The sequence below is a fragment of the Sagittula sp. NFXS13 genome (genome assembly GCF_040148795.1).
Taxonomy (GTDB): Bacteria; Pseudomonadota; Alphaproteobacteria; order Rhodobacterales; family Rhodobacteraceae; genus Sagittula; species Sagittula marina.
This window is the reverse complement of the sequence record NZ_JAGEMH010000007.1, coordinates 1-55460: the sequence shown is the minus strand read 5'-3', so window position 1 is coordinate 55460 and position 55460 is coordinate 1. Positions and strand designations below refer to the sequence as shown.

The 55460-nt window shown below is 60.5% G+C and carries 58 protein-coding genes (1 of these 58 running past the window's edge); 31 read left to right on the top strand and 27 right to left on the bottom strand.

The window, feature by feature from the left end; translation table 11 throughout:
- The 5 genes from J4E08_RS14735 to J4E08_RS14715 all read right to left on the bottom strand — a co-directional run.
- Positions 1–903 carry the 5' portion of an ABC transporter ATP-binding protein gene (locus J4E08_RS14735; RefSeq protein WP_349539148.1) on the bottom strand. Its footprint begins 687 nt before the window's first position, so the window shows 903 of its 1590 coding nt (coding positions 1–903); its start codon is at positions 901–903; its stop codon lies off the left edge, out of view.
- Positions 900–2114 (bottom strand): ABC transporter permease, encoded by a 1215-nt coding sequence (locus J4E08_RS14730; protein ID WP_349539147.1) that lies wholly within the window; start codon positions 2112–2114, stop codon positions 900–902. Before J4E08_RS14730 ends, J4E08_RS14735 begins: the two co-directional genes overlap by 4 nt.
- Before the next feature lie 3 nt (positions 2115–2117).
- Entirely contained in the window at positions 2118–3203 is a 1086-nt protein-coding gene (locus J4E08_RS14725; RefSeq protein WP_183966150.1) for a microcin C ABC transporter permease YejB, read from the bottom strand.
- 52 nt (positions 3204–3255) lie between these two features.
- On the bottom strand, positions 3256–5181 hold the full coding sequence (locus J4E08_RS14720; protein ID WP_349539146.1) for an extracellular solute-binding protein: 1926 nt from the start codon (positions 5179–5181) through the stop codon (positions 3256–3258).
- Between the two features lie 236 nt (positions 5182–5417).
- Positions 5418–5930 carry a c-type cytochrome gene (locus J4E08_RS14715; protein ID WP_183966154.1) on the bottom strand — a complete coding sequence of 171 codons (513 nt, stop codon included), beginning with the start codon at positions 5928–5930 and terminating at the stop codon, positions 5418–5420.
- A 135-nt stretch (positions 5931–6065) separates the two neighbouring features.
- Between J4E08_RS14715 and J4E08_RS14710 the strand changes: the two genes are divergently transcribed.
- Positions 6066–6899: a prephenate dehydratase gene (locus tag J4E08_RS14710; RefSeq protein ID WP_349539145.1), complete on the top strand. Its 834-nt coding sequence runs from the start codon at positions 6066–6068 to the stop codon at positions 6897–6899.
- 22 nt (positions 6900–6921) lie between these two features.
- Here J4E08_RS14710 and J4E08_RS14705 read toward each other — a convergent pair whose 3' ends face one another.
- A complete protein-coding gene (locus J4E08_RS14705) occupies positions 6922–7389 on the bottom strand; it encodes a methylated-DNA--[protein]-cysteine S-methyltransferase (protein WP_349539144.1) in 468 nt (155 codons plus the stop codon).
- Positions 7390–7503: 114 nt separating this feature from the next.
- Between J4E08_RS14705 and J4E08_RS14700 the strand changes: the two genes are divergently transcribed.
- Positions 7504–7977 carry a hypothetical protein gene (locus J4E08_RS14700; protein ID WP_349539143.1) on the top strand — a complete coding sequence of 158 codons (474 nt, stop codon included), beginning with the start codon at positions 7504–7506 and terminating at the stop codon, positions 7975–7977.
- Positions 7978–8010: 33 nt separating this feature from the next.
- Here J4E08_RS14700 and J4E08_RS14695 read toward each other — a convergent pair whose 3' ends face one another.
- The 3 genes from J4E08_RS14695 to J4E08_RS14685 form a co-directional block, all read right to left on the bottom strand.
- The gene (locus J4E08_RS14695) at positions 8011–8700 is read right to left on the bottom strand and encodes a TadE/TadG family type IV pilus assembly protein (protein WP_349539142.1); all 690 of its coding nucleotides are present in this window, start codon (positions 8698–8700) and stop codon (positions 8011–8013) included.
- Positions 8701–8712: 12 nt separating this feature from the next.
- Positions 8713–9246, bottom strand: a complete 534-nt coding sequence (locus J4E08_RS14690; RefSeq protein WP_183966442.1) for a TadE/TadG family type IV pilus assembly protein — start codon at positions 9244–9246, stop codon at positions 8713–8715.
- 104 nt (positions 9247–9350) lie between these two features.
- Positions 9351–11174: a pilus assembly protein TadG-related protein gene (locus tag J4E08_RS14685; RefSeq protein ID WP_349539141.1), complete on the bottom strand. Its 1824-nt coding sequence runs from the start codon at positions 11172–11174 to the stop codon at positions 9351–9353.
- Between the two features lie 641 nt (positions 11175–11815).
- Here J4E08_RS14685 and J4E08_RS14680 point away from each other — a divergent pair.
- From J4E08_RS14680 to J4E08_RS14650, 7 genes are all read left to right on the top strand, one after another.
- Complete coding sequence (locus J4E08_RS14680) at positions 11816–13696, top strand: pilus assembly protein TadG-related protein (protein ID WP_349539140.1); 1881 nt, start codon at positions 11816–11818, stop codon at positions 13694–13696.
- Positions 13693–14232, top strand: a complete 540-nt coding sequence (locus J4E08_RS14675; protein ID WP_349539139.1) for a TadE/TadG family type IV pilus assembly protein — start codon at positions 13693–13695, stop codon at positions 14230–14232. The genes J4E08_RS14680 and J4E08_RS14675 overlap by 4 nt, the downstream gene beginning before the upstream one ends.
- A 5-nt stretch (positions 14233–14237) precedes the next feature.
- A complete protein-coding gene (locus tag J4E08_RS14670) occupies positions 14238–14855 on the top strand; it encodes a TadE/TadG family type IV pilus assembly protein (RefSeq protein WP_349539138.1) in 618 nt (205 codons plus the stop codon).
- 241 nt (positions 14856–15096) lie between these two features.
- Complete coding sequence (locus tag J4E08_RS14665) at positions 15097–15381, top strand: hypothetical protein (protein ID WP_349539137.1); 285 nt, start codon at positions 15097–15099, stop codon at positions 15379–15381.
- Between the two features lie 100 nt (positions 15382–15481).
- On the top strand, positions 15482–17701 hold the full coding sequence (dnaG, locus tag J4E08_RS14660) for a DNA primase (protein WP_349539136.1): 2220 nt from the start codon (positions 15482–15484) through the stop codon (positions 17699–17701).
- Positions 17702–17822: 121 nt separating this feature from the next.
- Positions 17823–19823: an RNA polymerase sigma factor RpoD gene (gene rpoD, locus J4E08_RS14655; RefSeq protein WP_183966176.1), complete on the top strand. Its 2001-nt coding sequence runs from the start codon at positions 17823–17825 to the stop codon at positions 19821–19823.
- A complete protein-coding gene (locus J4E08_RS14650) occupies positions 19823–20104 on the top strand; it encodes an HlyU family transcriptional regulator (protein ID WP_349539135.1) in 282 nt (93 codons plus the stop codon). Before rpoD ends, J4E08_RS14650 begins: the two co-directional genes overlap by 1 nt.
- 75 nt (positions 20105–20179) lie before the next feature.
- On the opposite strand, the gene J4E08_RS14645 is transcribed toward J4E08_RS14650, so the two are convergent.
- From J4E08_RS14645 to J4E08_RS14630, 4 genes are all read right to left on the bottom strand, one after another.
- Positions 20180–20851, bottom strand: coding sequence for an SDR family oxidoreductase (locus J4E08_RS14645; protein ID WP_349539134.1), 672 nt, complete (start codon positions 20849–20851; stop codon positions 20180–20182).
- 22 nt (positions 20852–20873) lie between these two features.
- A complete protein-coding gene (gene budC, locus J4E08_RS14640; RefSeq protein WP_349539133.1) occupies positions 20874–21632 on the bottom strand; it encodes a meso-2,3-butanediol dehydrogenase in 759 nt (252 codons plus the stop codon).
- Positions 21633–21804: 172 nt separating this feature from the next.
- A complete protein-coding gene (locus J4E08_RS14635; RefSeq protein WP_349539132.1) occupies positions 21805–22806 on the bottom strand; it encodes a DUF6976 family protein in 1002 nt (333 codons plus the stop codon).
- Positions 22807–22846: 40 nt separating this feature from the next.
- Positions 22847–23050, bottom strand: coding sequence for a hypothetical protein (locus J4E08_RS14630; RefSeq protein WP_349539131.1), 204 nt, complete (start codon positions 23048–23050; stop codon positions 22847–22849).
- 195 nt (positions 23051–23245) lie between these two features.
- On the opposite strand from J4E08_RS14630, the gene J4E08_RS14625 reads away from it, so the two are divergent.
- The 4 genes from J4E08_RS14625 to ribD all read left to right on the top strand — a co-directional run bounded on the left by J4E08_RS14625 (position 23246) and on the right by ribD (position 25688).
- Positions 23246–23497 (top strand): hypothetical protein, encoded by a 252-nt coding sequence (locus tag J4E08_RS14625; protein WP_183966188.1) that lies wholly within the window; start codon positions 23246–23248, stop codon positions 23495–23497.
- Positions 23498–23565: 68 nt separating this feature from the next.
- Positions 23566–23979, top strand: coding sequence for a secondary thiamine-phosphate synthase enzyme YjbQ (locus J4E08_RS14620; RefSeq protein ID WP_349539130.1), 414 nt, complete (start codon positions 23566–23568; stop codon positions 23977–23979).
- A gap of 141 nt (positions 23980–24120) precedes the next feature.
- Entirely contained in the window at positions 24121–24591 is a 471-nt protein-coding gene (nrdR, locus tag J4E08_RS14615; protein WP_183966192.1) for a transcriptional regulator NrdR, read from the top strand.
- On the top strand, positions 24588–25688 hold the full coding sequence (gene ribD / locus J4E08_RS14610) for a bifunctional diaminohydroxyphosphoribosylaminopyrimidine deaminase/5-amino-6-(5-phosphoribosylamino)uracil reductase RibD (protein WP_349539128.1): 1101 nt from the start codon (positions 24588–24590) through the stop codon (positions 25686–25688). Before nrdR ends, ribD begins: the two co-directional genes overlap by 4 nt.
- 113 nt (positions 25689–25801) lie before the next feature.
- Here ribD and J4E08_RS14605 read toward each other — a convergent pair whose 3' ends face one another.
- The 3 genes from J4E08_RS14605 to J4E08_RS14595 form a co-directional block, all read right to left on the bottom strand.
- The gene (locus tag J4E08_RS14605) at positions 25802–27835 is read right to left on the bottom strand and encodes a capsule polysaccharide biogenesis protein (RefSeq protein ID WP_349539127.1); all 2034 of its coding nucleotides are present in this window, start codon (positions 27833–27835) and stop codon (positions 25802–25804) included.
- Positions 27836–27840: 5 nt separating this feature from the next.
- Positions 27841–28938: a polysaccharide biosynthesis/export family protein gene (locus tag J4E08_RS14600; RefSeq protein WP_183966445.1), complete on the bottom strand. Its 1098-nt coding sequence runs from the start codon at positions 28936–28938 to the stop codon at positions 27841–27843.
- 144 nt (positions 28939–29082) lie between these two features.
- Positions 29083–30375, bottom strand: a complete 1293-nt coding sequence (locus tag J4E08_RS14595) for a capsule polysaccharide biogenesis protein (RefSeq protein ID WP_183966194.1) — start codon at positions 30373–30375, stop codon at positions 29083–29085.
- Positions 30376–30544: 169 nt separating this feature from the next.
- Here J4E08_RS14595 and J4E08_RS14590 point away from each other — a divergent pair, with 169 nt between their 5' ends.
- Positions 30545–31132 carry a riboflavin synthase gene (locus tag J4E08_RS14590; protein ID WP_349539126.1) on the top strand — a complete coding sequence of 196 codons (588 nt, stop codon included), beginning with the start codon at positions 30545–30547 and terminating at the stop codon, positions 31130–31132.
- Here the strand turns inward: J4E08_RS14590 and J4E08_RS14585 are convergent.
- The 3 genes from J4E08_RS14585 to J4E08_RS14575 form a co-directional block, all read right to left on the bottom strand.
- Positions 31129–32193, bottom strand: a complete 1065-nt coding sequence (locus J4E08_RS14585; RefSeq protein WP_349539125.1) for a YeeE/YedE family protein — start codon at positions 32191–32193, stop codon at positions 31129–31131. The two genes, J4E08_RS14590 and J4E08_RS14585, sit on opposite strands and share 4 nt — an antisense overlap.
- Positions 32194–32304: 111 nt before the next feature.
- Positions 32305–32649, bottom strand: coding sequence for an ArsR/SmtB family transcription factor (locus J4E08_RS14580; protein WP_349539124.1), 345 nt, complete (start codon positions 32647–32649; stop codon positions 32305–32307).
- 15 nt (positions 32650–32664) lie between these two features.
- Positions 32665–33000, bottom strand: coding sequence for a thioredoxin fold domain-containing protein (locus J4E08_RS14575; RefSeq protein WP_349539260.1), 336 nt, complete (start codon positions 32998–33000; stop codon positions 32665–32667).
- Between the two features lie 126 nt (positions 33001–33126).
- Here J4E08_RS14575 and J4E08_RS14570 point away from each other — a divergent pair, with 126 nt between their 5' ends.
- The 10 genes from J4E08_RS14570 (at position 33127) to J4E08_RS14525 (ending at position 42782) form a co-directional block, all read left to right on the top strand.
- Positions 33127–33861 carry a cytochrome c biogenesis CcdA family protein gene (locus J4E08_RS14570; RefSeq protein WP_349539123.1) on the top strand — a complete coding sequence of 245 codons (735 nt, stop codon included), beginning with the start codon at positions 33127–33129 and terminating at the stop codon, positions 33859–33861.
- 21 nt (positions 33862–33882) lie between these two features.
- On the top strand, positions 33883–34467 hold the full coding sequence (locus tag J4E08_RS14565; protein ID WP_349539122.1) for a thioredoxin family protein: 585 nt from the start codon (positions 33883–33885) through the stop codon (positions 34465–34467).
- Positions 34468–34876: 409 nt separating this feature from the next.
- Positions 34877–35365 carry a sulfur oxidation c-type cytochrome SoxX gene (gene soxX / locus J4E08_RS14560; protein WP_349539121.1) on the top strand — a complete coding sequence of 163 codons (489 nt, stop codon included), beginning with the start codon at positions 34877–34879 and terminating at the stop codon, positions 35363–35365.
- 63 nt (positions 35366–35428) lie between these two features.
- On the top strand, positions 35429–35848 hold the full coding sequence (soxY, locus tag J4E08_RS14555; RefSeq protein ID WP_183966210.1) for a thiosulfate oxidation carrier protein SoxY: 420 nt from the start codon (positions 35429–35431) through the stop codon (positions 35846–35848).
- A gap of 23 nt (positions 35849–35871) precedes the next feature.
- Complete coding sequence (gene soxZ, locus J4E08_RS14550; RefSeq protein WP_183966212.1) at positions 35872–36201, top strand: thiosulfate oxidation carrier complex protein SoxZ; 330 nt, start codon at positions 35872–35874, stop codon at positions 36199–36201.
- Between the two features lie 62 nt (positions 36202–36263).
- Positions 36264–37115, top strand: a complete 852-nt coding sequence (gene soxA / locus J4E08_RS14545; protein ID WP_349539120.1) for a sulfur oxidation c-type cytochrome SoxA — start codon at positions 36264–36266, stop codon at positions 37113–37115.
- A 96-nt stretch (positions 37116–37211) separates the two neighbouring features.
- Positions 37212–38912 carry a thiosulfohydrolase SoxB gene (gene soxB / locus J4E08_RS14540; RefSeq protein WP_349539119.1) on the top strand — a complete coding sequence of 567 codons (1701 nt, stop codon included), beginning with the start codon at positions 37212–37214 and terminating at the stop codon, positions 38910–38912.
- 95 nt (positions 38913–39007) lie between these two features.
- Positions 39008–40300, top strand: a complete 1293-nt coding sequence (gene soxC, locus J4E08_RS14535; protein WP_349539118.1) for a sulfite dehydrogenase — start codon at positions 39008–39010, stop codon at positions 40298–40300.
- A complete protein-coding gene (locus tag J4E08_RS14530; RefSeq protein WP_349539117.1) occupies positions 40284–41537 on the top strand; it encodes a c-type cytochrome in 1254 nt (417 codons plus the stop codon). The genes soxC and J4E08_RS14530 overlap by 17 nt, the downstream gene beginning before the upstream one ends.
- Before the next feature lie 330 nt (positions 41538–41867).
- Positions 41868–42782 (top strand): cation diffusion facilitator family transporter, encoded by a 915-nt coding sequence (locus J4E08_RS14525; protein ID WP_349539116.1) that lies wholly within the window; start codon positions 41868–41870, stop codon positions 42780–42782.
- Here J4E08_RS14525 and J4E08_RS14520 read toward each other — a convergent pair.
- A complete protein-coding gene (locus tag J4E08_RS14520; RefSeq protein WP_349539115.1) occupies positions 42779–43984 on the bottom strand; it encodes an FAD-binding domain-containing protein in 1206 nt (401 codons plus the stop codon). The two genes, J4E08_RS14525 and J4E08_RS14520, sit on opposite strands and share 4 nt — an antisense overlap.
- A gap of 159 nt (positions 43985–44143) precedes the next feature.
- On the opposite strand from J4E08_RS14520, the gene J4E08_RS14515 reads away from it, so the two are divergent.
- From J4E08_RS14515 to J4E08_RS14505, 3 genes are all read left to right on the top strand, one after another.
- A complete protein-coding gene (locus J4E08_RS14515) occupies positions 44144–44773 on the top strand; it encodes an ATP-dependent Clp protease proteolytic subunit (protein ID WP_183966226.1) in 630 nt (209 codons plus the stop codon).
- A 175-nt stretch (positions 44774–44948) separates the two neighbouring features.
- A complete protein-coding gene (gene clpX / locus J4E08_RS14510) occupies positions 44949–46211 on the top strand; it encodes an ATP-dependent Clp protease ATP-binding subunit ClpX (protein WP_183966228.1) in 1263 nt (420 codons plus the stop codon).
- Positions 46212–46301: 90 nt separating this feature from the next.
- Positions 46302–46658 carry a RidA family protein gene (locus tag J4E08_RS14505; protein ID WP_349539114.1) on the top strand — a complete coding sequence of 119 codons (357 nt, stop codon included), beginning with the start codon at positions 46302–46304 and terminating at the stop codon, positions 46656–46658.
- 2 nt (positions 46659–46660) lie between these two features.
- On the opposite strand, the gene J4E08_RS14500 is transcribed toward J4E08_RS14505, so the two are convergent.
- Positions 46661–48457 carry an FkbM family methyltransferase gene (locus tag J4E08_RS14500; RefSeq protein WP_349539113.1) on the bottom strand — a complete coding sequence of 599 codons (1797 nt, stop codon included), beginning with the start codon at positions 48455–48457 and terminating at the stop codon, positions 46661–46663.
- Positions 48458–48793: 336 nt separating this feature from the next.
- Between J4E08_RS14500 and J4E08_RS14495 the strand changes: the two genes are divergently transcribed.
- From J4E08_RS14495 to J4E08_RS14485, 3 genes are read left to right on the top strand one after another with little or no spacing between them, the layout of a single operon-like run.
- A complete protein-coding gene (locus J4E08_RS14495; protein WP_349539112.1) occupies positions 48794–49174 on the top strand; it encodes an NADH:ubiquinone oxidoreductase subunit NDUFA12 in 381 nt (126 codons plus the stop codon).
- On the top strand, positions 49171–49617 hold the full coding sequence (mlaD, locus tag J4E08_RS14490; protein ID WP_349539111.1) for an outer membrane lipid asymmetry maintenance protein MlaD: 447 nt from the start codon (positions 49171–49173) through the stop codon (positions 49615–49617). The genes J4E08_RS14495 and mlaD overlap by 4 nt, the downstream gene beginning before the upstream one ends.
- Positions 49614–49970, top strand: coding sequence for a DUF2155 domain-containing protein (locus J4E08_RS14485; RefSeq protein ID WP_183966233.1), 357 nt, complete (start codon positions 49614–49616; stop codon positions 49968–49970). Before mlaD ends, J4E08_RS14485 begins: the two co-directional genes overlap by 4 nt.
- 7 nt (positions 49971–49977) lie before the next feature.
- Here J4E08_RS14485 and aat read toward each other — a convergent pair whose 3' ends face one another.
- The 4 genes from aat to accB form a co-directional block, all read right to left on the bottom strand.
- Entirely contained in the window at positions 49978–50619 is a 642-nt protein-coding gene (aat, locus tag J4E08_RS14480) for a leucyl/phenylalanyl-tRNA--protein transferase (RefSeq protein WP_349539110.1), read from the bottom strand.
- Positions 50620–50782: 163 nt separating this feature from the next.
- Positions 50783–50980, bottom strand: a complete 198-nt coding sequence (locus J4E08_RS14475) for a hypothetical protein (protein WP_183966235.1) — start codon at positions 50978–50980, stop codon at positions 50783–50785.
- A gap of 278 nt (positions 50981–51258) precedes the next feature.
- Positions 51259–52608: an acetyl-CoA carboxylase biotin carboxylase subunit gene (gene accC, locus J4E08_RS14470; RefSeq protein WP_349539109.1), complete on the bottom strand. Its 1350-nt coding sequence runs from the start codon at positions 52606–52608 to the stop codon at positions 51259–51261.
- Positions 52609–52618: 10 nt separating this feature from the next.
- A complete protein-coding gene (gene accB / locus J4E08_RS14465; protein WP_349539108.1) occupies positions 52619–53113 on the bottom strand; it encodes an acetyl-CoA carboxylase biotin carboxyl carrier protein in 495 nt (164 codons plus the stop codon).
- A gap of 527 nt (positions 53114–53640) precedes the next feature.
- Between accB and J4E08_RS14460 the strand changes: the two genes are divergently transcribed.
- On the top strand, positions 53641–53805 hold the full coding sequence (locus J4E08_RS14460) for a hypothetical protein (protein WP_349539107.1): 165 nt from the start codon (positions 53641–53643) through the stop codon (positions 53803–53805).
- Positions 53806–53905: 100 nt separating this feature from the next.
- On the opposite strand, the gene J4E08_RS14455 is transcribed toward J4E08_RS14460, so the two are convergent.
- Positions 53906–54655 (bottom strand): hypothetical protein, encoded by a 750-nt coding sequence (locus tag J4E08_RS14455; RefSeq protein WP_349539106.1) that lies wholly within the window; start codon positions 54653–54655, stop codon positions 53906–53908.
- Positions 54656–55266: 611 nt separating this feature from the next.
- A partial coding sequence (locus tag J4E08_RS14450) for a hypothetical protein (protein WP_349539105.1) occupies positions 55267–55460 on the bottom strand: 194 nt, incomplete at its 5' end.

Below are 55460 nucleotides of genomic sequence, written 5' to 3'. Positions count from 1 at the left end.
ATCGTTGACGGCCTTGACGTAGCCTACGGTGCGCTTCAGCAAACCCTTCTGGATCGGGAACCAGATTTTCAGATGCTCGGTGCGGGCGATTTCCTCCGCCCCGTCGGCCACGGGATCGGGAACACCGACACTTTCGGCAGAGAGCAGCTTTTGCGTGTAGGGGTGTTGTGGCGCGTCAAAGATTTCGCGCGTGTTGCCCTGTTCGACAATTTCACCGTCTTTCATCACGCAGACACGGTCGGCGATCTTGCGCACGATGTTCAGGTCATGGGTGATGAACAGCATCCCCATGCCTTCCTTTTGTTTGATGTCTTCCAGCAGGTCGAGGATCTGCGCCTGAATGGTCACGTCGAGCGCAGTGGTGGGCTCATCGGCAATCAGAAGTTCGGGCCCGTTGGCCAGTGCCATGGCGATCATAACGCGCTGCCGCTGCCCGCCGGACAGCTGGTGCGGATAAGCGTTCAGACGGCTTTCGGGGTCGCGGATGCCGACCCGGTGCAGCAGCTCTATGATGTGCGCGCGCGCGTCGGTGCCGGTCTTGCCCTGATGCAACGCGATGGACTCGGCCAGTTGCTTTTCCAGCGTGTGCAACGGGTTGAGAGAGGTCATCGGCTCCTGGAAGATGAACGAGATATCGTTGCCGCGCACCCGTTGCAGCCGCTTGGGGGAGGCGCCGATCATCTCGTCGCCCTCATAGGTGACAGAACCCGACACCTCGGCATTGTCACCCAGCAGCGAGACAGTGGACAGGGCGGTCACCGACTTGCCAGAGCCGCTTTCCCCCACCAAAGCGACGGTTTCGCCCCGGTCGATGTGAAAGGACACGCCCTTCACCGCGAGGCTGGTCTTGCCGTCCTGGCGAAAGGCGACCTTCAGGTCTTTGACATCGAGGATCTTGGTCATGAGAAGGTCTTTCTCGGGTCGAAGGCGTCACGCACACCTTCAAATATGAACACCAGCAGCGACAGCATGACCGCAAACACGGTGAAGCCGGTGAAGGCCAGCCACGGCGCTTGCAGGTTCTGTTTCGCTTGCAAGGTCAGCTCACCCAGCGAGGGGGCCGAGGACGGCAGGCCAAAGCCGAGGAAATCCAGTCCGGCAAGCGTGGCGATTGTGCCAGTGACGATGAAGGGCAGGAAGGTCAGCGTGGCAACCATGGCGTTGGGCAGCATGTGGCGGAACATGATTGTCCGGTTCGACACGCCGAGCGCCTTTGCCGCGCGCACATATTCGAGGTTCCGCGCCCGCAGGAATTCCGCGCGGACGACGCCCACCAGCATCGTCCAGCTGAACAGGATTGTCAGCACCAGTAATAGCCAGAAACTTCGCCCGAAAATCGCGAACATGATGATGATGACGTAAAGCGAAGGGATTGCGCCCCAGATTTCGATCACGCGCTGAAAGATCAGGTCGAGCCAGCCACCAAAGAAGCCCTGCACCGCGCCAGCCACCACGCCGATGATCGAGGCAAAGAAGGTGACAACGAGGGTAAAGACGATGGAGAGGCGGAAGCCGTAGATGATGCGGGCCAGCACGTCCCGCTTGGTATCGTCGGTGCCCAGCCAGTTGTCGCCGCGAATGTCCGCAGGTAGCAGGCCGAAATGACGCTCGCCGTCCTCGCCTTCATAAAAGCCGATGACATCCGGGGGCAGGGGGGCCGCGCCCATCCGGTCAACCGGCGTGTCATAGCTGTAGCGGATCGCGGGCCAGATCAACGATCCCTCGTCAAAGCCTTCTTCGGCAAATGTGCCCGCGTTGATCTGCTCGATGATGCCTTCCGGATCGTCAAAACAGCTTTCCAAGCCGCCGGAGCGGATCAGACAGGCCACTTCGGGCGCGCGGTAGTCGGCCTCCGTGCGGAAATCTCCGCCGAACGCCGTTTCCGGATAGAAGTTGAACACCGGAACAAAGGTCTCGCCGCGATACGTGACAAGGATCGGTTTGTCGTTTGCGATGAACTCGGCCACCAGCGACAGTCCAAACAGGATCAGGAAAAGCCACAAGGACCAGAACGCGCGGCGGTTCTTGGTAAAGTTGACCCAACGGCGTTTGTTCAGCGGCGACAGTGTGAAGACGCCGCGCTTGTCCTCGGGGATCCGGGTGATGTCGGTCATCGCTCAGCCCTCCCGCTTTTCAAAGTCGATACGTGGATCGACAAAGACATACATCAGGTCCGACACGATCTGCATCACCATGCCGATGATCGAACTGAGGAACAGCGTCCCGAAGATGACCGGGTAATCGCGCTGCACGGCCGCCTCGAACCCGAGCCGCCCAAGGCCGTCGAGGCTGAAGATCGTTTCAATGATGATCGAGCCGCCAAAGAACACGCCGATAAAGACCCCCGGCAGACCGGCAATGACGATCAGCATGGCATTGCGGAAGACGTGGCCATACAGAACTTTCTTCTCCGACAGCCCCTTGGCACGGGCGGTCATGACGTATTGTTTTTTGATCTCGTCGAGAAAGCTGTTCTTGGTCAGCAGCGTCAGCGTGGCAAAGGCCGAGATGGTCGAGGCCCCGACCGGCAACGCGATGTGCCAGAAGTAGTCGCCGATCTTGCCCAGCAGGCTGAGGTTCTCCCAGTTGTCGGACGTCAGCCCTCGGAGCGGGAAAATCTGCCAGTAACTGCCGCCCGCGAATAGCACCAGCAGCAGGATCGCAAAGAGGAACCCGGGGATCGCATAGGCCACGATGATGATCGCAGAGGTCCACGTGTCGAAGGAGGTGCCATCGTTGACCGCCTTGCGAATGCCCAACGGGATTGAAATGAGGTAGGCTATCACCGTGGACCAAAGGCCCAGCGTGATCGACACGGGCATCTTTTCCAACACCAGATCAATCACGGAAATCGAGCGAAAGTAGCTCTCCCCGAAATCGAGGCGCATGTAGTTCCACATCATGTTGAGAAAGCGTTCCAGCGGCGGCTTGTCGAAGCCGAATTCACGCTCCAGCTCCTCGATGAACTCCTTGGGGAGGCCACGGGCGCCGACATACTCACTGCTGGAGCCGAAAGTTTCCTCCCCCACGTCGTTTCCGCCGCCACTGAACCCGGCTGTGACGTCGCCCTGACCCTGCATCTGGGCCAGAACCTGTTCGACGGGACCGCCGGGTACAAATTGCACCAGTACGAAGTTGAAGATCATGATCCCCAGAAGCGTGGGGATGATGAGCAGAAGACGTCTGAAGATATAGGCGGCCATGTCGTGTCAGTTCACCTGATTCTTGTGGGGCGCAAAGGGCAAAAGTGGACGCTCATTTCAGAACGCCGCGCTCCTGCAGGGCCTGTTGCTTGTCTTCGTTCATCCACCAGAAGTCCAGAACCCCCAGCGCATAGGGCGGCAGGTCTTCGGGGTGTTCGAACATGTCGTATTGCGCGGTCCAGTATTCGGCGACAAAGCCATCGGGCACCTGCACCCGTTCCCAGCGCAGCGCACGGTCCAGCGCGGTAAGCGCCACGACCTCTTCCTCGCGGGTGGTGGTGGCCAGCGCCGCTTCGATGATGGCGTCGACCATCGGGCTTTGCAGTGCAGAGGGGTTATAAGACGACACCACCGCCGTTTCCGAGCCGAAAAGCTGCTGCAATCCGGTTCCTGCAGCGGCAAAGGTCAGGATGCGCGTCTGGATCAGGTCGTAATCCTTGTCCAGAAAGCGCTGCTGGCCTTGCGCGCTGTCGACGGTGGTCGCATCAACCGCGATGCCCCAGTCCGTGAGCGTGCGCACATAGGTCTCGATAGAGGCTTTCCTAACGTCATCCCACGTGGAAATCACAAGGAAGTTCAGCGACATCTGCACGCCTTCGGCATTCACAAGCTGGCCATTTTGGTTCAGCGTCCAGCCTTCCTGTTCCAGCAGCGCGAGGCCTTTGCGCTTGTTGCGGCGGTCGATTGGATTGCGCGGATCAGATGTGTGCGGCATCACCGCTTCTTCGGTCAGCACCTCTGGCGGAACCACCTCGCCCAGTGATTTCAACAGCTCCAGTTCGGCCCCTGCGGGTACGCCCTTGGCCTCCCATTCCTGCCCTTCCACGAAAGAGTTGCGCTGCGTTGTCAGGCTGAACTGAAGCGACTCACGCACCCATTCAAAGTTGAACGCCAGACTCAGGGCGTGGCGAATGTTCCGGTTGTCCAAGGGCGCGCGGGTCGTGTTGAAGATGATACCGGAGTTGTTTGGCGCGGTCTGGTCGGGGATGGTTTCCAGGATCACGTCGCCGCGCTGCACGGCCGGAAAATCATATCCCGTGGACCAGCGTTTGGTAGAGCCTTCGGTGCGGAAGGTTGTGACGCCGGCCTTGAACGCTTCGAATTCTGCGGTGTCGTCGGCGAAGTATTCGAACCGGACGCGGTCGAAGTTGAAGCGCCCCTTGTTCGCAGGATGATTCCAGCCCCAATATTCCGGATTGCGCTCGTACACGACGTAGCGATTGAACTCGTAATCCGCGACCTGGTAGGGGCCCGACGCCATCGGTGACAGTACAGAGGGTTCATCCAGCCGTTCGCCGGTTTCCTCGTACCAGTCCTTTGAGAAGATCGGCGCCCCTCCGACCTGAGAAATCAATGAGCGGCGGGAAATGTCCGGGGCAAATTCGAACCGGCAGGTGAGGTCGTCGATGACTTCGGCCCCGATCACGCGTTCGCCGACACTGCGTGCGAACGACCGGATGCCCTGTTCGAGAAAGAGATTGTGGGTAAAGATCACGTCTTTCGCAGTGACCTGCTGGCCGTTGCGAAATTTGACATCATCGCGCAGGTGAAACACGACCCAGGCTTGGTCCTCGGGATACTCGACCTCACGCGCCACAAGGCAGTAGCTGTCGGTGATCGTATCGGCGGGCAAACCGCCGCCCCATGGCATCTCACCGAACAGGCTTTCCGCGACAACGCTTGAGTTGCTCTCGGGGTTGCCGCGCCATGCCCAACGATTGAAGCCGTCGAATGTACCGCGTGCCCCGATGGTGATTTCGCCGCCGCGCGGAGCATCCGGGTTAACGTAGCCCCAGTGGGGGTAGTCGGCTGGGTACTTCAAATCGCCATAGAAGGAGTAGCCATGCGCCCGGATCATTTGCGCCGCTTCATGAGAGTCGGCCCATCCGGTGCGGGGCAGGACGCTAGACACGGCCGATGCCCCCAAAAGCCCAAGGGCCTGACGGCGGTCGATCTGGAACGGCTTGGATCTGGTCATCGGTGCTCTCCCTTTGGGGGCGGTCGCGCGCAGGCAACGCGTCCTGTCCATGTCTCGGCAATATTGGTTAAAATTAAGCTAAGTGCACAGCGGGGCCACATTCAAGGTGCGAATGTTTCATCTCACGCAAGCGTTTGCGTGAACGCGCGCAGCGGGCAGACCCTTGGCCTGCGAAAAAGGCCGCACTCCGAAGAATGCGGCCCCTGTGGCAACCGATTGCGATCCGCTTTTTGCGATCAGCTTTCGGATTCGATATAGGCAATGACGTTTGCGCGGTCTTCGGCGCTGGACAGACCGTTGAAGCCCATCGCGGTGCCGGGCGCTGCGGCCTGCGGGTTGGTCAAAAATGCGCTGAGGTGATCGTAATCCCAGACATCCCCGATCGGCGCCAGCGCGCCCGAGTAGTTGAACCCTGCAACCGATGCGATATCGCGGTTGACCACACCGTTCAGATGCGGACCGACACCGTCAGTGCCGTCAAGCTTGTGGCAGGCCTTGCACTTGTTGAAGACGCGCGCGCCAGCACCCGCATCGGCGGAGGCCATCAGCTCGGCGAAATCGACTTCGGGTTCCGGCTCGGCCGGCTCGCCGCTGTCGGTTTCAATGACGTAGGCGGCGGCGTGTTCTTCGCCATGGCCTTCGGCGCCGACGTGATACACGGTCTCTGCGGCCCATTTGCCCATCAGGTAGATCAGCAGAGCGCCGCAGACGCCGCCCACAACTTTGGTCATTGTCATCGTGTCAAACATGAGGTGCCCTGTTCATCTTGAGTATCCATCGCGCGGGTAACTACGACTTCCCTTTGCCCGTGGCAAGCGGTAGAAGCCGCGACCAAACGCCCGCCCCGGGTGAGAATGCAGAGAATTTGCCGGAGGTCCTCCAAAATGACGCAGCGCATCGCCTTTCAGGGCGAATTGGGGGCTTATTCGCATCAAGCCTGTGTGGACGCCCGCCCAGAGGCGGAGGTGCTGCCCTGTCAGACTTTTGAGGACGTGATCGAGGCGGTGCGGTTGGGCAACGCGGATCTGGCCATGCTGCCTGTGGAAAACACCACATACGGGCGCGTGGCGGACATCCATCGGCTGCTGCCGGAATCGGGGCTGAGGATCGTGGCCGAGGCCTTTGTCCGTGTACATATCTCGCTGATGGCCCTGCCGGGCGTGCCGATCGAAGAACTGACCGAAGTGCGCGCACATCCGGTTCTTCTGCCGCAAGCGGGAAGCTTTCTGCGTAAATACGGCATAAAGGGCGAGGCTTGGGCCGACAGCGCCGGGGCCGCCGCCGAAATCGCGGCCGGAGGCCTGCGCACCGTCGGGGCCTTGGCCTCTGACCTTGCTGCAGAGATCAACGGGATGCACATCCTTGCCCGTCATCTTGAAGACCATTCGCACAATACAACCCGGTTCCTGCTGATGTCGCCGGAGCCGGACAACACGCGGCGTGGTGCGCATGGCATGATGACCACCTTCGTCTTTCAGGTGCGCAACATTCCGGCCGCGCTTTATAAAGCGTTGGGTGGATTCGCGACCAATGGTGTGAACATGACCAAGCTGGAAAGCTACATGGTCGGTGGCTCCTTTGAGGCGTCGCAGTTTTACGCCGACATCGAAGGGCATCCGGAGGATCCTGCTGTGGCGCGTGCGCTGGAGGAGCTGGGCTACTTTACCTCGACGCTGGATATTCTGGGCGTCTATCCGCGCGACCCCCGGCGAGACTAGCTCCGCGCGCCTCCCGGTGCGACTAGATAAGCAGGCCGCCAGCGCCTTCGTGGCGCAGCAGCCAAACCTTTGCCTCAACGCCGCCGCTGCCAGAGAAGCCGCCAAGCCCATTGCGACCCAGGACGCGATGGCAGGGGATGAGCAGCGGAATAGGATTGCTGCCGCAGCCCTGGCCGACGGCCTGCGCGGGCACAGCCAGATCGCGGGCAATGTCGCCGTAGGTCCGCGTCTCTCCAAAGGGAATCGCGGTTATGGCGTCGCAGATCGCGCGCTGAAATTCGCTGCCCACGACGCGCAGCGGCAGATCAAAGCGCGTCCGCGTGCCGGCGAAATAAGCGGACAACTGCGTTTCGGCCTCTTGCAGGATTGCTGAACTGGCGGTGGTCACGCTGCCGTCGCTCGCCCAGCGCAAAGTGGTGATGGCGCCGTCGTCCTCGGTCACTGAAATGTGGCCAAGTGGACTGGCAAAGCTGTGGTGGCGCGTGGTCATCGGCTCGCTCCTGCGGTCGGCGCAGCATCAACATGCAAAGGACATAGCGCAACACGCTTTCCGTGCCGTACCCAAGTCGATAGGAGGGGCGGGACCAGACAAGGGAACGAAGCAATGGCGGAAGAATTGACACGGATTGGCACATCGGCCCCGCGTCGTGTGTTTGGCGTGGGCGCGATGACGGTTCTGGGCGGCATGCTGCTGTACGTGGCGTTTGCCGAACCGCCAGCCAATTGGTTGTGGCAGGTCTTTCTCGTTGCGCTCGGCCTCGCTGCGCTGTGGTTTTCGGCACGTATGTGGGAGGCGACCGGCCACGAGTTGATCCTGACCGACGAGGCGTTGACCGACAGCGACGGCACGGAACTTGCGCGCCTCGATCAGATCGCCAAGGTGGATCGGTCGGTTTTTGCGATGAAGCCGTCAAATGGGTTTATCATTCTTCTCAAAGAGCCGATGCCACGCGCGTGGCGGCCTGGCCTGTGGTGGCGGATGGGGCGTCGGATTGCCGTTGGCGGTGTGACCTCTGGCGCGGCGACAAAGCCGATGGCAGATATCATCGCCGTTAAGGTCGCCGACCCGGACGTCTGATACCTGCACGGGCTTTTCAGCCTATCGTCTCGTTCAGCTTCTCCCCCAGCCGTTGCCTCTGCCCGGCCAGTTTCCATACCAGGGATTTCCCCAGCCGTTGCCGTTGCCGGTGTCATCGTCATCCGAGGATGACGACCCTCCGCCCCCGGTATCATTTCCGGCAAAGGGGATCTGGGGCGCATAGCGCGGCGCGGTAAAGCTGTAGGTGCGGATCTGGAAGGCACCGATGCCAATGTCAAAGGCAGGCTCCCAGTCTTCCCAGGTTTCGACCAGAACGAGCTGCTGGTTGTCCATGGCGGGCGGCAGCCGATCACCAAAACTGACGAGGTCGGCGTCGGTCAGGGCGCTGGCCACGCCGGACATCGCATCGCCCCGTTGTTCGGACCAAACCACCGACCAGCGGTCTCTCCTCGAGGAATATTCGACAACGGCTGTCCGCATGTCTGTTATGGCACTGTCGGACTTTGTCAGCGTCGTCAGAAGGTTGAAGGCGTTGTCGATGTAAGTGGACGACACGCCATCGGTCTCACGCGAAATCATGTCGCCGATCACATAGTTCGCTTTCTGGTTCACGCTCTGCTGGTGAAACGCGTCGAAATAGACCCAACCCGCGCCAAACAGCCAAAGCATCACCGGCAGCACGATCACGGCCTCGGTCGAGATGTAACCGCGGTCATTGGCGGCAAAGCGCTTCAGACGGCGTTTCAAAAAGGAGGTTAGCATGTTGATGTCTCCTCAGCTCGGCTCGTTGACGAATGCACTGGTCGAGACCAGCCCGGTGTAGCCTTCGCCATCCTTGTTCAGGCTGGCATTCAGTGAGCCGATGGGCGTGACCGGTCTGAACTTGTAGCAGGCCCGCAGGAACATGATCTGTCCGCCCTGACCGTTCACGAAATGACGCTGGGGGGTGACCGGCTCTGACAGGTCGACACAATCCGCGGCCGCCGCTGGTTGCGCCCAATTGTTGATGTCGAGCGGGATCATTTCCAGGTGCAGCGTCTGAGCACATTCGGGCAGGATGCGGGCCCTGGCGCAGATGGCGGCTTTCATCTGGGCGTGGGTCGTGGGGCCGATGCCGAGCTTAACGTCACGCACTGTCTGATCCAGCGCACGTTCCAGAACGGTGTGTCGGATCGTGACGATGCCAAGCTCCATCGACGATATGATGAGCAGTAGGAAAATCGGCATCCACAGCGCCACTTCAGGGGCGACCGTGCCATCTTCACGGCGGCCAAACCGGCGAAGGAGGGGCAAAAGAGTACGGGTCATCATCTTGGTTTGGCCTCGGTCAGGGGTTACGGTCACGGAATGCAAACAGGGTGTGCCTGCGGGTCGTCTCGGGGCCCTCATCAAACAGATACGGGGCCCGAGGATCATTCGGTCAGGCGCAGCTCGACCAGCATGTCGGAGATGGAGCCGAAGGTTTCCAAAAGCTCATCGCCCTCAACATCGTAGAAATGCGCGGTGGAAGAGGCGCAGTCATTCATTGCCGACAGTCCGGCTCTCGGGGCTTCGACACCAATGGCATAGACGACAATGCCGGCGTCTTTGGCTGCGTCGCAAATGCGGTGCAGACGGTTATCGGCGGCCGAACCGTCGACACGGACCTCCCAGGTATAATAGGCGTTATGGTACTGCTGGTAGGAGGCCTGCCCGTCTTGATACGCCTGCCAATACCACGTGTTGGCATATTCAGTGGTCTTGATTGTGCCGAACAACTCTTGCCAGTTCAGGCGCACCGGCGCGTAATTGGAGCAATCACCGTCGGAGCCGGTCAACCCATCGACATCCAAATCGGCGTAGTCGGTCGACAATATTCCTTCGACCAGAGTGCTCTGGGCCGAATTTGCGCCTGCGCCCTTGTAGCTGGAACAATGCGCCGTATTGGCTGTGTCCTGGCCGATCGTTGCAACGTCGCCCACCATGGTCGCTGCGCCGCGAACGACCCAGCTATACGGTCCATTCTGATAGGCGTTCCACCGGCCCGCCCGGTGCGGCCAGTAGAAGACATCGTTTCTGTCACCCGGCCTGTCTATGACGCGGATTGACCAGCGGTCATCGCCTGTCCCCGGTGTGCCATGATCGTCTACCCATACATCGGACATGGCGGCGGGGTTTTTCATCCAGTTCGGAAGGTCGTATTGCTGCGTGTTCTGGCCGTCGGTCATGACAACGACGAATTTCTGCGCGGCGGCCTCATAAGGGGCAGGGCGGTAGCGTGCTGTTTCCGGGGCGAGGCCGCGGTTGGCAAGTTCCTCCACAACAGGCTGCGCCGAAGGGTCAAGCAGCGCCGTTCCCCATTTCATGCCAAGGTCGATGGCCGTGTTGCCCTGTGCCTCCAGGCTGTCGATGAAGTCCTTCAGCGCGTCGGGGTCTGCACTGTGGGCGATGATGTTGCCGGTGGTTCCGGTCGAACACCATGGCGTGTCGACGGTCATCCTGCCGTTTGAGATCGGATCAAAATGCGCGATTTGTTCAAGGGGCTGATCGGGATCCAGGGACACGCTGTTGAAATCATTGCTGTCAAAGGCCGCACAGGTGGACATCGTGTGGTCCAGGTCAAGCGTGTAGAGCTGAGACAGCTCCGGCCCCAGATTCACTGTTGCGTTGTAGGGCACGATGGACACGGTCACGCGGCTGTTGTCGCCACCAGAGCCAAGCACGGTATCAACGAACTCCTTTGCGGCGTCCTTCAGCTGGGCGATCTTGTCGCCGCGCATGGAGCCGGAGATGTCCAGAACAAGGCTGATCTCTGTGGGGGCAATGGCATTCTCGGCGGTTGCCCTGCCGTAGACATCCAATTCGGATACGCCAATGAGACTGAGGAAATCCGAGCTGATACTGGCATGACCGTCGGCCGTGACCCTTTTCGCGCCAAGGCCATTGTCCACCGCAACGCCGGAGAGTTCGTCTTCCATGTTCATCGCGCGGAAAAAGTCCTGCACCACAGATTCCGGATCAAGGGTGTTGTTCAGGTTGGCCGCCGACAGAACCGCGCGGTCCAGTGTCTGCTGCACTTTGTTGCGCTTGAGTTCCGCATGCATCATGTCGATGCCGACGCCGCCGAAGATCATCATGATCAAGGACCCCACGAGCGCCACATAGGACATGGCGCCATCCTGCGCTGTCCAGAAACGGCCCAGAAAGCCGCCGGTGGCGGAGCAGTCGTTTGTCGTTTTCCGGGTCAAAAGGGTCATCATAAAAGCACCTTGTCAAACGCGACGTCAGTCAGGCCTGCGACTCAACCTACGCCATTCGGGATGCCCGTTTTTTGCCCTGTTAACGTGGCTAAACTTGGGCAGTTTGACATGCCTTTTCATAGAATTTTAAGCAGTTTAGCGCACAAAACCGCTATAGACTGCGGCTTTGTTTCCAGGCTCTGGACAGATGCGCTGTGCCGCGCTGATCGAGTCCCGAAAGACAAAGCACCATGGATCCGATTTCGGTTCAACCCTGCCTCCCTCCCGCTGCTGACTTTATGATGTGGACACTCAGGCGTCCCGCGCATCTCCTACGAAAGCATCGAGAAAATTGAGCCGTCGGGCAGGGCAATGCCCCTGTGGTCGGGCTGGGCGCGGGGCAGGGGGGAGTGCGCGACGAGCCTCCCGCCGGAAAGCCGCAGTTCGGGGGCAGTGTTTCGCGTGTCGTCTCGCCCCAAACGGCGGCTCAAGCCCAGACGGATATTTTGGCTTCTCTTAAAATCCTATGGGAAGTCCGCTTCGCTGCCGCATTCGCATCCGGATCGTTGACCGAATCTTACCCGAAAAACGTCTGAGACTGCGGCAGAGAGCGTCTGCCGTCCCAAAACGACCGATGATGGCACGACGAGGAGACACCCATGCGACAGACCGGCACCCGCAGCCCGCTTTCCCGGACAGTCGCCCGCTTCGTGCACGAAGAGGACGGCAATTTGACCGTTTTCTCGATCTTCATTCTGATGTGCGTGATGCTGATGTGCGGCGCAGCCGTAGACCTCGCGCAACAAGAAAGCGAACGTGTGCGGCTGCAAACCACGCTGGACCGTGCGGTGATCGCGGCGGCGGACCTTGATCAGCGCCAGCAGCCGGTGGATGTGGTCGCTGACTATGTGGCCAAAGCGGGTTTGGGCAACTATCTGACCTCCGTCACGTCCACGCCCTTCTTCAACGAACGTACGGTCGGCGCCGACGCCGGCATGACGATGGACACGCTGTTCCTGAGGCTGGCCGGAATAGACACGCTCGATGTGCGCGCCGTTTCGATGGCAGAGGAGCGCATCGCCAATGTCGAGATCAGCCTCGTGCTGGACATCTCCGGCTCCATGCGCTGGAACAACCGGATCGAAAACTCCCGCGAAGGGGCGGCCAATTTCATCAGGAAAGTGCTGACCGAGGAAAGCGAGGGCATTACCACGCTGAACGTGGTGCCCTTTGCGGGCCACGTGAACCCCGGCACCGATATCTTTGCCTATCTGCGCGGCGAGCGCCCCAAGCTGAAGGGCAACAACGGGTGGGGCAACGGCGATCAGGACGCGCCGGGTGGGTCGCTGTGCAACAACAATGCCGAAAACGCCGAGGAGGGGGCGGAGGCAGATGAATGCTCCGACGGCACGGCCACGGCCCAGACCGGTCATTTCGCGGAATGGACGCAAGCGATTTCCAACGTGGTGCTGTACTTCGACACCGACGGCGATCAGGTCTTTGATCGCGCGCACAAGATCGAAGGTTTCCCTGAGAACGCTCCGCGCGACATGGACGACCTTTATAAAGGTGCGGTCGCATGGGTCGCTGCGCGCGACAACCGGATTGACGCGTGGGATTTCCTGGGTGTGTCGATCAAGGGCGGCCGGGAAAAATCGCGCTATTTTCAGGTGAAGGGCAACCTGAACGGTCCGGGCAGCGACCTTGGCCCCACCAAGAACAATGGCAAGCTTCCCGGCAAAACTTACAGATACAGTGACATCGACTTTGCCGGTTGGGAGAGCCTCTATCCCGAGGCATTGGAAGCGGCTGACGACGTCAACGTGAATATGCCCGGCTCCTGTGTAGAGATCTACGACAGCGAATTCTCCAATTCAGCGCTGCCGACATCCAGCGACTATGTTCCGCACTTCCAGTTCTGGCCGCGCGAGGCGGAAACGATGGATTGGGGCTGGTGCCCGGGGGAGGACACGGCGATCCAATATTACTCGTCGAATGCCACTCAGCTGGTCGATTTTATCAACAACATGCGCCTGCACGACGGCACTGGTCTGCAATACGGCCTGAAATATGCGCTGGCCTTGCTGGATCCGGCCACCCGGGCGGCCGTCTCGTACCTGATTGACGAAGGTATGGTGGACAGCCAGTACATCGGCCGGCCCATCGCATGGGGCGATCAGGAGACCGAGAAGTTCATCGTGGTGATGACCGATGGCATCGTGACGGAACAATTTCGCCCTGCTGATCCGGACAGTCCGCTGAATGGCGAGCTTGAGCTGCAATCGCAAGGGCGGCACAGCTATGTGGAGGCCTCTTCCCAAGGCAATAACCTCGACAACATGCACACCCAATGCGCGCTCGCGAAAAGCCAAGGTGTCACCGTTTTCATGGTTGCCTACGAGACGACGGATGCCGCCGCAGCGGAACTGAGCCAATGCGCCTCATCGGACAGCCACTTCTTCCACGTTCAAGGCAGTGATGTGATTGAAACATTCGACATCATCGCGCGTCAGATCAACAATTTGAGGCTGATCCAATGATGTCTCGTATACAGGGCTTTGCCACTCGTTTCTGCAACGACGAAGAGGGAGCGTCTGCCAGCATCGAGTTCATTTTCTACTTCCTTGCGTTCTTCGTGATCTTGATGACGGCCTTTGAAATTTCCGCAATCAATATTCGCCATGCGATGCTGGAACGCGCCGTGGATATGTCTGTACGCGATATCCGTCTGTCGACTGGTGATGTTCCCAGCTACAGCGACCTGCGCAGGCAAATCTGCGAAGACGCAGGTGTGATCGAAAGCTGCTCGGACAACCTTCGCCTGGAAATGGTGCAGGTTGATCCGCGCGACTTCTGGACGATTTCAGATATTCCCGATTGCAAGAACGCAGAACAGCCGCCGCGCCCGCTGCGCAACTTCGTCGAGGGTCAGGACAATGCACTGATGCTGGTGCGGGCCTGCCTGAAGTATAAGCCGATTTTTCCGACCACTGCAGTTGGCGCGGGGCTGGATCAGGATGCGCAGGGATATGCCAAGCTGATCGTCAATTCTGCATTCGTCCAGGAGCCGAGGTAATCAAAATGACTGCGACGTATTTCACGCGATTTCAACGGCTCAAGCGACGACTATTTGTCCGCGCGTTTCTGCGCGACACGGAAGGCTCGATGACGATCGAGATGATGCTATGGCTCCCGCTGATTTTGACGGTCATTGCGGGCACATTTTCGCTGCACGATGCCTTTCGCTACAAGACGTTGAACACGAAGGCCGCATTCACGATTTCTGACGCGATCTCGCGGGAAACGACTGCGATCGACGGCCCTTACCTGGATGGCATGGTTGATCTGATGGCCTTCTTGACCCGATCGGAAGGGCCGTACAGCCTGCGGGTCACGCTGGTGCGCTTTGACGCCGGCGAAGACACAACCGATGGCACGACACCCGCGGCCACCGGCGAGTATCTGGTGGAGTGGTCTCAAACCCGCGGAGAGTTCGGGGAGCTTCAGACCATGGATCTGGCGGACATGACCGACCAACTGCCGGTCCTGCTGGACAATGAACACGTCATCGTGGTCGAGACGGAAACCGATTATACGCCCCCCTTTGCGGTTCCCGCACTGAACGAGGCGCGCATGTTTTACACCTTCGGTTTCACGCGCCCCCGTTTTGCGCCCAAGATCACATGGGCCGAAGGGTAGTGGGCGAGGCAATCTCCGCCGTGAGCGCGGTCAGTCGTCTTCACGAATGCGTCAATCCGCACAGGCTGATCCCGGAGTGGACATGAGGTGACGCTGCGGCACCCCGTGGAATTTCGATATGACTTCAACCATTTGCTCAATGCTGGCCCGCGATCTGCAATAAGCCGCCGATCCCGTTCCAGCCGTTGCCGGGCAGGGGGCTGTGCACTAAAACCAGTCCAGACCCCAACGTCGGAGACGAATGATGCGCAATGCCGTGCTTGCCCTGATCCTTGCTGGCCTGCCTGCTGTGGCCGTAGCCCAAGATGACGCGCTTGAGACCTGTGCCCAGACCGAGGCGTGGTTCAACCTTGCCGTGGACAGCCGCAAGATGGGGGAACCCAAGCGCACTGTGCGGACCACGATGCGCGACGAGATGGACCGTGCCGCGGCCGATCAACTGGTGGAGTTCGTCTATGCGTTGCCCGAAGGCCAGCTGACACATGCTGTAGGTGCCATGGCGCGTCAGCAGTGCGAAGGGCTTTGACGCAACACCGCACGTTTCCAAATCTCAACGATAAAGAAGCGCGGTGCAATGTGCCGCGCCCCCTTGAGAATCGCCTCGGACACGGAGGATACTGCGCGCTATGAGTCTCGCCCCCGGTTTCCTGGACGAATTGCGCAATCGCCTCACCCTCTCCGATGTGGTGGGCAAGAAAGTCATGTGGGACAAGCGCAAGTCCCAGCCGGGCAAAGGCGATCTGTGGGCGCCGTGCCCCTTTCACCATGAGAAAACCGCCTCGTTCCACGTGGATGACCGCAAGGGATTCTACTACTGCTTTGGCTGCCATGAAAAAGGGGACGCGCTGAGCTTTGTGCAAAAGCTCGACAATGTGGGCTTCATGGAGGCGGTGGAGATCCTAGCCGGGGAGGCCGGGATGGAAATGCCCGCCAAGGACCCGAAGGCGCAGGAAAAGATCGACCGCCGCACGCAGCTGACCAAGGTGATGGATGAGGCCGTGCGCTTCTTTCGGTTGCAGCTGAAAACCAACGCGGGCCGCGAAGCGCGTGCCTACCTGGCGAAACGCGGGCTGGACGACGCCGCGCTGGACCGTTTCGAGATCGGCTTCGCGCCTCAGGGCTGGGACAACATTCGCAACGCGCTGACCGGTAAAGGCGTGCCGCTGGATCATTTGCTGGCCTGCGGTCTGTCCCGGACGTCGGACAAGGGGCGCGAACCCTACGACGTCTTCCGCAACCGCATCATGTTTCCGATCCGTGACGGACGGGGCCGCGCCATTGCTTTCGGTGGTCGGGCGATGGACCCCAATGACAACGCGAAATATCTGAACTCACCGGAAACGGAACTGTTCGACAAATCGCGCAATCTCTATAACTTGCGCCCCGCGCGTGAGGCGACCGGCAAGGGCAAACCGCTGATCGTGGCCGAAGGGTACATGGACGTGATCGCCCTGTCCGAGGCTGGGTTCCATGCTTCTGTCGCACCGCTCGGCACCGCCGTGACGGAGAGCCAGCTCAATCTGATGTGGCGCGTCTCCGAAGAGCCGATCATCGCGCTCGACGGGGACAAGGCCGGCTTGCGGGCCGCCTATCGCGTCATCGACCTGGCGTTGCCATTGCTGGAAGCCGGGAAATCGCTGCGCTTCGCCATCATGCCGGAGGGCAAGGACCCCGACGATCTTCTGCGGGCCGAGGGGCCGAAAGCTGTGCAAAAGGTCCTGGACGATGCCATGCCCATGGTCGATCTGCTCTGGCGGCAGGAGACAGAGGACAAGACCTTCGACAGCCCGGAACGCCGGGCCGCATTGGACAAATCCTTGCGCGAACGTGTGAAGCTGGTGCGGGATCGCAGTCTTCGCCACCATTACGCGCTCGCCGTGCGTGACAGGCTGGACACGCTTTACGGGCGCACGTCTGGCGGTACTTCCAGCTTTGACATGACATTTTCCAACACGGGCTACGGCGCGGGGCCGGATCCGCAATTTGATGATCCCGGCCCAAGCTATGCGCCAGCCTTTGATCCCGGATACGATGCGCCGCCCCCCTCTGCACCAGATTACGATCATGGATATGAGCCCGGCGGCTTCAACAGCTACGCACCGGTGCCGGAACCGGCACCGCAACAACGCCCTGTCGGCCAGTCGGGCAATCAAAATGGCGGGTCAGGCGGATTTACAGGCAGTTTCAAGGGCAAGGGCCGACGTTACAAAGGTCCACGACGTCCGTGGGATCCGCCCGAACCACCCAGCCCGACGGCGAAGGCATCGCTTTTGGCGTCCGGTGGAGAGGCGCCCGAAGTGCGCCTGCGCGCAGAGGTCATCCTCGCCACGCTCTTCTGTCATCCCGAATTGACCGAGGATTTCGACAGTCAGATCGAGGACATGACCTTCACAGACGCCAATTTGACCGCTCTGAGGGACATTTTGCTGGCCTGTCGTGACCGTCCCGCCGACGTCAAAGACGAGGCCGCGCGCAGAATCGGCTCGGCACGCCTTGAATCCCTGATGGCCTCGCGCCATATCGCAGTCGTCCCTTGTATCCGCTCGCCCGGCGCGCTCGACATTGCCCGCACCACGGTGTCCGAAGAACTGGCGAAGCTCGAAGCTATGCGGGGTTGGCATGCGGAGCTAAAGGAGGCCGAGGAGGATCTTCAGGAGGAGGCCGACGAAGCGATGACATGGCGACTGGGCCAGGCGGCCCGCGCGCGTTCCGATATCGGTCGACGCACAGACGAAAGCGAAATGGACTTTGCGGTCGGCAAGAACGGCGCGCTGATCGACAAGGACGAGCGAAGTGCTTTTGATTCGCTGCTTTCGACGATTCGATTCGACAAAGGGCGTAAATAATCCTCACCTCGGTGAGAAAAAGGTAAACATATAAGGCTAGACGGGTGTCCGAATCGCCGAATCACGATAAGTAGTCGGATTAACGAATCACCCAGTCCGTCGCCCCGATCAGGAGAGCCGCATGGCAGCCAAGGACAACGAAGACACTAAGTCCCAGGACCAAGACGAAGAGATCAGCCTCGACATGTCGCAGACTGCGGTCAAGAAAATGATCGCCGAAGCGCGCGAGCGTGGGTACATTACCTATGATCAACTCAACCAGGTTCTTCCGCCGGACCAAGTGTCCTCTGACCAGATCGAGGACGTCATGTCGATGCTCTCCGAGATGGGCATCCAGATAACCGAGGACGACGAAGAAGGCGAAGACGAAGACGCCAAGGGCTCCACTCAGCTGGTGGAACAAAAGCGGGGCGGTGACGTCACGCTTGGCTCCGGGACCTCCGAAAAGCTGGACCGCACCGACGATCCCGTCCGCATGTACTTGCGCGAGATGGGCTCTGTCGAACTGCTGTCGCGCGAAGGCGAAATCGCCATCGCCAAGCGGATTGAGGCGGGCCGCAATACGATGATCCTCGGGCTTTGTGAAAGCCCGCTGACCTTCCAGGCGATCACCATCTGGCGCGAGGAACTTCTGTCCGAAGACATCCTGTTGCGCGACGTGATCGACCTTGAAACCACGTTTGGCGACCAGGTGGGCGAGGACGGCGAACTCGGTGCGCCTGTCGTCGATCCCAATGCAGCTGTCGGGGCAGAGGCGCCTCAGTCGCAAAAATCCGACGAGCCGGAATACGATGCCGATGGCAACCCCATCTCGAAAGACGACGACGACGAGGACGATGACGAGCAGGCGAACATGTCGCTTGCCGCCATGGAAGCCGCTCTGAAGCCCAGCGTTCTGGAAACCCTCGACCGCATCGCGCAAGACTACGAAGCCTTGGCGGAGATGCAGGACAGCCGGATTTCGGCGACGCTGAACGAAGATGGCTCCTTCGATTCGACCGACGAGCAGATGTATCAAAAGCTACGGTCTGAAATCGTTGAGTTGGTTAATGGCCTGCACCTGCACAACAACCGCATCGAAGCGCTGATCGACCAGCTGTACGGCATCAACAAGCGCATCATGTCGATCGACTCCGCCATGGTGAAGCTGGCCGACCAGGCGCGCATCAACCGTCGTGAATTTGTCGAAGAATACCGCAATCACGAGCTGGATCCGAACTGGCTGGAACGCATGGGCGAAAAGTCCGGGCGCGGCTGGCAGATGTTCATCGAACGCTCCACCGACAAGGTCGAAGAGCTGCGCTCTGACATGGCGCAGGTCGGTCAGTACGTCGGTCTGGATATCTCTGAATTCCGCCGCATCGTGCAGCAGGTTCAAAAGGGTGAGAAAGAAGCTCGTCAGGCGAAGAAGGAAATGGTCGAGGCGAACCTGCGTCTCGTGATCTCCATCGCGAAGAAATACACCAACCGTGGCTTGCAGTTTCTTGACCTCATTCAGGAAGGCAACATTGGCCTGATGAAGGCCGTGGATAAATTCGAATACCGCCGCGGTTACAAATTCTCGACCTACGCGACATGGTGGATTCGTCAGGCCATCACGCGCTCGATTGCGGATCAGGCGCGCACGATCCGTATCCCTGTCCACATGATCGAGACGATCAACAAGCTGGTCCGCACCGGTCGCCAGATGTTGCACGAGATCGGGCGCGAGCCGACGCCGGAAGAGCTGGCCGAAAAGCTGCAGATGCCGCTGGAGAAAGTTCGCAAGGTGATGAAAATCGCCAAGGAGCCTATCTCGCTCGAAACGCCGATTGGCGACGAGGAAGATTCGCAGCTTGGCGACTTCATCGAGGACAAGAACGCGGTTCTGCCGTTGGATTCCGCCATTCAGGAAAACCTGAAGGAAACCACGACCCGCGTGTTGTCGTCCCTGACGCCGCGCGAGGAACGCGTTCTGCGCATGCGCTTTGGCATCGGCATGAACACTGACCATACGCTCGAAGAAGTGGGGCAGCAGTTCTCGGTCACACGGGAACGCATCCGTCAGATCGAGGCGAAGGCGCTGCGCAAGCTCAAGCATCCCAGCCGTTCGCGCAAACTGCGTTCGTTCCTGGATCAGTAATGTCGTTCTGGAAGAAACTCTTCGGGACCGGCGGTGCGGCTGAAAAGCCCGCCGCCGAACCCATCGAATACAAGGGCTTTCGCATCACGCCACAGCCCATGTCCGAGGATGGCGGATACCGCATCTGTGCCTTGATAGAAGGCGAGGTCGACGGCGAGACGAAGACCCACCAATTGATCAGGGCCGATGTCATTCGCGACGCCGAAGAATGCGCGGCCGCATCTGTCGCCAAGGCTAAGCAGATGATTGATCAAGTTGGGGCCGGGGTATTTCGCGCCTGAACCTGAGCGCCACCGCCACGGATCCAGACCGATTTCGAACCGGAGCAAGCGTTAGCCTTGCTCCGGTTTTTTTGATCAGCCCGTGGGCATGACGAACATTTCCTGAACGCAAGCATGCGCAGGTTGCTCCAGCGCGTAGACGGCCGCACGCGCGATATCCTGCGGCTTCAGCTTGTCCGGCTTCGCTTCGTCAAAGAACGGCGTATCCACCATGCCAGGTGCAATCACCGTGCAACGGCCGCCCCATTCGCGCATTTCCTGCGCAAGATTGCCGCCGTAGCCATGCACGAACCATTTTGAGGCACCGTAAACCGACCCTTTGATATGTGTGCGTCCAGCGGCAGACCCGGTGAGCAGCATGTGGCCGGTGTTGGCCTTAAGCTGCGGCATGGCGGCTTTCACCGTCCAGAGAAGGCCCAGCACGTTGAGCTGTACCAGCGTTTCCCATTCGTCGGGGTCGCCTTGTTCCGTACCCGCGGCGGAAAGCCCCATGCCTGCATTTGCAAAGGCCGCGTCCAGCTTGCCATAGCGCTCCACCAAGGTGCCAATCGCCGCGCGCTGCTCGTTGAGGGAGGTCGCATCACCGGGCAGGGCAAGCGCCTGATCCCCCAGTTCCTCGACCAGCGCGCCGAGTTTATCCTCGGATCGGGCGAAAAGTCCGGCGTTCCACCCGGATTTGACTGCCGCGCGCGCCGTGGCCGCGCCAATGCCCGAGGACGCCCCTGTAATGAAAAGTGTCTTGCTCATAAACTATTCCTTCCTGCTTAGGTTACGCTTGGTTCGGCTGCCCGTTGGAGGCAGACAATCCGCCATCCACCGGCAGGTTCACACCATTGACGAAGCGTGCGTCGTCGGAGGCGAGGAAGGCAATCACATCTGCGATATCCTCGGGCTCTGCAGCGCGGCCAAGCGGTATTCGGTCAGTGAATTTCTTCATCAGATCATCGTTGTCGAACATGCCGTCCGTCAGCTCCGACCGCGTCAGCGACGGGTTCACTGCATTCACCCGGACGCCAGAGGTCGCGGCATCCAAGGCCAGCGCTCGCGTCATGTTTGTCACGCCGCCTTTCGCTGCGTTGTAGGCGAACATGCCCCAGTCACCGCCGGTGCCTGACACCGACGAGGTGTTGACCACATTGCCCTTGCTCGCCTTCAGCGCAGGCCACGCGGCCTTTGTCATATGAAAGACGCCTGTCAGATCGGTGTTGATCACAGTGTCCCAACCGTCCTCGTCCACCTCATCAATGGTGCCCGTGGTTACGACGCCTGCATTGTTCACCAGCACGTCCACACTGCCAAAGGCGCTCTGGGCCTCGTCGATGACCTGCTTGGCATCTTCCTTGTTGCCGACGTCGGCGGCTACCACCTTTGCGTTGGAAATGTCTGAAGCCACGCGTTTCAGTTTGTCCTCGGAACGCGAAACCAGAACAACATTGGCACCTTCGCGGCCAAAACGTTTGGCGGTCGCGGCGCCAATGCCGGAGGATGCGCCGGTGACAATGACGGTCTTGTTTTCAAAGCGGGACATAAGGTTCTCCTTCGCCTTCAATTTGCTGAAGGAACAACGCGAAGCAGGGGCAGCCGTTCCGGAGCATGCTGCAACCTGGCTATGCGCCTGAAACAACCGGACCCGCCGCATCATCACGCCAAGGCGGGCGGAAGGCACGGGCCCGCTACGTCCCCTACGGCTTAGAGGCTCATCAAGCAGCGTTTGACTGTTTCACGGCCACGTCCCGCAAGCGCACCATGGTTTGGTTCAGCAGAATATAAGCGATTTCGCCAAACGTGGCCGGGCCAGTGAAGGTGCCGGTGGTTTTGCCTTCCAGCTCACCGTAAATGTAGTTCAGTATGCAGTTGCAGCTCATCTCATTTGCGCCATCCCCGTTTGCCCGTGAGGCAAAGATCTTCGCGTAATCTCCGGGGTTGCGTGCTATGCGGTATTCGACGCCTTCGACGACTGGCGCAAAGAAAGAGCATTTTCCGGCGCTGGCATCGACGTTCTGAAAAGACACGTTGATCATCGCGCCCGCATAGTTCGCCACAAGGGGGCGATGCGTATTGATGTTGTTGTCCAAAACCCATTTGGCGAGATTGACCTCTTCGCCATTGATGATCGCCGTTGTGGCAGAAAAGCCGTCAGCCCCGAACAGAATGGTTGGGCTCTCGCGGTCCTGCTCGAACAGGTTCAGTATGTCGATCTCCGCCACGCGGCCAGCAGGCATCTCCACATGCAGCAGAACCGCTCCGTCCTCGTGGACATGGCCGGTCGCGCCGTCAAACACCTTCGGAGCGACCTTGCCTATGTCCTCCAGCGCCACGCCGGAAATCCAGCCGATCAACGGCTGAGCAAAGATGTCGGGATATCCCGCCCCATCAAGTGCAAAGCGCTGGTGAGCGTCGGAGAAGGCGGGGATCAGGATCATCGTTGCGCCATTCCCGAACTGCTGATCGGCCAGGGACGACAGGTCTTCGGTGGGCACGAAACGCGTCCTGGAGGCACTGCCCTCGGCGACCTCGGTGACAAAAACCATCTCGTGATCCTGCCGACCGCCCGTCTCGGTGACAAAATAGACCGCTGTGCCACCGATCCACTGGCCTCTCGGCAGGCGGGCAAGGGTCTTTTCATCGCCGGCGATCACGAGGGTCGCGCCCTGTTCAATACGTGCTGCCGCGTCCGCCACCGTCATCATCGCATTTTTCATCTTTGGGCTCCTTGCTGAAATGTAGCTGAAAGCGGCAGGCTCAGAGCGCCCGCAGGTCCTGCTGTGCGAATGGATATTTGGCAATGAAGGTCTTCAATTCAGAGAGCGCAGTGGCGAGGTCGGCGGGCTGGCTGGCCACGTCCACACGCAGTCGGCTGACAAGGATTTTTGTCGCCAGCGAGGCCTGGCTCAGATCAGAACCGCTGGTAAGCACATTCTGAAGGGTCGTATCGTCAATCGACAAAGCATCAGCTCCTTACATGACGGAAATTCGGTGCGTGCGGGATCGCGGCCTCTGACAGGATGCTGGCTCTCATAGCGCGCAAATGTTTCCTGATCCTTTGGATCGTCGACGCAATTTTCCCAATAGGGAACAAGGTCCTTTGCGGTTCGGGAACCTTTTGTCCGTCAGATGGTTAAGCCCCTGAAGGAGATAGACATGACCAAGCTTTCCGCACTCGCAATTCTCATGGCCGCAACAGCCACAGCTGCATTTGCCGCGACGGACATGATGGCGCCTTCACAGCCCGAAGTCATCGAGATCGAGGTCGCGCCGCACGAGTTGGCACAGTGCCGTGAAACCTTGGCTCAAGTCGCCTCCATGCCGGTGGTCTCCGACGAAGGATATGCTCTTCCCGTTTCCGCGTCCGAGGGGCTCCCGACCGTGGCATGCGTCTCCCGCGACGCTTGATGCTTTAAGACACGCTGCTGCGCGCGATATGTTAAGTCGTTCTCACAAACGTCTCGAAAGGCAATCGCGTGCAGACTTCATTCACGATCATGACCAACGGTCCGGGATTGTACGATTTCACCCGCGAGGTGAACCTGTGGCTTTCGGAAACCACCCAAGACGGGCTGCTCACGCTTTTCATTCAGCACACTTCCGCATCTCTTCTGATCCAAGAGAACTGTGACCCGGAAGTTCAGACTGACATTTCTGAATTTCTGCATCGTCTCGTCCCGCCGACGACCGATCCTTCAATGCACTACCTCACACATGTTTACGAAGGCCCTGATGACATGCCGGGTCATATCAAGGCGGCTTTACTGCCTGTGTCTTTGTCTGTGCCGGTAAAAGCGGGCGCAATGATGCTTGGTCGTTGGCAGGGCATCTATGTCGTGGAACACCGCTCCGCCCCGCATAGCCGTCAGGTTGTGGCGCATTTGTCTTAGACGCCTCGCGCCGCGCTGTATGCTCCATCTAGAGGATGAAATATTTCCCTACCCAAAACCTAGGCGATGGCCTACAGTGGCTGTGGATAAGGGGGAGCAACCCCCAATCGAGGCGGGAATTATAAGACGAGGGGACAGGCAATGCGCTGCCCGTTTTGCGGAAATATTGACACACAGGTAAAAGACTCGCGCCCAGCGGAGGATCATGTTTCGATCCGGCGCCGTCGGTTTTGTCCGGCATGTGGCGGGAGGTTCACAACCTACGAACGCGTGCAACTGCGTGATCTTGTGGTGATAAAGACCAACGGCCGTCGCGAGGATTTTGATCGCGACAAGCTTGAGCGCTCCATCCGGACTGCTTTGCAAAAACGCCCCATAGATCCCGAACGCATCGATCAAATGATCTCCGGCATTGTCCGGCGGCTCGAAAGTATGGGCGAAACCGACATTCCGTCCAAACAGATCGGCGAAATCGTGATGGAGACGTTGGCCCGGATCGATACCGTTGCCTACGTGCGGTTTGCGAGCGTTTACAAGAACTTCCAGGCCGCCGATGACTTTGACAAGTTCGTTTCCGAACTGAGCCCCGATAACATGCAGCCGCCCAAGTGACAGACCACGCACGCTGGATGACCCAGGCCTTGGCCTTGGGCCGTCGTGGCATGGGGCAGACTTGGCCCAACCCGGCGGTTGGCTGCATCGTCGTCGACGACGGTCGGGTGGTCGGGCGGGGCTGGACCCAGCCCGGCGGTCGTCCCCATGCCGAAGCGCAAGCCTTGGCAATGGCTGGCGATGCCGCGCGCGGTGCCACGGCCTATGTGACATTGGAACCTTGCGCACACCATGGCAAGACGCCGCCGTGCAGCGATGCCTTGATCAACGCCCGTGTGGCGCGTGTGGTTGCGCCCTTGGCAGACAGCGATCCCAGAGTTTCCGGCAAAGGCTTTGATCGGCTTAGGGAAAATGGTGTCGAAGTCATCACCGGGATCCTGGCCTCCGAGGCGATGCAAGATCACGCAGGCTTCTTTCTTCGGGTGGAGCAGGGGCGGCCTTTTCTGACGTTGAAGCTCGCCATGACGCTGGATGGACGCATTGCGACCGCCACGGGCGAAAGCCAATGGATCACCGGCGCCTCTGCGCGCCATGCAGTCCACGCCCTTCGCGCCACCCATGACGCGGTCTTGGTCGGGGGCGGTACGGCCCGCTCAGATAATCCAAGATTGACTGTACGCGGCCTGTCTGTGGCCAAACAGCCCGTGCGCGTCGTTGCCAGTCGTCATCTGGATCTGCCATTGCTGAGCGACCTCGCACGCACAGCGACGGAGGTGCCGCTGTGGCTGTGCCATGGGACAGACGCCCGCTCTGATCTGGTGACCGCGTGGAAGCAGATCGGCGCGACTTTGTTGCCGACCCCGCTGTCCGGCGGCCGTCTGGACGCTGCCGCGATCCTCTCGGCTTTGGGACAACAGGGGCTGACACGTGTGTTCTGCGAAGGGGGTGGTCAACTGGCCGCCTCGTTGCTGGCGCAAGACCTCGTGGACGAGCTGCATGTCTTCACTGCTGGCATGGCGGTCGGGGCAGAGGGGCATCCCGGCATAGGGGCGCTTGGCGTGGATCGACTGGCAGAAGCGCCGCGTTTCGAGCTTGTGGATGTCTGTGCACGCGGCGGAGACATTCAGCATATCTGGCGCCGGCCGTCCTCAGCATAAACCAAGTGTTCTCAGGGCCGGGGCTGTTGGCAGCGCTGCTTGACTGTCTTCCTGTGCATAACTGAGGAAGTTAAGTATTATCAATAAGATGGCTTGATCTGTTTCTGCACGGTCTAGCGTCGCCACATATGCGCATAACTCGCCAACGCACCCTGCGCTTTCGAAAGGCTCCGATTGGCCAGCGACTGCCGGATATTTCGACCGTTGGACAAGCGCAGAACCACGGTTTCCACGGGGCAGGGGGCCTTGGTGACCGGGTCGAAGTACCTTGGATAATCCACCAGCGCCGCGTGCATCAAGGCCTCGATCGTCGGACGCGGACCAGCAAGACGGCGCTCCGGCACAGGCCCAAGATCCGTGGTCAGCCCCCATCCGGCATAGAATGGTACGCCCAGCGTTGTCACGCGACAGCCACGCATCAGCGCCTCAAACCCCGTGCCAGAGGTCAGCGTCCAGACCTCATCCACAGCGTTCAATACCGCCGCCATGTCGACGTCGCGCAGGGTTGTGTCGGCCCAACGTTCTGGGTCCGTCACCACCCCCTTGCGCAGGCCAGCCTCCACATCCGGATGCGGCTTCCAGATCAGGACCGCATCTGGATTTGCCTCGCGTGCCAGTCGCAGCAGCTCTGCATTCGACCGTAAATCAGGGGAGCCACGCAGGATCGAGGCATCATCTTCCACCTGTCCGGGCACGAGGATGCGGCGACCTTCAGGCAATTCCGGCAATGGTCCGGAAAGGTTGTATTTGGTCAAGCCAGCGTCCAGTAGCGACCTCTTTAGCCTGTGGATACGTTCGAATTGGTCAGGTCTGAGTCCCGCAGCACGTCGCTGAATCCACTGTTCCAGCGTCGATGGGGCTCCGGGATCGAAGTGAATCCCCACTTCATCCAGCGCCAGCGACAGGGGAGGCACCAATTCCGCCCCCAAGCCGCGTGACCGCAGAAAGCCGTCCTCCATCCGAACGCCGTCAGCGATGCCTTTGCTGGCCCAAGACAGCAGGCGCCGCCCGTCCCTGGCCGCGACCTCCCTGGCTTTTTCCACATCATCTTCGAACCGCAAGCGCCTGTGCTGCCCAAGAAAATCCTGCAAGGTGCGTCTTTTCCACAACCGCGCGCCTGTCACGACCCAGCCGTTTCGATCCTCCCGCCACGCGCGCGCTTGCGCATCCAATGTGCCAAGAACGGTTTCCACGTCACACAGGCAGTCGCTGTAGGGGTCATACCACGTCGGAAACAAGACGAGCGCCCCGGCCACCAATTGCGCACGTGTCAAAACACGGTTGCGGCGAGGAAAGGTTTCCTCATCCTCGGTCAGGCCCCAGCCTGCATAGAACGGCCTGCCAAAGACACGCGGTTTATGCCCGGCGAGGATCGCCTCGAACCCCATCTGAGAAGAGAGCGTATAGACCCGTGTCGCCCCTTCGAGCAGCGTCCAGGGGGATGCGCTGCCGTCATACAATCTCACCGGGCCAACAGCGTCGGCTTCGGTGAAATGCCCTTCGCGCAGACCAGCGGTGGTTTCAGGGTGCGTTTTTATCAGGATGTTTGCGCCGGGGTTTTCCTCCCGCGCGACAAACAGCATCTCCAGAAATCGCGACCGATCTCCGTCTGAGGCGCGAACCGATGCGTCGCCGCGCGTCTGGTCGACCACCAGGACATAGCCGGGGGGCGGCGCGTCTGCGTCAGGCAGGGTGGCGCTGTATTTGGACAGGTGACCCTCTCGCATCCGGGCGATGACCCCACGGGCGCGGTCAAGGATCGCGCTGTCGTCCAGCGGGTCGGTCGCCAGCAGATGCTCCAGATCTGACGGGTGACGTCCGTCGAAATGCACACCCGTATGGTCAATCATCAAGCCGAGCGGAGGATCACCGCTGCGACCGGGATGAAGCGACCGCAAAAAGGCATCCTCGATCCGAACCACGCGTGCCCCTCGTTGCGCCGCAATGCGTTCTCCGCGGTGGGCGTAGGGCGATTGCCCCCACACGCCGACCAGATCCTCCGGCGCAGGCACGCCAAGCGACAGCCGATAGCCGGCCAGCCCCAAAATGCGCCGCAGTCGCTTTTGCGCCAGGAAGCCGCCGCTGTAGACGTACAAACGCCGGGAGGTTTCCCCCCCGGCGCGCTCATGTCCCTCGTCGTGTTTCAACGAGATTATTCCGACGCTCTCAGCGTGTCCGCGATGGAGGTCACGGTGGCAATAGAGCCCAGCGAGCCGGTCAGCGAGGCGATGGTCTTGTCCCACTGCACGTAAGGCGCCTCGGTCACATAAAGCGTGTCCTGATCGCGGATGACGAAATCCCGCGCCATGAACATACCGTTGGGTTTCGTCAGGTCCAAAACGTAGACCATGCGCTGTGCGCCGATCAGGTCGTTGCGGCCCAGAACCGAGTTGGCGATTTCCGCCGGTTCATTGCGGAACACAAACACGCCCGTCGGGTCAGCTGTGGCTGACAGCAGGCCGCCCACGGTGGCGATGGCCTCCACGGCAGAAATGCTCTGCGCTTCGAACGGCACGCGCGCCTGCGCGCCTGTGGCGCCCAATGCGGTAAATGCGCGGGTATCTTCCTCGACCAGAATGCGGTCGCCTGCGCGCAGGGCGATGTCGAACTCCGGGTTTTTGTACAGATCCTGGAACCAGACGGTCTCTGTCTGATTGCCGCGAATGATCTTGATCTGCGCAATCTCCGGCTCGATCGTCACGCCACCGGCGCGTGCGATCATGGCCGACAGGGTGCGGGTGGGGCGTTCGATGGCGAACACGCCCTGACCGCCAACGGCGCCCACCAAGCTCACGGTCGACCCATCCCCTGCGAGACGGCGCACCTGCACCTGGGGGTCTGGCGTCTGGTCTTCGAGCTTTTCGGTGATGATCTGGCGCACGCGTTCCGGGGTGTTGCCCGCTGCGCGAATACGTCCGGCGTAGGGAACAAAGATAAAGCCGGCACCGTCCACCTGCACCTCTTCGAGGGTGGTGGAATTGCTGGCCTCCGGGGCCAGAAGCCCGTCGTCCACGTTTTCCCAGATGGTCAGGCCCAGCGTATCACCGGGCTGAATAGTGTCTGAACCGACAATGGCGGCATTCAGGAAGGCTTCGGAAAAGCCCAAAGCCGGGACGACAGCGGTGGACCGGGTGACGCGATCATTGACGGCAACGACAAAAGCGTCGCCTTCACGTTGCACGGATCCGGCATAGATTTCGCGTTTGTTCGGGCCAACGCGCGGCAGGCCGCAGGATGCCACAAGAGACATCGCGACCAAAACGGCGACGCTCCGCACGAGGCGGGTTGGTGTTTTTTTCACTGCTCGGTCTCCTCGACCTGTGTTCTGCCTCAGTCTTTTTCTTGCAGGCTATCCACAGATGTCAGAAAAATCCAGCACTCGTGCGAATCAGCGTCAGTGCACCACGCGCAACTGTTGCCGAGGAGCCGCGGTTCCGGAGGCGAAGCTGTCGTACGGGTCCTCCGGCGCCAGCATCAGATCCACAACCTGTCGTAGCAATTGCCGCCGACCACGGGCGGAGTAGAAGCCACCGGGTAGTTGCGAGGTTTCCAGCAGGTAACGACGGTAGTCCTTGTAGGCTTTGTTGTCGGGGCGGAAGGGCGTGCCGAAGAAATCCGCCAGCGGCTGGGTCGATACGAATTCCGGCTTGGCATAGACGGCGTCGCCGAAAACCTTGAGTGGAATTCCGCGCCACAGCACCTGTTGGGCGGCGGTGGAGTTCACCGTGACCGCCGTGCGCGCGTCGTTCAACAGCTGCGCCAGCTTGCCGCCACGCACGTAGTGCACCCGGTCGGATACACCGTGGCGGCGCGCGGCCTGTCGGATGGCGTGACGAATGCCGGCGCGGTCATCCTCCAGCGGATGGGCCTTGAACACGAGGTGATGATGGCCGGGTGCACCGTCGCGGAACCCGGCGATCACCTGCTCGACGAAATCTGGCATCGTGTCGAAGGGGCTGTGCTTTTGAAAACTGGAATCATGTTCAAGCTGCATCAGGCACAGATGATACGGGAAGCCCCCCATGCGGATGCGCGTGGTGGCGATCACCCGGTCGATCCAGCTGATCGGCATCAGGGTCAAGCGTTTGAGGTACAACATGAATTCCTGCACCACAGACAGCGAGCGATGCGGTTGGAAATTGCGATACTGCCCGTTCCGAAACATTACGAACCAATGGTACAGCGCGCCGTAAAAGATGTGATGACGCATGTCGCCCCAATGCGCCGGGGGCAACGGGGCCTCCATATCCGACAGGGCCAGCGCCTTTTGCATATCGGTGACCGACATTTCCATCAGCTTTGAATTGCCGTTTGATCCGTCGCGCTCGTAGGTCACCCAATAGGGACGCATGTAGCCTTCTTCGAAGACATGCACGGTCAGTCCGCGGCGGCGTGCTTCTTCGATGGCTTCTGCGTGGATGCGGCGCACATCGCCGTAGAGCACAAGATCCGTGACGCGTTTTTCATGTACGAGATCAATAAACCATCCGCGCCAGGCGTCCTGTGTGCCGCGATAGGGCAGGTAGCTCGACGGCTTGAACCAGAATGCCCGGTCGCCCGCATTGAACCCCACGCGCCAGACCTCCGCCCCCGTCCGGCGCAGCATGGTGCCAAGCCGGTGAAAAAACGGGCCGTGCGGTCCCTGAAGGAACAGAAACACCCGTTGATCGCCGGTAGATCGCGTCATGTCTGGTCTCGTCAGTGGGTTGCTCACAGTGAAATCAAGTCCGTGTCTATGGCAATGGTCGCCGGGGTCGTCTTGCCCATTTCGACGCAGTGTGTGAATGCTTTGTTGACAAACTAGCAATAGATGGCGGCGAAAATAAGGCCCGCCGCCAGACCGGTCAGGAGTGCGCATGTTCACGGGAATCATCACAGATATAGGTGAGGTCAAGTCCTTGGAAAACCGGGGGGATCTGCATGCACGGATCGGCACCTCCTATGATACATCAGGCATCGACATGGGGGCATCCATCGCCTGCAACGGCGTCTGCCTCACCGTGGTCGACCTTGGCCCCGATTGGTTCGATGTTGTCATCAGTGCGGAGACCCTGTCCAAAAGCAACCTGCAAAGCTGGGCGCAGGCGACGCGGGTGAACCTGGAACGCGCGTTGAAGGTCGGCGATGAGCTGGGCGGGCATATCGTCTCGGGCCATGTGGATGGCGTGGCGACGGTCGTTTCCATGGTGGACGAGGGCGAAAGCACGCGCGTCACCTTTGAGGTGCCCGAGGATCTGGCCAAATACATCGCGCCCAAGGGGTCGGTTGCGCTGAACGGCACCTCGCTGACGGTGAACGAGGTGAACGGATGCCGGTTCGGCGTCAACTTCATTCCGCACACCAAGGAGGTCACCGTCTGGGGTGACACAACCGAAGGCGACCGCATCAATCTCGAAATCGATACGCTGGCGCGCTACGTCGCCCGGCTGCGTGAATTCGACTAGACCCTGCTTCGCAGGCTGAACCCCACGATAAGCTGGCGCAGGCCCAAAGCCGCGCCGGCAAAGATCGCCGCAAAGGTCACGGGTCCGGACAGCGCCAGCAGGGAAAACGCCGACAACCCCTGACCAATGGAGCACCCCAGCGCGATCACCGCGCCGGTGCCCATCAGCGCCGCGCCAAAGATCTGGCGGCGCAGCTCGCGCGGGTCTTCGCAGGCTTCCCAGCGGAAATGCCCCTTTATCAGCGATCCGACAAAGGCTCCCGTCCAGACGCCCGTCACCGAGCCCACGGCAAAGGACAGGGGCCGCGCGGAGCCGGTCATCCACCAAAGGATCGTGTCGCCCAGCGGCGCGGCAAAGCTGTGTGACACAACCGGCAGCGCCTCGAATCCGGTTTGCGCCACCCAGGACGTTCCCGCCCAGGCAAGCACCACGGACATTCCCACCGCCGCTGCCCAGGCCACATGCGACGGCTTCTGCCAGACCGCGCGCGAGGCGGCGGATCCGAACAGAATCAACGCACCCACAGACATGCCGATCCACGTCACCGGTATGCCAGAGATCGCGGCTAACTGGTGCGCGATGCCAGGGGCGACATCTGTGGTGACAAGGCGCTGCGGGAACAGGTAATCGCGCAGCGGAGCAAGGGGGCCGGACAGCACCACGAACGTCGCCACGCCCATGACCAGAACGATGACAAAACTGCGCAAATCGCCGCCACCCAGCCGCGCGATCGCGCCGTAGCCGCAGTTTCCCGACAGCGCCATGCCATAGCCGAACATCAGCCCACCCACGATAGAGGCCATCGGAAGCCAGCGAATCGATAGATAATAGGTCTGCGTCGCCACAAGCGCGCCGCTGGCCATCAGGGCGAAGCTGCCAATCACCGCAAGGCCGATGGCAATCCCCCACATGCGCAGCCGCACCGCCGATCCGCCGTACAGCGCATCTTCAATCGCGCCGAGCGTGCAGAACCGTCCCAGCCGCGCCGCAAGCCCAAGAAGCAGACCGCTCCCAAGGCCGATCAGCGCCATCAGGTTGTGTTCTCCGAGTGTGTCCAGCAAGACAAAGCCCTCCTCCAGACCAGCCGTGGCTGAGCGAGTATGAGGAGGATGGTATTGAAATTCAAGTTTTTGATTATGATTATATGTTCGCGCGCACCCTGCCGGTGGCCTTCAGGCGTCGTCGGCGCAGAACAGTTCGTATACGGTTTCCAGCATCTTGCGCGGACGATCGTCGGCGAGGCGATAGTAGATCGCCTTGCCATCGCGACGCGGCACCACCAGCCCCTCAAGCCGCAGGCGTGACAATTGCTGACTGACCGCCGCCTGACGGGCAGAGAGCAAGTCCTCCAGCTCCGTCACGGATTTCTCACCGCTGACGAGGTGGCAGAGGATCATCAAGCGTCCCTCATGGCTGATTGCCTTCAGAAATGCGGAGGCCGCAGTCGCCTTGTCTGCGATCTTGTCCAGTTCTTCCTCGGACAGGTCGTCATGAAATACAGGTAGGGACACGTTCATGTCTTTTCTTCTTTGTCACTCTTGCGGCACAAAATCGGTGTTCGTTTCAAGAAGTTTGGAAAGCAGCGGCCAAAAGAAATCCTGGCCCACATAACCTTCCATGCGGGCGATTTCCTGTCCATCCTCCACAAGTATGAAGGTCGGTGTAAACATGACACGGCGGTCGTATGTGACGCCCTCGGGCGCGCCGGCACGCAGATCGGCACGCTGCAATGGGGCAAACTGGCCTTCTTGCGTCTTGTCGTAGGCGGGCGCGATCTCGTCATCCCACGCGGCGCAATAGGCGCAGCCGGGCTGTTCGACCATGATCAGCGACAGATCGGACGCAGCCACGGGCAGCGCCCACACCATAAGCCCCACCGCCGCACACCGGATCGTTGAAAAGAAACTTGCCACTCCGGTCCTGCCCCGATTGACCTCTGCTTTAACCGACAACATAATCTGAATATATGAATTATTCAAGGAAAGGCGCGCAGCGTGGTTGATGCCTCTTTCGGCTATGCCCTTTTTATGGGCTTTCTCAGTTTTTTCTCGCCCTGCATCCTGCCGATGGTGCCGTTTTACCTGTGTTACATGGCCGGGCTGTCCATGTCCGAGCTGCGCGCGGATGAGGGGATTGCCCCCGGCGCGCAGAAACGGTTGATCGTCTCGGCGATCTTCTTTTCGCTCGGCGTCACGACGATCTTTGTCTTGATCGGCATGGCCGCCGCAGGGGTGGGGGCGCTTTTTGCCGACAGCATGGACATCCTGCGCTACGTGGCTGCGGCAGTTCTGGCGATCTTCGGTCTGCATTTCCTTGGCGTTATCCGGGTGCCGTTCCTCTATCGAGAGGCACGGATGGAAAGTCAGGCGGACCCCAAGACCGTCCTTGGCGCCTACGCCATGGGGCTTGCCTTTGGCTTTGGCTGGACGCCCTGCGCGGGGCCTGCGATCTCTGCCATTCTGGCCATCGCCATGATGGGCAGCGTGACCAAGGGCGGCACGCTGTTGCTGGTCTATGGCATTGGCATGACAGCGCCGTTTGTGGTGGCGGCGCTGTTCTCCGGCGCGTTCCTGCGCTGGTCTGCGCGGCACCGGGACAAGCTCGCCTACGTTGAAAAGGTCATGGGCGTCATGCTGTTGCTCTTTGCGGTTCTCATCGCGACGAATACAGTGAACTATATCGCGGAACTGATGCTGCGTCTGGTGCCCAGCTGGGGACGGATCGGTTAACGAAAGCAGAGGGAGGATGACATGAAGGCATGGATCGGAACGGCCGCAGCGATCTTGATGGCGCTGCCCGTCTGGGCGCAGGACATCGGCGATGATGGCCTGCACAAAACGCCGTGGATGCGCGACACCTTCAAGGATCTGAGCGAAGACCTCGAAGAAGCCAATGCCGAGGGCAAGCGGCTGGTGATCTTCTTTGAGCAGCGCGGCTGTATCTACTGCACTCAGATGCACGAGGAGGTCTTCTCTGATCCGGAGGTCTCTGACTACATCGCGGATAACTACTTCGTCGTGCAGATGAACCTGCATGGTTCGACCGAGGTGACCGACCTTGACGGCGAGGCGCTGACAGAGAAGCAGGCCGCGCGCAAATGGCGGGTGCTGTTCACGCCCAGCATCATCTTCCTGCCGGAAGAAGCGCCCGAAAACACCAGCGCGGCAGAGGCCGCCGTGGCCGTCATGCCCGGCGCCTTTGGCAAGGGCACAACGCTGGATATGTTCACCTGGGTCGCCGAAAAGCGCTACGACACGGTCGACGAAACCGGCGAGGACTTCCAGCGCTATCACGCGCGGCGCATCCAGGAACGGTCCGACGGGGCCACCGACTGACATCCTCCCGAATCGTGACCGACGGGGCGGCGCCTAAAACGCGCCGCTCGTTTTCCACCATTGGTCGCGGGTATGACCAGCGGTTCAGCCTTTGGTTGCCCACCGGCCCGCCGAGCGGTGCATCAAAAGCCGAAACATCGGGTTTGTGCGTTCCCGGAACCTGACAATCCTGAACCAAAGCCTGTCCGCCCGTGCGAACATTATGATATTGTTAATGTCTGGCGCGCAGCCTTGCGCGTACGGCATGGTCCGATAAGGAACGATTGACGGTTACGACTTTTGTCTGAAAGCTCCAAAAATTCATATCCGTGAATTTGTTGTTGCGTGAAGCAGCGGTGGTGGCCTACGGTAGAGACAAGCCAGTGCAGAGGTCAGCCTTTGCATGGGCGCGCAAGCCTAGGGAGGGAACATGAGGCTTACAGCAATTGCAGCAGCGGTGACGCTGGTGGCGGGAGTGGCACACGCCGAAAGCCATAGCGGCGCGGTAGCCCCCACAGACGTTCAATACGGCGAAACCGGTGCGGTAGCCACGTCCCTCAGCGGGATGCCGGGCGATGCCGCCAATGGTCAGGTCGTGTTCTCGACAAAATCCATGGGCAACTGCGTGTCGTGTCACGCGGTCGCGCAACTAACCGATGTGCCCTTTCAGGGCGAAGTCGGGCCGGAACTGACCTGGACGGGCGAGTCCCGCTCCGAAGAGGAACTTCGCGGCATCGTCGCCAACGCCAAGATGTCCTTCGAAGGCACGGTCATGCCGGCGTTCTACAAGACGAACGGCTACATTCGTCCTGGCAATGGCTACACCGGAAAGGCCGCGGAAGGCGATTTGCCACCGATCCTGACGGCACAGCAGGTCGAGGACGTTGTCGCCTTCCTGCTGACCCTCAAAGAGCAATGATCGCCAGCGCGATCAAACGACCCTGATCGCGTCCAGCGATCTACTGATTAAGGAGAACTGAGCATGGATTTCACGCGTCGTGAAACGCTGGCACTGGGTGCTGGCGCCGCGCTGATGACAGTCCTGCCGCTGCGGGCCTATGCGGCCACAACGGACGAACTGATCGCAGAATTCACCGGTGGGGCAGATATTGCCGACACCGGCATCGACTTCACGGCCCCGGAAATCGCCGAGAACGGCAACACCGTTCCGATTTCCGTTTCGGCCGAGGGCGCCTCGGCCATCATGGTGCTGGCCTCCGGCAACCCGACCCCGCCGGTTGCAACCTTCAACTTCGGCCCGCTCGCAGGCTCGCACTCGGCATCGACCCGCATCCGGCTTGCCGGAACGCAGGACGTGATCGCCATTGCAAAGCTTGCGGACGGATCCTTCGCCCGCGCGTCCAAGACCGTAAAGGTCACCATCGGCGGCTGCGGCGGCTAAACAGTTTATCAGGAGAATAGAACATGGCAGACGGTGTTAAGCCCCGCGTCAAGGCCCCGAAAACGGCCGCAGCTGGCGAAGTTGTCACGCTGAAGACCCTGATTTCTCACCCGATGGAATCAGGCCAGCGCAAGGACAGCGACGGCAATACGATCCCCCGGTCGATCATCAATCGCTTCACCTGCGACTTCAACGGCGAGAACATCATCGACGTGAAGATGGAGCCGGCGATCTCGACCAACCCTTACTTCGAATTCGAAGCCAAGATCCCCGAAGCCGGTGATCTGAAGTTCACCTGGTACGACGACGATGGCTCTGTCTACGAAGAGACCAAGTCGGTCGCCATCGGCTAATCGGTTCTCTCTGCCCCGCTGCGCGAGCGGGGCAGGGCGCGCCTTCAGGGAGGGAAATGACAATGAAATTCAAGGCAATGACGGCCATAGCCGCACTGCTGCTCGCCCCCGCCGCTTTTGCCGGTGGGGCCGATGACGATGTCCTCGTCATCAATGGCGAGATCGAAATGACCACCAAGGCAGACGCCCCGGCGCACCTCGACGGCGCGTTGGATCAGGTGATCTCTGGCTGGCATTTTCGTGCGGACGAGACGCAGCAGCTCGAAACCGATGATTTTGAAAACCAGGGCATGATCTTTGTCGATCAGGCCATCGACCAGTGGAACACCGCCGCGGGCTCCGAGGGCAAGTCCTGTGCCGATTGTCATGGCGCGCCCGAGGACAACATGGCGATGGTCACCGCGACCTACCCCAAGTACGACAGCGACGCCGGTGAGCTGCAAACCGTTCAGATGCAGATGAACGAGTGCCGCACCGAGCGCATGGGCGCCGACCCATGGAAATACGACTCCAGCGCTGCCGTGAACATGGAAGCGCTCATCGCCTCCGTCGGTCGTGGCACGCCGGTTCAGGTGGCCATCGACGGTGACGCCGCGCCCTACTACGAGCAGGGCAAGGAGATGTATTACACCCGTTACGGCCAACTCGAACTGTCCTGCGCGAACTGCCACGAGGAAAACTTCGGCAACTACATCCGTGCCGACCACCTCAGCCAGGGCCAGATCAACGGCTTCCCGACCTACCGCCTGAAGAACGCCAAGCTCAACGGTGTGCAGTCGCGGTTCAAGGGTTGCATTCGTGACACCCGTGCGGAAACCTTCTCGCCCGGGTCCGACGAATTTGTCGCTCTGGAGCTGTATGTGAAATCGCGCGGCAACGGCCTCTCGGTCGAAGGCCCCTCTGTCCGCAACTAAGATCCCGTCGCCCCGCGTGTCCAAGGATGCGCGGGGTTTCGTGCTTACAATTCATTCACACATGCGCATGTGTGTCATGAGAGAAAGACCCTCCCCATGATCTCAAGACGCGATTTCCTGCAAGTGTCCATGGCGGCCTCCGCGCTGATCGGGGCCTCCGGCTTCGGCAACTGGTCCCGGCTGGCCGCGCAGCAACGCCTGACGCAGGATCAACTGCTGAACTTCGACACCTTCGGCAATGTCAGCCTGATCCACGTCACAGACATCCACGCGCAGCTGAAACCCATCTACTTCCGCGAGCCATCGGTGAACATCGGTGTCGGTCGCAACCGGGGGGAGGTGCCGCATGTGACCGGCGCCGACTTCCGCAGGCTCTACGGCATCGAGGACGGCTCGCCGTCGCATTACGCGCTGTCGTCGGGGGATTTCTCCTCTCTGGCGCAGGCCTACGGCAAGGTCGGCGGGCTGGACCGCGTCTCGACCGTGATCAACTCCATCCGCGCCGACAGGCCGGACGCGCTGCTTCTCGACGGCGGCGACACATGGCACGGCTCCTACACCTGCCACCACACCCAAGGGCAGGACATGGTGAACGTCATGAACGGGCTGAAGCCTGACGCCATGACTTTTCACTGGGAATTCACCCTTGGCGCCGACCGCGTGACCGAGCTGGTCGAGGGGCTGCCCTTCGCCGCGCTGGGTCAGAACATCTTTGACGCTGAATGGGATGAACCGCTGCCGGACCTCTTCCCGCCGTACAAGTTCTTTGAACGCGGCGGGGTAAAGATCGCCGTGATCGGTCAGGCCTTCCCCTATCTGCCCATCGCCAACCCGCGCTGGATGTTCCCGGAATTCTCCTTCGGCATCCGCGACGAGAACATGCAAGCCATGGTGGACGAGGTCCGCGCCCAGGGGGCCGAGCTCGTCGTTGCCCTGTCGCACAATGGCTTTGACGTGGACAAGAAGATGGCCTCCGTCGTCACCGGCATCGACGTCATCCTCTCCGGCCACACCCATGACGCGCTGCCCGAACCGGTTCTGGTGGGGGAAACCATCATCGTCGCCTCCGGCAGCAATGGTAAATTCGTCTCCCGCGTGGATCTGGACGTGCGCGATGGCCGCATGATGGGCTTCCGGCACAAGCTGATCCCGATCTTCTCCGATGTGATCGAACCCGACGCTGCCATGACAAAGCTGATCGACGACCAGCGCGCGCCCTTCGAGGCGCAGCTCAAGGAGGTCATCGGCACCACGGACGAGCTGCTCTATCGACGCGGCAATTTCAACGGCACGTGGGACGATCTGATCTGCAATGCGCTGATCTCCGAGCGGGACGCCGACATCGCCATGTCGCCCGGTGTGCGTTGGGGGCCGTCGCTGATACCCGGTGACGACATCACGCGCGAAGACATCTGGAACGTCACCTCCATGAGCTACGGCGAAGCCTATCGCTCTGAAATGACGGGTGAATTCATCAAGGTGATCCTCGAGGACGTGGCCGACAACATCTTCAACCCCGACCCCTACTACCAGCAGGGCGGCGACATGGTGCGCATCGGGGGCATGGGCTACCGCATCGACGTGACCAAGCCGCAGGGCGAACGGATTTCCGAGATGACGCTGCTCAAAACCGGCGAGGCCATCGACCCGGTCAAGACCTATGTCGTCGCGGGCTGGGCGTCCGTGAACGAGGGCACAGAAGGCCCGATGATCTGGGATGTGGTCGAAGATCACATTCGCAAGCAGGGCACCGTCAAGCTCGACCCGAACACCTCCGTTGAGGTCGTCAACGGCTGAACCAACATGGCCCGGCGTCATCGCGCGTCCGGGCCAATTTTCTCAACCATTTATTCACATAGATGAATGAAATGATCTGATGAGGAGATAGACTCATGTCAGACACTCCATCCGAAAAATCCCCGGGGCTGGCCTCGCGTCGGCAGTTCCTGTCCGGGGCAGCGGCCCTCGGGGCAGGGGCCGTGGCCGCGACCGGTGCGCGCGCCGCCGGTCCTGACCCGCTGATAACCGAGGTGCAGGATTGGGCCACCGGGCTTGGCGATGGCGTGGACGCCACGCCTTATGGCATGCCGATCCGGTTCGAGGATGATGTCATCCGCCGCAACGTCGACTGGCTGACCGCTGATACGATCTCCTCGATCAACTTCACGCCGATCCACGCGCTCGACGGCACCATCACCCCGGCGGGCTGTGCGTTCGAGCGTCACCACTCCGGCGCGATCGAACTGGCGAAGGACGATTATCGTCTGATGATCAACGGCTTGGTCGACCGGCCGCTGGTCTTTACCTACGCCGATCTGGAGCGGTTCCCACGCGAACAGCACGTCTACTTCTGTGAATGTGCCGCCAACACCGGCATGGAATGGGCGGGGGCACAGCTGAACGGCGTGCAGTTCACCCACGGCATGATCCACAACATGGAATACACCGGCGTGCCCCTGCGCACCCTGCTGGCCGAGGCGGGGTTGGACCTCGCCGGCGACCTCTCTGACAAATGGGTCTACGTCGAAGGCGCGGATGCATCGTCGAACGGCCGCTCGATCCCGATGGACAAGGCGCTCGACGATGTGCTGGTCGCGTTCAAAGCCAATGGCGAGGCGCTGCGCAAGGAACATGGTTACCCCGTGCGCCTCGTCGTGCCGGGCTGGGAAGGCAACATGTGGGTCAAATGGCTGCGCCGGATCGAAGTGACCGACCAGCCCGTCGAATCGCGCGAAGAGACCTCCAAATACACGGATACGCTGGCCGACGGCACCTCGCGCAAATGGACCTGGGTCATGGATGCGAAATCCGTTGTGACCTCGCCCAGCCCGCAGGCCCCCATCACCCACGGCCCCGGCCCGATGGTCATCACCGGCATGGCGTGGTCCGGTCACGGCAAGATCACCCGCGTGGACGTGTCCAAGGACGGCGGCAAGACCTGGCAAACCGCACGTCTGGCGCAGGACGGCGCGAACAAGGCGCTCGCCCGCTTCTACCTCGACACCACGTGGGAGGGCGAAGACTGGCTGCTGCAGTCGCGCGCCATCGACGAGACGGGATATGTGCAACCGACGAAGGCGCAGCTGCGCGCCGTGCGTGGCCTTAACTCGATCTACCACAATAACTGCATTCAGACCTGGCATGTGAAAGCCAATGGGGAGGCCGAAAATGTCGAAGTCTCTTAATCTATACGCAGGCTCGGCGCTCGGCGTTGGTCTGACCTTGATGGCGGCCTATACGTTCGCGGATCGCAACGTGGCGGACGCCCCGGCCAATCCGCCGGTGCTCGCAGCCGCGCCTGCGCAGCTCCCGGGCTCACACGCGCCAGCCCAGGCAGCTGCCACTGGCTCGACCGATCAGGGCGGGGGCTTGTTCATCGGGGCTGCCCATGCGGACACAGTAACCGATGGTGCGCGCTTTGGCCTGGGCCGCGAGGCGCTCCCCGAGGAGGTTGCCGCCTGGAACGTGGACGTCTCGCCCGATGGTACGGGTCTGCCCGATGGCTCCGGCACCGCAATGGAGGGTGAGCCGCTGTTCGAGGAGACCTGCGCGGCCTGCCACGGCTCCTTTGCCGAGGGGGTTGGCAATTGGCCGAAGCTCGCAGGCGGTGACGGCACGCTCGCCGATGCCGACCCTCTGAAGACGGTTGGCTCCTACTGGCCCTACCTGTCGACCGTCTGGGACTACGTGCACCGCTCCATGCCCTTCGGCAATGCGCAGAGCTTGTCCGACGATGAGGTTTACGCCATCGTGGCCTACATCCTGTATTCCAACGACATGATCGAAGACGACTTCGAGCTCTCGCGCGACACCTGGGATCAGGTCGAGATGGAAAACGCCGACGGCTTCATCGTCGATGACCGGGCCGAGGCCGAGTATGCCGCATGGCGGACGGAGCCTTGCATGGAAGGCTGCAAGGACACGGTGGAAATCACCATGCGCGCCACCGTGCTGGACGTCACCCCGGAGGAGGAAGGCGACACCACCGCCACAGAGGCCGCGACGGAGATGACCCACTCCAATGACGCAGCCACGGTAAAGCCCGAGGAGGAGAGCACGCAGGCGGACACCGAGGTTCAGGAGGTGGCGGCCGAAGCACCTGCCGCGCCGGACCCGGAACTCGTGGCCGCCGGTGAGAAAGTCTTTCGCAAATGCAAGGCCTGCCATCAGGTGGGCGAGGGCGCGGCGAACAGGACCGGACCCGTGCTCAACGGTGTCGTCGGTGCCGACATCGCAGGGGTCGAGGACTTCAACTACTCCGGCGCCATGTCGTCGATGGAGGGCAACTGGACAGTGGAGGCGCTCTCGGCATTCCTTGCCAAGCCACGCGACTATGTGAAGGGCACCAAGATGGCCTTTGCCGGACTGCGCAAGGACGACGACATCGCCGCTGTCATTGCCTATCTTCAGGCGCAGGATTGATAGGATCGAAGCAGGGGCTTGCGCATGCAGGCCCCCGCTTATCCCGCCTGCCGGTGTAACGTTGGTTGAGCTGCCAGAGAGGGGCCTGCGCAAGCCGCTACAGAAAATTGTCAGCTGACAATTTACGGGTACCAGCTTTGCCATGAGCCAACCTGCCCAGAGCGTAACTGGTACACGGTCATCAAAGAGACAGGATCCGGCTGATACGGGCGCGAGATCGGGTGGGGCTTGTTGAACTTATCGTGAAGACGGAGGTGTCAGCCGCGCTTTGTCTGGCGGCAAGTCCGTGGGTGGCTTGACCTTTTGTCAACGGGGGCGCTTTTTGTCGGCATGCCACATGGACACCATCATCATCACCACGTCAGCGCCGAAGACGGAGACACACGCGTCGCTTGGGCGGTCGCGGTCAACGTCGGCCTGACGGTCGTGCAGGTCGTTGGCGGCCTGCTGTCGGGCAGTCTCTCTATGATCGCCGACGCGCTACACAATCTTTCCGACGCTGTGAGCCTTTTGATCGCGGTCTGGGCGCGGAGAATCGCGCGCAGGCCTGCCGACGACAGCATGACCTTCGGGTATGGCCGGGCAGAGGTCGTGGCCGCGCTTGTCAATCTGACGACGCTGATCGTGATTGGTCTGTATCTCGCCTACGAAGCGGTGATGCGCTTTTTCGAGCCTCAACCCGTGGCAGGATGGATGGTTGTTATCATCGCGGGCTTCGCCCTTGCCGTGGACCTCGTGACAGCCGCGCTGACATGGGCGATGGCAAAGGACAGCGTGAACATGCGCGCGGCGTTCTTGCACAATGTGGCCGACGCGCTTGGATCCGTGGCCGTGATGCTGGCGGGGACGTTGATCCTCATCTTTGGGTGGACGTGGGTGGACCCTGCGGTGACGCTTGGGATCTCTGGGTATATCCTTTGGATGGCGTTTGGTGAAATCGGCGAGGTGGTCCGTATTCTGATGTTGGGCGCACCGCCGCGCCTGCCGTCGGAGCAGGTGTTGCGCACGGCGGAGGGCGTTGCAGGCGTGGACAACATCCATAACGCACATCTGTTTCAGATTGATGAACACCGTAGCGCCTTGCAGGCCCACGTGGTGATTTCAGCCGGGGAATGGACCCGGGCCGACGCCATCAAGACGGAGATCAAGGCCCGGCTCGATGCCGCGCACGGGCTGAGCCACGTCACACTGGAGGTGGAATGCGCGGCTCATAGCTGTGCGCATCCGGCGCGAATCGGCGCTTAGACGGATTCGAGACCGCGAATTGCGCCCAGCAGAGACGGGATGTGGTCCTTGAACTTGAAGAACCCCTTGGTGGCGTGCGGCCATGCGCGGGCGTCGTAGGCGCGTAACGCGCGGCGCACCGGCAACCCCTCCATCAGCGCGAGGTTTTCCGCCACGGGACCGACTGTGGCGTAGGGCGTTACGATCTGCTCCGCTCCCGCGGCCAGCGCGGCAGAGACCGCCTGTCCCGGCGCGCAGGGGATCACCTCGCCCAACTGGTCGCCCAACCGCGTGGTTGCGTCCAGCAGGGCGCCGCTGCGAAAGCTCTGAACCTTGTCGGACATGGCCAACGGGGTCATGCGTTCGGAAGGGGGCAGCATCACCGTCACCACAGGTCGCAACCCCGCCTGCAAAAGCCAGTCTGGCGACAGATCATCCTTGTGCAAAAGCAGAGCAGAAGGGCGCGCGAAATCAATGTCTTCCGGTATTGGCGCGTCCGTTGGAGACGGGTTTTCAAAGCCCTCGACAGCCGGGGCTTCTGTCGCAAGTTCGCCCTCTTTCGGGGTGAAGCGGCCTTCGGTGTATCTGGCGATATTGTCCGGCTCCGCAAGGTAGGTCTTGCCGCGCGTTTGCAACCCCGCGACCCAGCGCCATGACAAGGTGTTCGAGGCGGGATCGCCGTCGAGCAGATGCCGCAAGAAGAAGTCCGCGCCCAACTGCCACGGCAGGCCGAGGGTGAAGATCCAGATCGAGGCGAACCACATGCGGGCGTGATTGTGCAGGTAGCCAGTTTGGGCCAGTTCCTGCGCCCAATGATCGAAGCAGGCGATGCCGGTATCGCCCTTGCAGGCATCCTCCCAACGCTGGCGCAGCCCGTCCTGGGTTTGCAGGTCGTCCCAGGCGCGCAACAGGTCTGCCTGATAGGAGGTCCAGACGGCCGGACGCCTTTCCAGCCAGCCTTTCCAGTAGGTGCGCCAGAACACTTCGGAGATGAAGCGGCTGGCGGCATCGGGAGAATGCGCGGCCATGACGGCGCGCAGCACCTCTTCTTCGGTTATCAACCTTTGGCTGATATAGGGCGACAGGCCCGACACAGCGCCGTGGTGCCCCGCGCCCCGATCAAATCCCCTCTGCTCTGCATAAGTTTTCCCGGCGAGGGGTACAAAACGCCGCAAAGCTTCAAGGCCGGCGGAGCGAGTCGGTTCAATGGGATGATCGTTCATAAACAGTATGCTAGACCCGGCAGGCACAAGTTCAAGCGGATCTTTGCCGGAATCGTGATGCGTCGCCGCCCCTTGCAGCCCCTCCGGCCGGATACTAAGACTCAATTAACACTGAAGATATAGTAACGCTTCTTGAAGCAGCAGCAGGCGAGATACCGAATGCAAGATCCCATCGAAACCTACATGAACCTCGTTCCAATGGTGGTCGAACAGACCTCCCGCGGGGAACGCGCCTATGACATTTTCTCCCGCCTGCTGAAGGAACGCATCATCTTCCTTAACGGGCCTGTGCATGATGGCATGTCGTCCCTCATCGTGGCGCAGCTGCTGCACCTTGAGGCGGAGAACCCGTCCAAGGAAATATCCATGTACATCAACTCGCCGGGTGGTGTGGTGACCTCCGGCCTGTCGATCTACGACACGATGCAGTACATCAAGCCGAAGGTGTCCACGCTGGTCATCGGTCAGGCGGCGTCCATGGGGTCGCTGCTGCTGACCGCCGGCGCGCCGGGCATGCGCTACTCGCTGCCGAACTCGCGCATCATGGTGCACCAGCCCTCCGGCGGGTATCAGGGTCAGGCGACGGACATCATGATCCACGCCGAAGAGACGCTGAAGCTGAAGAAGCGTTTGAACGAGATTTACGTGAAGCACACCGGCCAGACCTACGAGGCAGTGGAATCCGCGCTGGAGCGTGACAACTTCATGGATGCCCAGAAGGCCAAGGATTGGGGTCTTATTGACGAGATCGTGACCAACCGTGTGCCGGATGAAGAAAAACAAAGTTGATCTGTCTGGCCCCCTCCGCGTTAGGGATGGGGCCAATTTTCGGATTGTGGCGCTCCGGTGGGTGCCCTAAGCTGTCCGAATACTGGCGCACAGCGTGTGTTGCGACCGCCCGACGCGGTCGCGCAGCGGCACACGCAGACGACGAAAACCGGGCGACCCGGGAAAGGTGCTGAGCATGGCGACGAATTCAGGTGGTGACAGCAAGAACACGCTCTACTGCAGTTTCTGCGGCAAGAGTCAGCACGAGGTGCGCAAGCTGATCGCGGGGCCGACCGTGTTCATCTGCGACGAGTGTGTTGAGCTGTGCATGGACATTATCCGCGAGGAAACGAAGGGCGCCGGGCTGAAATCAGCTGACGGTGTGCCGACGCCGCGCGAGATCTGTGAAGTCCTTGACGATTATGTGATCGGGCAGGCGAAGGCCAAGCGCGTTCTGTCTGTCGCGGTCCACAATCACTACAAACGTTTGAACCACGCGGCGAAGTCTTCGGACATTGAGCTGGCGAAATCGAACATCCTTTTGATCGGTCCGACCGGCTGCGGTAAGACGCTGCTGGCGCAGACCCTGGCGCGTATCCTTGACGTGCCCTTCACGATGGCCGACGCGACCACACTGACCGAAGCCGGTTACGTGGGCGAGGACGTGGAGAACATCATCCTGAAGCTGCTTCAGTCGTCCGAATACAACGTTGAACGTGCGCAGCGCGGCATCGTGTACATCGACGAAGTGGACAAGATCACCCGTAAGTCGGAGAACCCGTCCATTACCCGCGACGTGTCAGGCGAGGGTGTTCAGCAGGCTCTGCTCAAGCTGATGGAGGGGACCGTGGCCTCGGTTCCGCCGCAGGGCGGGCGCAAACATCCGCAGCAGGAATTCCTGCAAGTGGACACCACCAACATTCTGTTCATCTGTGGTGGCGCATTTGCGGGTCTGGATCGGATCATCAAGCAACGCGGCAAGGGATCGGCCATGGGCTTTGGTGCCGATGTGCGCGATGACAGCGAGCAGGGCATTGGCGAGACATTCCAGGAGCTCGAGCCTGAAGACCTGCTGAAATTTGGTCTGATCCCGGAATTCGTCGGCCGTCTGCCTGTCGTGGCGACGCTGGAAGATCTGGATGAGGACGCTCTGATCACCATTCTGACCCAGCCGAAGAACGCTCTGGTCAAGCAGTACCAGCGCCTGTTCGAGATGGAAGATACCGACCTGACCTTCACCGATGACGCTTTGTCGTCCATCGCCAAGAAAGCGATCGAACGGAAGACCGGTGCACGTGGTCTGCGCTCCATCCTTGAAGGCATCCTGTTGGATACGATGTTCGAACTGCCCGGCATGGATGAAGTGACGGAGATTGTCGTCAACGAAGAGGCCGTCGGCACCGACGCCAAACCGCTGATGATCTATGGCGACCAAAAGAAGGAAGAAGCGTCCGCCTGACGGAGCTTTTCTGACCGGACAACAGGGCGGGGTTTTCCCCGCCCTTTTTCGTGGGTAAGGCTCAAGCATATCAGGTCAAGGAGACAACAAATGACCATCAAGCGCATTCACACTGGTAGCCCATTTGAGGCCAAGATCGGCTATTGCCGCGCTGTCGTGGCCGGGGGATTTGTCCACGTGGCAGGGACTGTCGGGCAGGGGGATACGGTGCAGGACCAATGTCGGGCCGCGCTGGACGTGATCCGCACGGCCCTCGAAGAGGCCGGGAGCAGCTTTGATAAAGCGGTGCGCGTCAATTATTACCTGCCGGACGCGGCGGAGTTCGAGGCGTGCTGGCCGATCCTCACCGAGGCGTTCGGTGACAACCCGCCCGCCGCCACCATGGTGGAATGCAACTTGATCGACCCTAAATACCGGATCGAAATCGAACTGACCTGCCTCGCGTAAGGTCAGTCCCTCGGCGTATCGGTGACCAATTTGTATTGCGCGCCGAGCGCCGATTGCAGGTCCGCCTGCGCTGGTTGCTCCCATGCGGGGCCATCTGAAATGAAACCGCCAGCAATCAGGTCGCGCTGCGTGGCGGCAAAGTCCGGCTCTCCGATCCAGAGGCGTTTGCGGGGGGTGTCCAGACGTTGCCACATCCGCAGCAGCCGATTGACCAACAGCGGCTTTGCTCCGGTGAAGCTTTCGATATGGGTCGCGATATGACCGGTGGCTGCAGATTCGCGGCGCAACAGGACGGCCACGTCGGTTTCCGCTTTGCCGACGAAGGCGTAAAGGTGCAGCGCGGATCCTTCGGCCGCGATCACCTTTTTTGCGGCGCGATAGCGGGCGATCTGAACCTCCAGAGAATGCTGTTGGGGATGGAAAACCTCGTAGCCCTCCGCCTGCAAAGCGATTTCCAGACGGTCCTCCCCGAGCAGCGCGCCCCGTGCAGGGCCAAGTTGCGAGCGGCTGATGTATAGCTTTTCGGGCCCATGCGGTTTGACGGTCGAGGCGAATTTTTCGGCCATGACAGCACGGTATTCCGGTGTGCCTTGGCTTATCTCGCCCAATCCAAACCCCTGGCCCGGCACGACAAGGTTTTCGACAATCAGGGGACTGCGGGCCTCGTGGATGTCCAGGGTGCAGCCGAGCAGATCAAGGAAGGCGCGTTGAAAGGACGGAGGCGGCCCCTCGACATTGGGGTTCTTGGGAACGAAAATGATCCCGCTGAAGTCGCTTTGATCGAGTTGTGCGAGGGCCCAAAGCCGCGTGATGCTTTCTGTCACGAAGTGAGGGAAGTAGCGCCATAAGGTGCCGCCCCACAGCCATTTGCCCGGCAGGATTGTGGTCTCTTTTTCCGCAGGCCGGAAAGGGGCAACGGTGAGAAGCCGTATGCTACGCCACAAATTGCCATGCGCCACAGACGTTCCATCCGCGGTCAAAACGCCGGTGGTCTGGACATGCTTCCTCTCGGTCGGGGGGACGACGAAGGCATCCTTGAGAGCGACAATTTCGCGGGACCAGCCACTGTCGGGATCTGGCGGCACCGCGCCGAAGTCGCGCCGCTCACAGGTCCAGACGAAGCGTGTCGAGACGTCGCTGTTCTTTTGAAAGCCTGCCGCCCGCAGGATGTCCTTGCACTGCACAGCCCCCTCGCGCCCGTAGTGGTCGGGATGAAACTCGATCACCATGGCGCGTATGGTGCTGAGATCTGCATGCCTCAGAAAATCGAGCTCGCCGCCTTCGATGTCGATCACCAGCACATCCGGCCTGAAGTCGCGGACCAGCTTGGCAAAATTCACTGTCGGAATATCGACGGGGGTGGTTTTGCGGTTGTCACTCTTGATCAGCGAGGATGCGAGGTATGTGCTGCGCAAATGGAAGGTCACGGTGCTGGGCTGGTCCGGCCCGGTCAGAACGATTTGGTTGCGCACTTCCATGCGGTCGGTGAGATGATTGAGCGCGTAGAGCTCTTTGATATGCGGGATGAGACTCGGATTGGCCTCAAAGGACAAAACAGCGTCTGGTTTCGCGTTGCGTGCGATCACTGCCCCCACCACGCCCAGCCCTGTGCCCATTTCGAGCACGCGGTCCCCTTCTCGGACGATGGACAGGGCGCCGGCGATCTCCGTGCCTTCGTAGCGGGCTTCTTTCATGCGTTTGACGCGCATGTCGTTCAAAAACGGGGAAAAGGGAACCCGCACGCCCTTGCACAGAGCTGCGACAGCCTGATCTTTCATCTTTGCTGGCCTATCGGTCATGGGGCATGGCTTCTTTTGTCTAGTGCATACACGGCTTGGGTCTTTTGCGGGAGATATTTCCCTATCCCGCTATGTTTTCAAAGTGTCCGTATCCGGTTTGACGGGGCGGGTGTCGGTTTTACCGCGTTTTGCTCGGGAAACAGGTTGAGGCGATGATGACCGGGAGCCAACTTGTCCGGGAAGCTTGGCAAGGGGCGGCTGCAATCCAGACAGGGTTGACGAACTGCAGCGACTTTGGCGAAAAATCGCGTGATGAGGGTGATTTGCGGCGTTCCGACCACTGGACGGGCCGGGCGAGATTCGCCATACAGGCAGGGAAACCTGAAGGAGTCGTCCATGGGCATTGTCAAAACCCTTCTGCGCGCCGTCACTTGGTGGAATGGCGCCACGCTCAACACGCTTCTCTGGACGAAGCGTCACGGCACCAAAGTTGGTGAAGATGAGCAGGGCAATGCCTTTTACCAAAGCAGCGAAGGCCGGCGTTGGGTCATCTTCAACGGTGAATCCGAAGCTTCGCGCGTGTCCCCTGACTGGCACGGCTGGCTGCACCACACCTTTGACGAAAAGCCGGGGGACCGGCCTTTGACCCATAGGGCGTGGGAAAAACCGCATCAGGAAAATCTGACCGGCACCGCGTTGGCCTATGCGCCGCCGGGATCGATCCGAAGCCCGCTGCCCGTCGAACGGTCCGATTACGAGGCATGGTCGCCCGAATGACTCAATCCGCTGGCGAGGTGGCGCTGGGTGGCGTTGTCCTGGCGGGTGCGCTGGCCTTCGGCATCTATACTGTGCAGAGCACCGGGTTCTCGCTGGCACGCGATGGCTACGACCTGACCGCGTCCTTTCGGTCGATTGAGGGCGTGAGCGTCGGTACCGATGTGCGTCTTGGCGGGGTCAAGGTTGGAACCGTCACGGATATTCAACTCAACCCGCAGACATATCGGGCGGATACCGTGGTGACGGTGTCGGACGCTGTGCAGATCCCTGACGACAGCGCCATCGTGATCGCGTCAGAGGGGCTGTTGGGCGGCAACTATGTCGAGATTTCACCCGGTGGCTCACCGTTCTTCTTTGCCGAAGGGGATGAGATTCTGGACACGCAAGGGTCGGTCAGCCTTCTTTCCCTTCTTTTGAAATATGTCGGAGGCAGCAACGAATGAAGCGGTTTCTCAGTATTCTGGCGCTTTGCCTGCCTGTCGCAGTGTCCGCCCAGGAAGCGGTCAATCCGGGCACCGGTGCTGTGCTGCGTGGTCTGGATAAGCTCAACGCCAAAGTTGCGGACTTCACCCTTCCTAATGGCGGGATGGAAGTGATTGGTCTGATGGAGGTCAATCTTCGCGAATGCCGTTATCCGGCAGGTGATCCCACGGGGAACGCCTATGCCTACCTGACAATTCGCGAAGCTGGCGTCGCTCAGCCGGTCTTTGACGGGTGGATGATCGCGGGGTCGCCGGCCCTGAACCCGCTGGACCACGCGCGTTACGACGTTTGGGTTCTGCGCTGCACAACATGAGCGTGGCTTAAACGCGCCTCGTACCTCGGAGCAGATGCACCACATCATTGGCGTCGGCGGGCAGGGGGCGTGTGATCGGCTGCGGGTCCGTGTCTATGGCTTCGGACAGTTGAGCGCGGTAGTCGGCTCTCGTGATCTCTCGACCGCCCAGAGAGGCCAGATGCGGCGTCAGGAACTGCGTGTCGAACAGCGTGAAGCCGCAGGAACGCAGGTGCGCGACAAGCCACGACAGGGCGATTTTCGAGCCATCTGTGATGCGTGAGAACATGCTTTCTCCGCAGAATGCGCTGCCGACGGAAACACCATAGATTCCGCCGACGAGGCGATCCTCCTGCCAGACTTCGAGCGAATGCGCATAGCCCAGGGCGTGAAGTTCAGCGTACAGAGACAGGATTTCGGCGTTGATCCATGTCTCCGGCCGATCTGCGCAGCCTTCGATAACCTCGGTGAAGGCGCAGTTCAGGGTGACGCTGTAATCTGCGCGGCGCAGGCGTTTGGCCAAGCTGCGGGAGAGATGGAAACCGTCCAGCGGAATGATCCCCCGGCGGCGCGGATCGACCCAAAAGATTTCCGGATCATCGCGGCGTTCCGCCATCGGAAAGATACCAGACCGATAAGCATGGAGAAGAAGTTCAGGCGTGACGGTCATGATCCGCAGTCTTGGGCCAGCTTAGCTGTTCGCGCAAGGCCTACTAGCTCAACGGTGGATCCGCAAACGCTTGTGTTCATGTCAGATCAGACAAAACAAAAACGACGAGGCTTTCGCCTCGTCGCCTTTAATATCAATTGGCGTGAGCCAATCATGCACGTAATCAGTCGTTTGTGCCAGTCGAGGAGTCCGACTTGGACTCAGCCGCTGCAACTGCGACGACGACGGCAACGCCACCGATGATAGCCAGCGCCGGGATGGCGGACAGCTGTGTGGAGACGAACGGATCTGCTTCCTGAGCAGATGCGGCGAAGGGGGCTGCTGCCAGCAGAGCAACGGCTGCGATCTTTGCGAATTTCATTTCAATGCACCTTTGTTTAAGTGGTCCTAAGGGTCGTATAACAGTCTAGGCGCGGTGTCTGTCAATACGAATGACAGCAATTCGCGCCTGTGACTTATAATAGCGCCTTGTTGCTGTTGATCCAGCACAGTTGTTAGGCGCATTACCGCGCAATGGGCCGGATTCATCAGTCAAATACGAGGAACTTTTCAATTTCGAATTTTAGAAATATTGGAAACTGATTGAATTGCCGTGGCGTCATTTGATCGGAGCGCACCTCGCTCCGATCAAATTGATTCTTAAGACAAAGGACCTGATTCGAGCCATTTCTCCAGCCAGTGAATATTGTATTCGCCGGTGTGGATGTCTTTCTCCTGCAAGAGCGCATGGAAAAGCGGCACAGTGGTGTCGACGCCATCCACGATCAGCTCTCCCAGGGCGCGATTCAGGCGCGCCAGTGCCTCTGGTCGGTCGCGGCCGTGGACGATCAGCTTGGCGATCAAGCTGTCGTAGTAGGGCGGGATCCGGTAGCCGTCGTAAAGCGCGGAGTCCATGCGGACGCCAAGGCCGCCGGGCGCGTGGAAGTGCGAAATCGTGCCCGGAGAGGGGCGAAATTCCGGGAGCTTTTCGGCGTTGATCCGGACCTCGATGGCGTGGCCGTTGATCTTTAGGTCATCTTGGGTGAAGGACAGCTTTTCGCCCGCAGCGACGCGAATTTGCTCGCGGACAAGGTCCACGCCGAAAATCGCCTCGGTGACCGGGTGTTCGACCTGAAGGCGGGTGTTCATCTCGATGAAGTAGAATTCGCCGTCCTCGTACAGGAATTCGACGGTGCCCGCGCCACGGTAGCCCATTTGGGCAATGGCATCGGCGCAGATCTTGCCGATGCGCGCACGCTCTGACGCGGTGATTGAGGGGCCGGGGGCTTCCTCGAACACCTTCTGGTGGCGCCGCTGGAGGGAGCAATCGCGTTCACCCAGGTGCACGCCGCCGCCCTGACCGTCACCGAACACCTGAATTTCGATGTGGCGCGGTTTTTGCAGGTACTTCTCGATGTAGACTTCGTCGTTGCCAAAGGCCGCTTTGGCCTCGGACCGCGCCGTCAGGAAGGCGCGCTCCATCTCGGCCTCGGAGGTGGCGACCTTCATGCCGCGCCCGCCGCCACCGGCGGTGGCCTTGATGATCACGGGATAGCCGAAGTCCGCGCCGATCTGTTTGGCCTCTTCAAGCGTGGCGACACCGCCAGCAGAGCCGGGCACGCACGGAATACCAAGCTCCTTGGCGGTCTCCTTGGCGGTGATCTTATCCCCCATCATGGCGATATGTTGCGCCGAGGGGCCGATGAAGGTGATGTCGTGGTCTTCGACGATCTGCACAAAGCGCTGGTTTTCAGAAAGGAAACCGTAACCGGGGTGAATCGCCGTGGCCCCCGTGACTTCACAGGCAGAGATGATCGCCGGAATGGACAGATAGCTTTCCGCGCCGGACGCCGGTCCGATGCAGATGGTTTCGTCCGCCATGCGCACATGCATGGCATCGCTGTCAGCGGTGGAGTGCACCGCGACCGAGGGGATGCCCATCTCGCGGCAGGCACGGATCACCCGCAGGGCAATCTCGCCCCGGTTGGCGATAAGGATTTTGTCAAACATGCCGGGGCCTTTATTCAAGGATGACCAGAGGCGCGCCGTATTCGACGGGGGCGCCGTCCTCGACGAGGATGCGCTTGATCGTGCCGGAGCGGGGCGCCGGAATGTGGTTCATCGTCTTCATGGCCTCGACGATCAGCAGTGTGTCGCCTTCGGTGATCTGTGCGCCCACGGAAATGAACGACGGTGCGCCGGGTTCCGCCTGCATGTAGACCGTGCCGACCATGGGAGAGGTGACCGCGCCGGGGTGCGATGCGGGATCCTCGGGCATTTCAGCTGCGGCGGGGGCCGCGACTGGTGCCTGCGCTGCGGGGGCTGCCGACGGGGCGGCGGGCGCCTGCGCGGCGTAGGTCACTTGGGCCGGTGCCGTGCGTGCCACCCGGACGGTCAGACTGTCGTCTTCGCCGTATTCGCGGTTGACCTCCAACTCGGTCAGTTCGTTCTCTTGCAGAAGCTCTGCCAGAGCCTTGATAAAGGCCACGTCCGCTTCGTGGGTGTTTTTGCTCATAACGTCCTCGTGCCAAATAGCCTTGCCGCTAGCGCCAACGCGCGGCTTGTGGTGCTTATAGGTCAGGTTTCGGGCGGTGAAAAGCGACCGCATGCCGTGATATCGGGGGCAAATGGCAGTCTGATCCGGCTAAATTCGGCAAAATCCGGCTGGTGGTGGGAAAAAGCGAGGATGGCATGAACCTTTTGAACTGCTTGTTGCCGGCCGCAGAAGCTTCGCCGTAGGGCGGCGCTCTCCAGGATGGAACGGCGCTTTTCCCGGATTATGCCGGTTTTCGGGGGCGCGCCATGCGATGGGCGGTCGTGCTGATTGCATGTGCATCAAGATGGGCGATCGCGTCGTTGAATTCCTTTTGAGGGAACCTGATTGTCTGGTCGCTTTGTTCGGGATCTGGGCGGTCGGCGCGGTAGCGGTGCATTGTGGCGAAGTGGGCGGCTTGTGCGCGGTGATCTGGGTATGCCGGGGATGGGCAAAATCCGGTGGCGGCAGCCAAGACCCTGCGGGACGGCTGGCTTTGGACTGGGGACATGGGAACGCTGGACGCGGACGGTTGCCTGACGCTGAAGGTTCGGTCGAAAGACCTTATCATTTCCGGCGGCAGTACCATTTATCCACGCCAGGTTGAGGATGTGCTGCAATTTCTTCCTGGCGTGCTGGAGGTCTTGGTGATCGGACGCCCCGAACTTGAATGAGGCGAAGATGTGGTCGCCTTTGTGGTGCAGCGGGCCGCGTGCGGAGAGCTGGAACGCTTATTGGCCTTGAGCGGATCGCACGGTTCAAGCGTCCAGAGGCCTACCTGATGGTTGAATCACTGCCGAAAAACAGCAACGGCAAGGTGCTCAAGATATCGTTGCGCGAGATGCTGGCGGCTTCCTGATAAGCGGCGGGCGCCTGAGACATGGTCGGGGAGGGCTGCGTTTGCGGCGCGGGGGCCGCGCGCACGGGCATGTTCATGGGCGCGCGTTCCGGTGTGGGCGCGGCGCGGGTGGCAGCCAGCGGGTTCGTCTGGTTCTGGTTGGTTTTGGGCGGGCGGTTGAAGGGCGTTGCGGTCGGCCCAGCCACCGGACTGGGGCCAGCTGCGGTCACGCCATCCGCCGCGTTGGTGGAGGCCATGGCGTCCTCCGCGCTTTTGGTCTGATCGCTGTTGTTGGCAAAGGCGTTTGTGCCCCGGTTTTCTGCCAAGGCCACGCCCGTGGCAGGGATCGCATCTGCAAGCACCTTGCTGTCAACCAATGACTGGGTGCTGTCTTCTTTCTCGGGGGGGTTGGCCTCACCGACGATTTGGTCCTGCAACATCTGCGAGATCTTGATTTGCATGATTGATGGCGGTGGGTTGTGCGTCGTCGGGTCGGGCTTGTTCTGCGCCGCACGCCAAAAGCCAGAGGGGGATGTGGCGTTTCCCAACTGAGTCTCGGGCCTGCGGGCGTCGAGAATGGGTTGAACCTTTGTCACCGAGCGGGTGGTGTCCGGTGCGCCCGGCAGGCTGAGGGGATGCCCCGTGGCCAGTGGCGCACTCTGATAAGAGAGGCCTTCAAGTTGCATTTCAGTGCTCCGTCCAGCTTGCCCCACCGCTGCGTTCAGTTAGCCCCACCGGACTACTCTAACATATAGAGAACATCTTCGCAGCGGGACCGGTCAAAATGGAAGGACTTTCACATCCCTTGATTAGCAACACCTAAAACCGTGATGCTCTTGGAAACAATGCGCGAGGATACCCTGCGGTCGTTAACGGGCTTTGTGAAATGGCAGTCACAAGGGGTCGCGCTAAATGTTTCGGGTCGTCGGGTGCCCGGTGTGATCTCTGTGACGACAGCGGGATAGGGGACCTTGTCCGGTCAGCGTTTAAGTGCCTGCGAAACAGACCGAAGGGCGCGGGAGGGCTTTATCGAAAGGCATGTCTGGATTGCCGCGCCGACGTATTGCCGAGGCCGCCCGGATGATCTCAGGGTCAAATCGGATTGCCAGCGAGACAGGGGACCGGCGGGCCAGAGGGCGTGGTCACAGGCTAGCCATTTTATACGATTACAGGATCGGCGAGCTGACCATTCAGCCTTACCAGCTAAAAAGCTGACACCCGCATGGGGGGGTGTGCAATGGCGCCCAACTCAGTGGAAGAGAGGCACCATTGCTTGTTTACCAACGATTATATCGACTCATTCGCCCCGGTTCATGCGGTTTTCGATGAGGTCATCGACCACCTGTGGTTCTGCGAGGGTGGATGTGTCGCCGAGCGCGCCGTAGTCGTTTTCGGCGATCTTGCGCAGGATGCGGCGCATGATCTTGCCGGAGCGGGTTTTCGGCAGGCCCGGCGCCCACTGGATCAGATCCGGCGAGGCGATGGGGCCGA

Coding starts and splice junctions, on each gene's coding strand:
- J4E08_RS14515 (WP_183966226.1), top strand. CDS start 44,144: ATGCAAGATCCCATCGAAACCTACATGAACCTCGTTCCAATGGTGGTC.
- J4E08_RS14720 (WP_349539146.1), bottom strand. CDS start 5,181: ATGACCAGATCCAAGCCGTTCCAGATCGACCGCCGTCAGGCCCTTGGG.
- soxX (WP_349539121.1), top strand. CDS start 34,877: ATGAGGCTTACAGCAATTGCAGCAGCGGTGACGCTGGTGGCGGGAGTG.
- soxZ (WP_183966212.1), top strand. CDS start 35,872: ATGGCAGACGGTGTTAAGCCCCGCGTCAAGGCCCCGAAAACGGCCGCA.
- J4E08_RS14505 (WP_349539114.1), top strand. CDS start 46,302: ATGACCATCAAGCGCATTCACACTGGTAGCCCATTTGAGGCCAAGATC.
- soxC (WP_349539118.1), top strand. CDS start 39,008: ATGTCAGACACTCCATCCGAAAAATCCCCGGGGCTGGCCTCGCGTCGG.
- J4E08_RS14520 (WP_349539115.1), bottom strand. CDS start 43,984: ATGAACGATCATCCCATTGAACCGACTCGCTCCGCCGGCCTTGAAGCT.
- J4E08_RS14635 (WP_349539132.1), bottom strand. CDS start 22,806: ATGAAAAATGCGATGATGACGGTGGCGGACGCGGCAGCACGTATTGAA.
- J4E08_RS14665 (WP_349539137.1), top strand. CDS start 15,097: ATGATGCGCAATGCCGTGCTTGCCCTGATCCTTGCTGGCCTGCCTGCT.
- J4E08_RS14625 (WP_183966188.1), top strand. CDS start 23,246: ATGACCAAGCTTTCCGCACTCGCAATTCTCATGGCCGCAACAGCCACA.
- J4E08_RS14485 (WP_183966233.1), top strand. CDS start 49,614: ATGAAGCGGTTTCTCAGTATTCTGGCGCTTTGCCTGCCTGTCGCAGTG.
- J4E08_RS14650 (WP_349539135.1), top strand. CDS start 19,823: ATGTCGTTCTGGAAGAAACTCTTCGGGACCGGCGGTGCGGCTGAAAAG.
- J4E08_RS14680 (WP_349539140.1), top strand. CDS start 11,816: ATGCGACAGACCGGCACCCGCAGCCCGCTTTCCCGGACAGTCGCCCGC.
- J4E08_RS14575 (WP_349539260.1), bottom strand. CDS start 33,000: ATGGTGTGGGCGCTGCCCGTGGCTGCGTCCGATCTGTCGCTGATCATG.
- soxY (WP_183966210.1), top strand. CDS start 35,429: ATGGATTTCACGCGTCGTGAAACGCTGGCACTGGGTGCTGGCGCCGCG.
- soxB (WP_349539119.1), top strand. CDS start 37,212: ATGATCTCAAGACGCGATTTCCTGCAAGTGTCCATGGCGGCCTCCGCG.
- J4E08_RS14705 (WP_349539144.1), bottom strand. CDS start 7,389: ATGACCACGCGCCACCACAGCTTTGCCAGTCCACTTGGCCACATTTCA.
- J4E08_RS14455 (WP_349539106.1), bottom strand. CDS start 54,655: ATGCAACTTGAAGGCCTCTCTTATCAGAGTGCGCCACTGGCCACGGGG.
- J4E08_RS14590 (WP_349539126.1), top strand. CDS start 30,545: ATGTTCACGGGAATCATCACAGATATAGGTGAGGTCAAGTCCTTGGAA.
- J4E08_RS14460 (WP_349539107.1), top strand. CDS start 53,641: ATGGGAACGCTGGACGCGGACGGTTGCCTGACGCTGAAGGTTCGGTCG.
- J4E08_RS14475 (WP_183966235.1), bottom strand. CDS start 50,980: ATGAAATTCGCAAAGATCGCAGCCGTTGCTCTGCTGGCAGCAGCCCCC.
- nrdR (WP_183966192.1), top strand. CDS start 24,121: ATGCGCTGCCCGTTTTGCGGAAATATTGACACACAGGTAAAAGACTCG.
- J4E08_RS14595 (WP_183966194.1), bottom strand. CDS start 30,375: ATGACGCGATCTACCGGCGATCAACGGGTGTTTCTGTTCCTTCAGGGA.
- J4E08_RS14600 (WP_183966445.1), bottom strand. CDS start 28,938: ATGTCTCTTGTGGCATCCTGCGGCCTGCCGCGCGTTGGCCCGAACAAA.
- dnaG (WP_349539136.1), top strand. CDS start 15,482: ATGAGTCTCGCCCCCGGTTTCCTGGACGAATTGCGCAATCGCCTCACC.
- J4E08_RS14725 (WP_183966150.1), bottom strand. CDS start 3,203: ATGGCCGCCTATATCTTCAGACGTCTTCTGCTCATCATCCCCACGCTT.
- mlaD (WP_349539111.1), top strand. CDS start 49,171: ATGACTCAATCCGCTGGCGAGGTGGCGCTGGGTGGCGTTGTCCTGGCG.
- J4E08_RS14500 (WP_349539113.1), bottom strand. CDS start 48,457: ATGACCGATAGGCCAGCAAAGATGAAAGATCAGGCTGTCGCAGCTCTG.
- rpoD (WP_183966176.1), top strand. CDS start 17,823: ATGGCAGCCAAGGACAACGAAGACACTAAGTCCCAGGACCAAGACGAA.
- J4E08_RS14580 (WP_349539124.1), bottom strand. CDS start 32,649: ATGAACGTGTCCCTACCTGTATTTCATGACGACCTGTCCGAGGAAGAA.
- soxA (WP_349539120.1), top strand. CDS start 36,264: ATGAAATTCAAGGCAATGACGGCCATAGCCGCACTGCTGCTCGCCCCC.
- J4E08_RS14685 (WP_349539141.1), bottom strand. CDS start 11,174: ATGACCCTTTTGACCCGGAAAACGACAAACGACTGCTCCGCCACCGGC.
- J4E08_RS14690 (WP_183966442.1), bottom strand. CDS start 9,246: ATGACCCGTACTCTTTTGCCCCTCCTTCGCCGGTTTGGCCGCCGTGAA.
- accC (WP_349539109.1), bottom strand. CDS start 52,608: ATGTTTGACAAAATCCTTATCGCCAACCGGGGCGAGATTGCCCTGCGG.
- J4E08_RS14715 (WP_183966154.1), bottom strand. CDS start 5,930: ATGTTTGACACGATGACAATGACCAAAGTTGTGGGCGGCGTCTGCGGC.
- accB (WP_349539108.1), bottom strand. CDS start 53,113: ATGAGCAAAAACACCCACGAAGCGGACGTGGCCTTTATCAAGGCTCTG.
- J4E08_RS14670 (WP_349539138.1), top strand. CDS start 14,238: ATGACTGCGACGTATTTCACGCGATTTCAACGGCTCAAGCGACGACTA.
- J4E08_RS14700 (WP_349539143.1), top strand. CDS start 7,504: ATGGCGGAAGAATTGACACGGATTGGCACATCGGCCCCGCGTCGTGTG.
- J4E08_RS14525 (WP_349539116.1), top strand. CDS start 41,868: ATGCCACATGGACACCATCATCATCACCACGTCAGCGCCGAAGACGGA.
- J4E08_RS14675 (WP_349539139.1), top strand. CDS start 13,693: ATGATGTCTCGTATACAGGGCTTTGCCACTCGTTTCTGCAACGACGAA.
- budC (WP_349539133.1), bottom strand. CDS start 21,632: ATGTCCCGCTTTGAAAACAAGACCGTCATTGTCACCGGCGCATCCTCC.
- J4E08_RS14565 (WP_349539122.1), top strand. CDS start 33,883: ATGAAGGCATGGATCGGAACGGCCGCAGCGATCTTGATGGCGCTGCCC.
- J4E08_RS14495 (WP_349539112.1), top strand. CDS start 48,794: ATGGGCATTGTCAAAACCCTTCTGCGCGCCGTCACTTGGTGGAATGGC.
- J4E08_RS14710 (WP_349539145.1), top strand. CDS start 6,066: ATGACGCAGCGCATCGCCTTTCAGGGCGAATTGGGGGCTTATTCGCAT.
- clpX (WP_183966228.1), top strand. CDS start 44,949: ATGGCGACGAATTCAGGTGGTGACAGCAAGAACACGCTCTACTGCAGT.
- J4E08_RS14730 (WP_349539147.1), bottom strand. CDS start 2,114: ATGACCGACATCACCCGGATCCCCGAGGACAAGCGCGGCGTCTTCACA.
- J4E08_RS14530 (WP_349539117.1), top strand. CDS start 40,284: ATGTCGAAGTCTCTTAATCTATACGCAGGCTCGGCGCTCGGCGTTGGT.
- J4E08_RS14695 (WP_349539142.1), bottom strand. CDS start 8,700: ATGCTAACCTCCTTTTTGAAACGCCGTCTGAAGCGCTTTGCCGCCAAT.
- J4E08_RS14645 (WP_349539134.1), bottom strand. CDS start 20,851: ATGAGCAAGACACTTTTCATTACAGGGGCGTCCTCGGGCATTGGCGCG.
- aat (WP_349539110.1), bottom strand. CDS start 50,619: ATGACCGTCACGCCTGAACTTCTTCTCCATGCTTATCGGTCTGGTATC.